At 62.4% G+C, this 57,671-nt stretch carries 40 protein-coding genes and 1 tRNA gene (2 of these 41 only partly in view); 17 read left to right on the top strand and 24 right to left on the bottom strand.

Annotated features, from left to right (window positions below; all coding sequences use genetic code 11):
- Positions 1-362: the final stretch of an L-aspartate oxidase gene (gene nadB / locus BXU06_RS10630; protein ID WP_077299367.1), read on the top strand. The gene continues 1,228 nt to the left of window position 1, outside the view; 362 of the gene's 1,590 nt are visible here — the last part of the coding sequence; its start codon lies off the left edge, out of view; its stop codon occupies positions 360-362.
- Between the two features lie 117 nt (positions 363-479).
- Here the strand turns inward: nadB and BXU06_RS10635 are convergent, their stop codons facing one another.
- The 3 genes from BXU06_RS10635 to queG all read right to left on the bottom strand — a co-directional run bounded on the left by BXU06_RS10635 (position 480) and on the right by queG (position 2,977).
- Entirely contained in the window at positions 480-1,028 is a 549-nt protein-coding gene (locus tag BXU06_RS10635; RefSeq protein WP_171982192.1) for a DUF2946 family protein, read from the bottom strand.
- A gap of 106 nt (positions 1,029-1,134) precedes the next feature.
- On the bottom strand, positions 1,135-1,947 hold the full coding sequence (gene murI / locus BXU06_RS10640) for a glutamate racemase (protein ID WP_077299371.1): 813 nt from the start codon (positions 1,945-1,947) through the stop codon (positions 1,135-1,137).
- Positions 1,948-2,008: 61 nt separating this feature from the next.
- Complete coding sequence (gene queG / locus BXU06_RS10645) at positions 2,009-2,977, bottom strand: tRNA epoxyqueuosine(34) reductase QueG (protein ID WP_253189447.1); 969 nt, start codon at positions 2,975-2,977, stop codon at positions 2,009-2,011.
- A 111-nt stretch (positions 2,978-3,088) separates the two neighbouring features.
- On the opposite strand from queG, the gene tsaE reads away from it, so the two are divergent.
- Both tsaE and BXU06_RS10655 read left to right on the top strand, forming a co-directional pair.
- The gene (gene tsaE / locus BXU06_RS10650; protein ID WP_077299375.1) at positions 3,089-3,571 is read left to right on the top strand and encodes a tRNA (adenosine(37)-N6)-threonylcarbamoyltransferase complex ATPase subunit type 1 TsaE; all 483 of its coding nucleotides are present in this window, start codon (positions 3,089-3,091) and stop codon (positions 3,569-3,571) included.
- Complete coding sequence (locus tag BXU06_RS10655; RefSeq protein ID WP_077299377.1) at positions 3,535-4,929, top strand: N-acetylmuramoyl-L-alanine amidase; 1,395 nt, start codon at positions 3,535-3,537, stop codon at positions 4,927-4,929. The genes tsaE and BXU06_RS10655 overlap by 37 nt, the downstream gene beginning before the upstream one ends.
- Positions 4,930-5,016: 87 nt before the next feature.
- Here BXU06_RS10655 and BXU06_RS10660 read toward each other — a convergent pair whose 3' ends face one another.
- A complete protein-coding gene (locus BXU06_RS10660) occupies positions 5,017-7,416 on the bottom strand; it encodes a penicillin-binding protein 1A (RefSeq protein ID WP_077299379.1) in 2,400 nt (799 codons plus the stop codon).
- Positions 7,417-7,545: 129 nt separating this feature from the next.
- Here BXU06_RS10660 and aroK point away from each other — a divergent pair, with 129 nt between their 5' ends.
- Both aroK and aroB read left to right on the top strand, forming a co-directional pair.
- Positions 7,546-8,115: a shikimate kinase AroK gene (aroK, locus tag BXU06_RS10665; protein ID WP_077299381.1), complete on the top strand. Its 570-nt coding sequence runs from the start codon at positions 7,546-7,548 to the stop codon at positions 8,113-8,115.
- Positions 8,102-9,196, top strand: coding sequence for a 3-dehydroquinate synthase (gene aroB / locus BXU06_RS10670; RefSeq protein WP_077299383.1), 1,095 nt, complete (start codon positions 8,102-8,104; stop codon positions 9,194-9,196). Before aroK ends, aroB begins: the two co-directional genes overlap by 14 nt.
- 77 nt (positions 9,197-9,273) lie before the next feature.
- Here the strand turns inward: aroB and BXU06_RS10675 are convergent, their stop codons facing one another.
- Complete coding sequence (locus BXU06_RS10675) at positions 9,274-9,759, bottom strand: GNAT family N-acetyltransferase (protein ID WP_077299385.1); 486 nt, start codon at positions 9,757-9,759, stop codon at positions 9,274-9,276.
- Between the two features lie 114 nt (positions 9,760-9,873).
- On the opposite strand from BXU06_RS10675, the gene BXU06_RS10680 reads away from it, so the two are divergent.
- Positions 9,874-10,671, top strand: a complete 798-nt coding sequence (locus BXU06_RS10680; RefSeq protein ID WP_077299387.1) for a TatD family hydrolase — start codon at positions 9,874-9,876, stop codon at positions 10,669-10,671.
- Here BXU06_RS10680 and murJ read toward each other — a convergent pair.
- Positions 10,652-12,190, bottom strand: coding sequence for a murein biosynthesis integral membrane protein MurJ (gene murJ / locus BXU06_RS10685; RefSeq protein ID WP_077299389.1), 1,539 nt, complete (start codon positions 12,188-12,190; stop codon positions 10,652-10,654). The two genes, BXU06_RS10680 and murJ, sit on opposite strands and share 20 nt — an antisense overlap.
- Before the next feature lie 171 nt (positions 12,191-12,361).
- Between murJ and rpsT the strand changes: the two genes are divergently transcribed.
- Entirely contained in the window at positions 12,362-12,628 is a 267-nt protein-coding gene (rpsT, locus tag BXU06_RS10690) for a 30S ribosomal protein S20 (protein WP_077299391.1), read from the top strand.
- 187 nt (positions 12,629-12,815) lie between these two features.
- On the top strand, positions 12,816-13,808 hold the full coding sequence (locus BXU06_RS10695) for a folate-binding protein YgfZ (protein ID WP_171982193.1): 993 nt from the start codon (positions 12,816-12,818) through the stop codon (positions 13,806-13,808).
- A gap of 102 nt (positions 13,809-13,910) precedes the next feature.
- Here BXU06_RS10695 and BXU06_RS10700 read toward each other — a convergent pair whose 3' ends face one another.
- A complete protein-coding gene (locus tag BXU06_RS10700) occupies positions 13,911-16,049 on the bottom strand; it encodes a methyl-accepting chemotaxis protein (protein WP_077299395.1) in 2,139 nt (712 codons plus the stop codon).
- Between the two features lie 272 nt (positions 16,050-16,321).
- Here BXU06_RS10700 and BXU06_RS10705 point away from each other — a divergent pair.
- The 3 genes from BXU06_RS10705 (at position 16,322) to BXU06_RS10715 (ending at position 20,771) form a co-directional block, all read left to right on the top strand.
- A tRNA-Ile gene (locus BXU06_RS10705) sits at positions 16,322-16,398 on the top strand.
- Between the two features lie 397 nt (positions 16,399-16,795).
- Positions 16,796-18,019, top strand: a complete 1,224-nt coding sequence (locus BXU06_RS10710; RefSeq protein ID WP_077296620.1) for an IS110 family transposase — start codon at positions 16,796-16,798, stop codon at positions 18,017-18,019.
- 565 nt (positions 18,020-18,584) lie between these two features.
- Positions 18,585-20,771, top strand: coding sequence for a calcium-binding protein (locus BXU06_RS10715; protein WP_150125175.1), 2,187 nt, complete (start codon positions 18,585-18,587; stop codon positions 20,769-20,771).
- A 289-nt stretch (positions 20,772-21,060) separates the two neighbouring features.
- On the opposite strand, the gene ppk1 is transcribed toward BXU06_RS10715, so the two are convergent.
- The 3 genes from ppk1 to BXU06_RS10730 all read right to left on the bottom strand — a co-directional run bounded on the left by ppk1 (position 21,061) and on the right by BXU06_RS10730 (position 23,945).
- Entirely contained in the window at positions 21,061-23,124 is a 2,064-nt protein-coding gene (ppk1, locus tag BXU06_RS10720; protein WP_077302814.1) for a polyphosphate kinase 1, read from the bottom strand.
- A gap of 80 nt (positions 23,125-23,204) precedes the next feature.
- Positions 23,205-23,477 (bottom strand): oxidative damage protection protein, encoded by a 273-nt coding sequence (locus tag BXU06_RS10725; protein ID WP_077299399.1) that lies wholly within the window; start codon positions 23,475-23,477, stop codon positions 23,205-23,207.
- A 207-nt stretch (positions 23,478-23,684) separates the two neighbouring features.
- Positions 23,685-23,945, bottom strand: a complete 261-nt coding sequence (locus BXU06_RS10730) for a Pathogenicity locus (protein WP_077299401.1) — start codon at positions 23,943-23,945, stop codon at positions 23,685-23,687.
- A 399-nt stretch (positions 23,946-24,344) separates the two neighbouring features.
- Here BXU06_RS10730 and BXU06_RS10735 point away from each other — a divergent pair, with 399 nt between their 5' ends.
- Positions 24,345-26,840 (top strand): calcium-binding protein, encoded by a 2,496-nt coding sequence (locus BXU06_RS10735; protein WP_077299403.1) that lies wholly within the window; start codon positions 24,345-24,347, stop codon positions 26,838-26,840.
- 130 nt (positions 26,841-26,970) lie between these two features.
- Here BXU06_RS10735 and metE read toward each other — a convergent pair whose 3' ends face one another.
- Positions 26,971-29,247, bottom strand: a complete 2,277-nt coding sequence (gene metE, locus BXU06_RS10740) for a 5-methyltetrahydropteroyltriglutamate--homocysteine S-methyltransferase (RefSeq protein ID WP_077299405.1) — start codon at positions 29,245-29,247, stop codon at positions 26,971-26,973.
- A 161-nt stretch (positions 29,248-29,408) separates the two neighbouring features.
- Here metE and BXU06_RS10745 point away from each other — a divergent pair, with 161 nt between their 5' ends.
- Together BXU06_RS10745 and BXU06_RS10750 are read left to right on the top strand one after the other, a co-directional pair.
- Positions 29,409-30,347: a LysR family transcriptional regulator gene (locus tag BXU06_RS10745; protein ID WP_077299407.1), complete on the top strand. Its 939-nt coding sequence runs from the start codon at positions 29,409-29,411 to the stop codon at positions 30,345-30,347.
- A gap of 40 nt (positions 30,348-30,387) precedes the next feature.
- Positions 30,388-30,849 (top strand): CreA family protein, encoded by a 462-nt coding sequence (locus BXU06_RS10750; RefSeq protein WP_150125176.1) that lies wholly within the window; start codon positions 30,388-30,390, stop codon positions 30,847-30,849.
- Positions 30,850-30,961: 112 nt separating this feature from the next.
- Here BXU06_RS10750 and BXU06_RS10755 read toward each other — a convergent pair whose 3' ends face one another.
- The 10 genes from BXU06_RS10755 to BXU06_RS10800 all read right to left on the bottom strand — a co-directional run bounded on the left by BXU06_RS10755 (position 30,962) and on the right by BXU06_RS10800 (position 46,660).
- Entirely contained in the window at positions 30,962-35,332 is a 4,371-nt protein-coding gene (locus BXU06_RS10755; protein WP_077299409.1) for an EAL domain-containing protein, read from the bottom strand.
- An 80-nt stretch (positions 35,333-35,412) separates the two neighbouring features.
- The gene (locus BXU06_RS10760) at positions 35,413-37,035 is read right to left on the bottom strand and encodes a methyl-accepting chemotaxis protein (RefSeq protein ID WP_171982194.1); all 1,623 of its coding nucleotides are present in this window, start codon (positions 37,033-37,035) and stop codon (positions 35,413-35,415) included.
- A gap of 299 nt (positions 37,036-37,334) precedes the next feature.
- Positions 37,335-38,840 (bottom strand): multicopper oxidase family protein, encoded by a 1,506-nt coding sequence (locus BXU06_RS10765; RefSeq protein WP_077299412.1) that lies wholly within the window; start codon positions 38,838-38,840, stop codon positions 37,335-37,337.
- A gap of 156 nt (positions 38,841-38,996) precedes the next feature.
- Entirely contained in the window at positions 38,997-39,383 is a 387-nt protein-coding gene (locus BXU06_RS10770) for a hypothetical protein (RefSeq protein WP_077299414.1), read from the bottom strand.
- 3 nt (positions 39,384-39,386) lie between these two features.
- Positions 39,387-40,133, bottom strand: a complete 747-nt coding sequence (rlmB, locus tag BXU06_RS10775; protein ID WP_077299416.1) for a 23S rRNA (guanosine(2251)-2'-O)-methyltransferase RlmB — start codon at positions 40,131-40,133, stop codon at positions 39,387-39,389.
- 136 nt (positions 40,134-40,269) lie between these two features.
- Entirely contained in the window at positions 40,270-40,638 is a 369-nt protein-coding gene (locus BXU06_RS10780; RefSeq protein ID WP_077299418.1) for a hypothetical protein, read from the bottom strand.
- A 29-nt stretch (positions 40,639-40,667) separates the two neighbouring features.
- The gene (locus BXU06_RS10785; RefSeq protein WP_077299420.1) at positions 40,668-43,772 is read right to left on the bottom strand and encodes an efflux RND transporter permease subunit; all 3,105 of its coding nucleotides are present in this window, start codon (positions 43,770-43,772) and stop codon (positions 40,668-40,670) included.
- 13 nt (positions 43,773-43,785) lie between these two features.
- The gene (locus BXU06_RS10790; protein ID WP_077299422.1) at positions 43,786-44,937 is read right to left on the bottom strand and encodes an efflux RND transporter periplasmic adaptor subunit; all 1,152 of its coding nucleotides are present in this window, start codon (positions 44,935-44,937) and stop codon (positions 43,786-43,788) included.
- Entirely contained in the window at positions 44,934-45,470 is a 537-nt protein-coding gene (locus tag BXU06_RS10795) for a hypothetical protein (protein WP_077299424.1), read from the bottom strand. The genes BXU06_RS10790 and BXU06_RS10795 overlap by 4 nt, the downstream gene beginning before the upstream one ends.
- The gene (locus BXU06_RS10800; RefSeq protein ID WP_077299426.1) at positions 45,467-46,660 is read right to left on the bottom strand and encodes a TolC family protein; all 1,194 of its coding nucleotides are present in this window, start codon (positions 46,658-46,660) and stop codon (positions 45,467-45,469) included. Before BXU06_RS10800 ends, BXU06_RS10795 begins: the two co-directional genes overlap by 4 nt.
- 142 nt (positions 46,661-46,802) lie before the next feature.
- Here BXU06_RS10800 and BXU06_RS10805 point away from each other — a divergent pair, with 142 nt between their 5' ends.
- Positions 46,803-47,480: a heavy metal response regulator transcription factor gene (locus tag BXU06_RS10805; protein ID WP_077299428.1), complete on the top strand. Its 678-nt coding sequence runs from the start codon at positions 46,803-46,805 to the stop codon at positions 47,478-47,480.
- The gene (locus BXU06_RS10810) at positions 47,470-48,870 is read left to right on the top strand and encodes a heavy metal sensor histidine kinase (RefSeq protein ID WP_171982195.1); all 1,401 of its coding nucleotides are present in this window, start codon (positions 47,470-47,472) and stop codon (positions 48,868-48,870) included. The genes BXU06_RS10805 and BXU06_RS10810 overlap by 11 nt, the downstream gene beginning before the upstream one ends.
- Here BXU06_RS10810 and BXU06_RS10815 read toward each other — a convergent pair.
- Positions 48,849-50,936 carry a methyl-accepting chemotaxis protein gene (locus BXU06_RS10815; RefSeq protein WP_150125177.1) on the bottom strand — a complete coding sequence of 696 codons (2,088 nt, stop codon included), beginning with the start codon at positions 50,934-50,936 and terminating at the stop codon, positions 48,849-48,851. The genes BXU06_RS10810 and BXU06_RS10815 overlap by 22 nt on opposite strands.
- A gap of 221 nt (positions 50,937-51,157) precedes the next feature.
- Complete coding sequence (locus tag BXU06_RS10820) at positions 51,158-54,478, bottom strand: EAL domain-containing protein (RefSeq protein ID WP_253189448.1); 3,321 nt, start codon at positions 54,476-54,478, stop codon at positions 51,158-51,160.
- Between the two features lie 335 nt (positions 54,479-54,813).
- Between BXU06_RS10820 and BXU06_RS10825 the strand changes: the two genes are divergently transcribed.
- Positions 54,814-56,058: an RNA-guided endonuclease TnpB family protein gene (locus BXU06_RS10825; protein WP_077299434.1), complete on the top strand. Its 1,245-nt coding sequence runs from the start codon at positions 54,814-54,816 to the stop codon at positions 56,056-56,058.
- A gap of 120 nt (positions 56,059-56,178) precedes the next feature.
- Here the strand turns inward: BXU06_RS10825 and BXU06_RS10830 are convergent, their stop codons facing one another.
- Positions 56,179-57,671, bottom strand: partial view of a methyl-accepting chemotaxis protein gene (locus BXU06_RS10830; RefSeq protein WP_171982196.1) — the 3' portion only. Its footprint extends 322 nt past the window's final position; the window shows 1,493 of its 1,815 coding nt (coding positions 323-1,815); its start codon lies off the right edge, out of view; its stop codon occupies positions 56,179-56,181.

Here is a 57,671-nt window from a genome sequence, read left to right on the forward strand (position 1 = left end):
TTCCGCCGATTCCGGCCTGGGATGACAGCCAGGTGACCGACCCGGATGAAGAAGTGGTGCTGTCGCACAACTGGGACGAACTGCGTCGGGCGATGTGGGATTATGTCGGGATTGTGCGCACCAACAAGCGACTGGAACGGGCGCTGCACCGGATTGACTTGCTGCAGGATGAAATTACCGAGTACTACCGGCACTTTCATATCAGCAATGACCTGATCGAACTGCGCAATCTGGTGGCGACTGCCGAACTGATTGTGCGCTCGGCCATGGCCCGCCACGAAAGCCGTGGCCTGCATTACAGCAGTGACTATCCGGACACCCTGGCCAGCGCACAGGATACTGTGCTGACGCCCAACAAATAACAGCGAGACCATACCGCACAAACCCGGCGCGCCGCGCGGATTGCTGAAAGACCATCACCGCAATCCGCGTGGCGCTTGGCCAGCGCCATGGATTGCGCCCGGTTTTCCCCTGGCAGGCTATTCTGCTTCAGGCTCGGGCTGTACCTTCAGGTGAAACTGCTCATGCAGGTTAGCCAGTGTGGCCAATTGCACGGGCAAATGCGGTTGCGGCGGACGATAGGTCATGAACAGCGTGCTTGTGCCGTCCAGCCAGCGCACCCAGTTGTCGTCATCCAGCGGCCGGCGCTCCTGATCGTGCAGCAAGGCCAGCACCGCCGTCAGATCACGGTCATCCACCACCGCCAGCTTGCCACGATTCACATCCAGCAGCAGCATGCCCTCGGCAGTCAGAAACACCCCGCCAATCCAGAACACCGCTTCGCCATCGTGCAAGCGCCAGTCGCCGTGCTGGTAGCGCACCACATACGGGCTGACATCGCACTGCACGAACACCCGCTGCGGGCCATTCTGAAAAAAAGCCCGACCCTGGCGGTCCTGCGCATAGTTGCGCTGGATGAACTCGATCATCGCCGGGTGGCTCAGCCGTTCGTCCTGTATCCACCACTGGCCACGGCCATCCAGGCGCAGCCAGCCAAACACATCGGGCACATTCGGCCATTTGGCCATGGCTGCTCGTACGCTGTCGTCCATTACACCCTTTCGCGTCATCCGGTCCCGCCGCCACGCGCCCCTGCACACAGGGCACGATGGCCTCCCAAAATGGTGTTACGCCTTACGCCAGCTTGACCATCTCCAGCTGGCGGATCGAGCGGCCCAGAAAGCGCTCGCCAATGGTTTGAAAGCGTAGCGGAATATCGGTGACAAAATACTGGTAATTGGGCATGCCGCGTTGCGGATTCAGCAACCCCAGCTCGGCCAGCCGGGTGGCGGTGGCCTCAGCCGTGGTCACTGCCGAATCGACGATGGTCAGCCGGTGGCCGGTCACGTCTTGCAGCAGGGGCTTGATCAACGGGTAGTGGGTACACCCCAGCACCAGCGTGTCCACGTCCTCGACCAGCACCGACTTCAGGTATTCCTCGGCGGTCAGCCGGGTGACTGGGTGATCCAGCCAGCCTTCTTCCACCAATGGCACAAACAGCGGGCAGGCCTGCGAGTACACCCGGGCATCCGGGCTGAGATGATGAATGGCGCGGGCGTAGGCATTGCTATTGACCGTAGTGGGCGTGGCAATCACCGCAATACTGGCGCGCTGGCTGACCTGCACCGCGCTGCGTGCGCCGGCGTCAATCACATCCAGCACTGGCACGTCGCCGGCCACCTGGCGCACCACCTCGGCGGCTACGGCAGCCATGGTGTTGCAGGCAATAATCAGCGCCTTGACCTGGCGCTTGAGCAGAAACTCGGCAATTTGCCGGGTGAAATCTTCGATGGTGGCCACCGACTTTACCCCATAGGGCACGCGGGCGCTGTCTCCAAAGTAGATCAGGTCTTCAAACGGCAGGCGGTCCATCAGCGCACGCACGACGGTCAGGCCACCGATCCCCGAGTCAAACACCCCAATGGGGCGACGGTCCAAGGCGGTCATTACTCTCACTTGATTTCAGCCAACGCCGGCCACGCAGACGGCAGGCCGGCAAAGGAAGGCATCATATCACGCCCTGTCGGGCCAATGCCCAGCCGACATGCTCGCGCACCAGCGCCGACGGGTGGTCGCGCCGCGCCAGCAGCGCCGCCAGCACCGCCGGGGTGGCCGGGGCATTGCCCAGGCCCACCGCCAGATTGCGCAGCCAGCGTTCATGGCCAATCCGGTAAATCGGACTACCGGCCATGCGCTGGGTAAAATCACTGGCTTCCCAGGCAAACAGGCTGGCCAGGCTGGCATGATCCAGGCCGTGACGCACGGCAAAATCCGCCTCACTCGTCGGCACGGCAAACCGGTTCCACGGACACACCAGCTGGCAGTCATCACAGCCGTACACCCGATTACCAATCAGCGCACGCAAGGGTTCCGGAATACTGCCGGCCAGCTCGATGGTCAGATAGGAAATGCAGCGACGAGCGTCCAGCTGATACGGTGCCACAATCGCCTGGGTGGGGCAGGCGTCCAGGCAGCGGGTGCAGCGCCCGCAGTGGGCATCGGTAGGGGCATCCAGCGGCAGCGGCAGATCAGTGAGCAATTCACCCAAAAAGAAAAACGACCCTTCGTCACGCTGAATCAGCAAGGTGTGCTTGCCGCGCCAGCCCAGCCCGGACTGGCTGGCCAGCGCCACCTCCATCAGCGGTGCGCTGTCGGTAAACACCCGGTAGCCCACCGGCCCAACGGCAGCCACCAGCCGGTCGGCCAGTTTTTGCAAGCGATTGCGCAGGGTTTTATGGTAGTCGCGGCCCAGCGCATAGCGGGCAATGGCGGCTTTCTCACCGTCCGCCAGCACCGCGTGCATGTCTGCGGCAGCCGGATCACGGTAGGGCAGGCGCACGGAAATCACCGTCAAGGCACCAGGTACCAGTTCAGCCGGACGGGCGCGCAGCACACCATGGCGGGCCATATAATCCATCTCGCCATGAAAACCAGCCGCCAGCCAGTCCAGCAGCGACTGTTCCACGCTTTCGGGCAAGGCAGCGCGGCCAATACTGACCCCGGAAAAGCCAAGTTCATACGCCCAGGCTTTGATTTGTTGGGCTAATTCGGGATAATCCCGGTTTTGAGCAGGTTCAGGACACATCCGATGGATGATAGCAGCGTTTGGCAAATTGCCCTGGCCGATGAAGCAGCCACCCTGGCCGCCGGTCGGCAACTGGCCAGCGAACTGGGCGGCGGCATGGTGATCACCCTGTACGGCGACCTTGGCGCTGGCAAGACCACGCTCACCCGTGGCGTGCTGGCCGGGCTGGGCCATGTGGGCCGGGTGCGCAGCCCCACCTACACCCTGGTGGAGCCCTATCACCTGGCCAATCTGGACGTGTTCCATTTTGATTTGTACCGCTTTGCCGACCCGGCAGAATGGCGCGATGCCGGCTTTAGCGAATACTTTGGCCCACACAGCCTGTGCCTGCTGGAATGGCCGGACAAGGCCGAAGGCTGGCTGCCCGCCGCCGACCTGGCCGTGAACCTGGCACTGGACGGCGCAGGCCGTTTGCTGACCGTGACCGCACTGACCCCGCGAGGAACTGCATGTCTGTCGACTTTGACGCCACCCGCCGCCGCCTGATCGGCGCCGCCACCCTGACCGCCCTGCTCTCCGTTACCCGTCTGGGGCATGCCGCAGGGGCCCGGCAGATTATTGCCGTGCGGGTATGGCCATCCAGCACCTACACCCGCATCACCCTGGAATCGCCGGAACCGCTGCATTTCAAGCAGTTCACCATGAAAAACCCGGAGCGGCTGGTGGTGGACATCGAAGGGGTGCAGCTCAATACAGTGCTGAAATCGCTGGACAGCAAAGTGGGCGGCGAAGACCCGTATATCAAAACCGCCCGCGCCGGCCAGTTCAACCCGACCACGGTGCGGGTGGTGCTCGACCTGAAAACCCAGGTAGAGCCCCAGGTATTCATGCTGCCGCCAGTCGCCGAATACAAACACCGGCTGGTGATGGATATTTATCCTTCCGCCAGCAATGACCCCTTGCTGGCGCTGCTGAACGACTACAACCAGGGCAAGCTGGACAAGGACATGCAGCCGCCCAAGAACGACAAGGCGGATAAGGCCGACAAGGCGGAGAAACCGGAAAAAACCGACAAGACAGACAAGACAGACAAGGCCGAGAAAACCGACAAGCATCACGGCAAGGACAACAAAGACAGCAAGGACAGCCACGCCGACAGCGACGAACCGCCGAGCAAACCCGGCAAAAAACCCTCACGCAGCAACCGCCCGATTGTGGTGGTGCTCGACCCTGGCCATGGCGGCGAAGACCCCGGTGCCGTGGGTCCGTCTGGTGCCAAGGAAAAAGTGGTGGTGCTGCAAATCGCCAAGCGGCTCAAGCGCAAGCTGGAAGCCCACCCGAATATGCGCGTGTTCCTGACCCGCGACGAAGATGTGTTCATCCCGCTTGGGGTGCGGGTGGCCAAGGCGCGCAAGCTCAACGCCGACCTGTTTGTCTCGATTCACGCCGATGCCTTCATCAACAGCTCGGCACGCGGTTCGTCGGTGTTTGCCCTGTCGGAAAAAGGCGCCACCAGCACCGCCGCCCGCTATCTGGCCAAAACCCAGAACGAGGCCGACCTGATTGGCGGGGTGAAATTCAACGTCAAGGACAAATACCTGGCGCACACCCTGTTTGACCTGACCCAGACCGCCACGATTGCCGACAGCCTGAAACTGGGCAAATACATGCTGGGCCAGCTGGGCGAAATCAACCGCCTGCACCGCAACGAAGTGGAACAAGCCGGCTTTGCCGTGCTGAAAGCGCCAGATATTCCGTCAGTGCTGGTGGAAACCGCCTTTATCAGCAACCCGGCTGAAGAGGCCAAGCTGACCAACACCAACCATCAGGACAAGATTGCCGATGCAATGATGGACGGCATCCGGCAGTACTTTGCCAAAAACCCGGCGCTGGCGCGGGTTTGACACCAGAGAATCCAACCCTGGCACCCATCAAAAAACCGGCCCTGTTTCAGGGCCGGTTTTTTAACGCCAGACAGAGACTGCCTCAGCTCAGAACAACTGTTCCTTCACCCGTTCAACCGCATCGCGGGCAGCATTGCTGCGCGGCGGCGTGCCGGGCGCAGCCGGTTTGTCCGCCGGCTTGCCATCCGGCGCTGGGGCAGCCTCATCGCCAGCTTGCGGGTCGCTGCTGCGGTTGTTCAGGCCCAGCTCCGGATTGGTGTTCTGGAACTCCTCGTAAAAATACTCTGGCCCACCCCTGGCACCAGCGCCAGCACGTTCCACCACCCCGGCAGGCACCGGTGCCTCCACCTCTGGCACGCCCTTGAGCGCCTGGGTCATATAGTGGATCCAGATCGGCAAGGCCGCGCCGCCACCGGTTTCGCCGCCGCCCAGGCTACGGTTATTGTCAAAGCCCACCCAGGCAATGCCCACCAGATGGGCATTGAACCCGGAAAACCAGGCATCGCGGGAATCATTGGTGGTGCCGGTTTTGCCGGCCAGATCCATGCGCCCCAGCGTCATCGCCCGGGTGGCGGTGCCGTAGCGCACCACGTCCTTCATCATGCTGGTCATGATGAAAGCGTTGCGCGGGTCGATGGTTTGCTCGGCATTCTTGCCCACTTCCGATGGCGTGGTTCGCGCCAGCACCCGACCCTGATTGTCTTCAATCCGGTCGATGATGTAGGAGCGCACCCGGTAGCCGCCATTGGCAAATACCGCGTAGCCTTCCGCCATTTGCAGCGGCGTCACCACCCCCGCGCCCAGCGCCATGGTCAGGTAGGCCGGATGCTGCTTGGCACCAAAACCAAAGCGGCCAATATATTCCTGGGCGTAGTCAGTGCCGATGGCCATCAGGATACGGATGGACACCAGGTTTTTCGACCGGGTCAGCGCCTGACGCATGGTCATCATCCCGCCAAACTTGCCATCGTAGTTTTTCGGCTCCCAGCGCTGGCCACCAATCGACTGCGGGTCGATCACCAGCGGCGCATCGTTGATCATCGACGACGGGGTAAAGCCACGCTCCAGGCCCGCCGAATAGATAAACGGCTTGAAGCTGGAACCCGGCTGACGCCAGGCCATGGTCACCCGGTTAAAGTGGTTGCGGTTGAAGTCAAAACCGCCCACCAGCGATTTGATCGCGCCATTGTGCGGATCGACCGACACAAACGCGCCTTCCACCTGCGGCATCTGGCTGATTTCCCACTCGTCCTTGTCGTTGCGCTGCACCCGCACCACCGCGCCAGGGCGAATCTGCTGCGCCGGGGTCAGCTTGGCCGACAAGGCGCGTCGGGCAAAATTCAGCCCGCTGCCCTTGATGACAACCTGCTGACCACCGCGCAGATACACCACCACCTGGCTGGGCCCGGCTTCCAGCACCACGCCGGGCTGCAGCTTGCCGCTGTCGCGAATGGCCGCCAGCGCTTCATCCAGCGCTTCATCCCGTTCGCCGCTGGGCAGGGTTTTCAGGTCGATATACGACTCGGGTGCCCGATAGCCATGGCGGGCGTCGTATTCGCTCAGGCCGACGCGCAGAGCGTCAAACGCCCATTTCTGGTGCTGGCTGTCCAGCGTGGTGACCACACGGAAACCGTCGGTGTACGCCGCTTCCTTGTAACGCTCGAACATGGTCTGGCGCACCATTTCCGCCACGTACTGCGCCGGCACGCTGAAATCCTCGGCCTGGCGCGACACGCTGGCGGGCTCGTTCTTGGCCGCTTCGTATTGTTCGGCGCTGATGAAGTTCAGCTCGCGCATCCGGCGCAACACATACAGCTGGCGCAGACGGGCGCGTTCGGGATTGACCACCGGGTTATACGAAGACGGTGCCTTGGGCAGCCCGGCCAGCATGGCCATCTGCGCGGTGCTAAGCGCCTTGAGCGGCTTGCCGTAGTAAATCTGCCCGGCAGCGGCAAAACCATAGGCACGCTGGCCCAGATAGATCTGGTTGAAATACAGCTCGAGAATCTGGTCCTTGCTCAGATTGTGCTCAATCTTGAACGACAGCAGCGCCTCGTTGAATTTGCGCGTCAGCGTGCGTTCCGACGACAGGAAGAAGTTCTTGGCCACCTGCATGGTAATGGTCGATGCACCGGATTTGGTTTGTCCGGAAATCAGGTTGCCAGTGGCGGCGCGCAGCACGCCCATGTAGTCGATACCGCCATGCTGGTAAAAGCGCTCGTCTTCGGCGGCCATGATCGCCTGCTTCATCAGCTGTGGCACTTCCTGGATTTTGGTGAACGAACGACGCTCTTCGCCAAACTCGCCAATCTGCACGCCATCGGCGGTGTAGATGCGCAGGGGGATTTTCGGACGGTAATCGGTTAGCACCGCCAGGTCAGGCAGTTTCGGGTAGGTCACAGCCACCGCAAAGCCCAGCAAACCGACGGCAACCACCGCCAGAGCCAGACACAGGGCAACCACGCCAAGCAGGACGCGAGTCAGCATAGGCAGGAAAAACACAGGAATAAGGAACGCCGATTATAGACCCGCCCATTCACGACTGTCTGCGCAGGACAAATTTTTGTATGGCGGGGGTGTCGCGCGGGCGGGAGGTCTTTGGGTACAATATCGGGCATGATACATGTTGCTGGCAATATTTTTCTGGTCGGGCTGATGGGGGCGGGTAAAACCACCGTCGGGCGCACACTGGCGCGCGAAACCGGCAAAACCTTCTACGACTCCGACCACGAAATCGAAGCGCGCGCGGGCGTGCGCGTGGCGACGATTTTTGAAATTGAAGGCGAACCGGCGTTTCGCGAACGCGAGCGCAAGACCATCGCCGAGCTGGCGCTGCGCCAGAATATCGTGCTGGCCACCGGCGGCGGTGCCGTCACCCATCCGGATACCCGTCAGGTGCTGGCGGCCCACGGCACGGTGATTTATCTGCGCGCCTCGATCGACGACCTGCTGCTGCGCACGCAAAACGACAAAAGCCGACCGTTGCTGCAAACCGCCAACCCGCGCGCCAAGCTGGAAAGCCTGTTTGCCCAGCGCGACCCGCTCTACCGCGAAGTGGCCGACATCATCATCGACACCTCGCGCCAGAATGTCCACCTGCTGGTCAGCCGCCTGCTGAGCAAGCTGGCCAGCCCGGCGGGTGGTTCCTCCCCTCCCTGCCCGGCGCTTCCGCATGATAACGCTTGACCTTGTTCTGCCCGACACCCGCTACCCGATCTACATTGGCGAAGCCCTGTTTGCCAATCCGGCGCTGATTTTGCCGCACCTGCCGCAGAAAAAAGCCGCGATCATCACCAACACCACAATTGCCCCGCTGTACCTGGCGCCGCTGCAACAGGCGCTGGAAGCCGCCGGGGTCAGCGTCACCCCGGTGATTCTGCCTGACGGCGAAGCCTACAAGACCTGGGAAACGCTGAACCTGATCTTTGACGCCCTGCTGGGCGGGCGCGCCGAACGCAAGACCACGCTGATTGCCCTGGGTGGCGGGGTGATTGGCGACATGACCGGCTTTGCCGCCGCCTGCTACCAGCGCGGTGCGCCATTCATCCAGATTCCCACCACCCTGCTGGCGCAGGTGGACTCGTCGGTGGGCGGCAAGACCGCCATCAACCACCCGCTGGGCAAAAACATGATCGGCGCGTTTTACCAGCCGCGCGCGGTGCTGGCCGACATGGCCGTGCTGGACACCCTGCCAGCGCGCGAGCTGTCCGCCGGCCTGGCCGAAGTGATCAAATACGCGCTGCTGGGCGATGTGCAGTTTCTGGCCTGGCTGGAACAACACATCGACGCACTGCGCGCCCGCGACCGTACCACCCTGGCCGAAGCCGTCCGCCACTGCTGCCAGATGAAGGCGGATATTGTTGGCGAGGACGAAAAAGAAACCGGCGTGCGCGCCCTGCTCAACCTGGGCCACACCTTTGGCCACGCCATCGAGGCCGGCATGGGCTACGGTGCCTGGCTGCACGGCGAAGCGGTGGCGGCGGGCATGGTGCTGGCGGCGGAAACCTCACGCCTGCTGGGCTGGATCAGCGAAGCTGACGTGGCCCGCGCCGTGGCGTTGATCGAACGCGCCGGCCTGCCCACGATCTCGCCCAATCTGGGTGTGGACACCTGGCTGGAATACATGGGCCACGACAAGAAAGTGGAAGAAGGCCAGCTGCGCTTTGTGCTGCTGCGCCAGCTGGGCCAGGCGGTGATCGAAAAAGGCGTGCCGCTGTCGGTGCTGCAACAGGTGCTGCAAGGCCGGTTTGTGGCCACCGCAGCATAAAGCCGCGCAACGCCCAACAGCCATCGCCCCGCGCCCACGCAGGCCGGGGCGATGTGGTTTACGCCAGCGCCTGCGTGTCAGGCAAGACCATCCGCCAGATCTGGGCCGGCGCGCTGGCACTGCATCGGCACATAGCGAATACCCTGTAACTGCTGTTCTGGCCCGGTAGCCACAAACCCCAGACGCTGATACGCCACCACTGCGCCAGGCGCGGCATTCACCCGCCAGAGCCGCGCATCCGGCGCGCTAGCCTGCAGACGCTGCCAGAGCTGGCGGGCCACACCCTGACGCTGAAACGGGTCATCGACAAACAGATAATACACGTGCGCAGGCCAGCGCACCGCCGCCAGCCCGGCCAACTGCCCGGCGCACCAGGCCAGCTCAAAGCCAAAGCGTTGCCGGTCAGCCAGTTTGTCTGCCAACACGGGCCGGTCAAGCTGGGCCAGATAATGCGCCTGCCCCTGCGGACTCAACCCTGGCAGCACATGGCGCTGCGCGCTGCGGTGCAGCAGCGCCAGCATGGCGTCCAGATCATCGGTAACAGCCGGGCGGTAAACCAGCATGGTGGCAATGCTCCAGGATAAAGTGGCCAACACAGAAACAAGCCAGCTATGATGCACAACGCCATGGGCAGCCGGCAAGCGCGACCGCCCTGTCGCCCCCTTGCCGGAGCCCCCATGCCCCCCACGCTATTCGACACCCACTGCCATCTTGACGCCGCCGAATTTGCCGCTTGCCGCGATTCGGTGGTCAACGCCGCGCTGGCTGCCGGGGTGGGCGACATGCTGGTTCCTGCCGTCAGCACCGCCAGTTGGCCAGCCACCCTGGCCATGCGCAGCCGCTATGGCTGCCGGGTGACGCTGGGCCTGCATCCGGTGTATCTGGCCCAGCACCGGCCCGAGCATCTGGAACAGCTGGCCGACGCGCTGGACCGCGAGCGGCCCGACGCGGTGGGCGAAATCGGCCTGGATTTTTATCTGCCTGAACTCGACCCCGCCGCGCAGGAGGCATTGCTGCTGGCCCAGCTGAAGCTGGCGCGCGCGCGCCAGTTGCCGGTGGTGCTGCATCTGCGTCGGGCGCAGGATCGGGTGCTGAAGTATCTGCGCCAGGTATCACCACCCGGCGGCATTGCCCATGCGTTCAATGGCAGCCGCCAGCAGGCCGATACGCTGATTGCGCTGGGGTTCAAGCTGGGTTTTGGCGGAGCAATGAGCTATAGCGGTTCGCAGCGCATTCGCCAGCTGGCGGCCACGCTACCGCTGTCGGCGCTGGTACTGGAAACCGACGCGCCGGACATCCGCCCGGCCTGGTGCCCACCCGAACAGCCCAACCAGCCGGACAATCTGCCACGCTTTGCCCGGATTCTGGCCGAACTGCGTGGTGAAAGCGTGGAAGACATTCTCACCGCCACTAGCGCCAACGCCCGTCAGGCGCTGGGACTGGACGGGCAAGCGCCTAGGCTTCGCGCCGCTTGAAATCGGCCAGCCGAAAGCCCTGCGCATACAGGCAGGCAAAGTACACCAGCACCCCAATCAGCACCAGCACGGTCAGCCAGACCACCCGCTGCCAGGCAGCGCTGTGCAGCCAGTCCAGCGGCAGGCTCCAGTACAGCACCAGCAGCACTTCCGCCATCACCGCCAGCGCCAGCGCCACCTTCCGGGCAAAGCGTCCCCAGCCCGGTTGCGGCTGGTAAATGCCATGCCGGCGCAGTTGATACAGCAGCAGACCCGCATTCAGGCACGCCCCCAGCCCGATGGCCAGCGACAGGCCGGCGTGCTTGAGCGGAATAATAAACGCTAGGTTCATCAACTGGGTGCAGGCCAGGGTGAGCAAGGCGATCCGCACCGGGGTTTTCACGTTTTGCCGGGCATAAAACCCTGGTGCCAGCACCTTGACCAGAATCAACCCGACCAGACCGAACGCGTAGGCAATCAGCGCCTGCTGGGTCATCGCCACATCGTTGGCGGTAAATTTGCCGTACATGAACAAGGTGGCAATCAGCGGCCAGGACAAAATGGCCAGCCCCACTGCCGAAGGCAGCGCCAGCAGCAAAGACAATCGGATGCCCCAGTCGAGCAGATGGGAAAACTCGGCGTCCGCTGCCTGGGCGGCATGGCGTGACAGTGACGGCAATAGAATGGTGCCCAGCGCCACCCCCAGCACCCCGGTGGGAAATTCCATCAGCCGGTCGGCGTAGTACATCCACGACACACTACCCGACACCAGCAATGAGGCAAAGATGGTGTTGATCACCAGCGAAATCTGGCCAATCGACACCCCAAAGATAGCCGGCCCCATCTGGCGCATGATGCGATTCACCCCGGCATCATTAAAGCGCAAACGCGGCCAGGGCAGCATGCGGATCCGGCGCAGATAGGGCAGCTGGAACGCCAGCTGGGCCAGCCCGCCGGCAAACACCGCCCAGCCCAGCGCCAGCACAGGCGGATCAAAATACGGGGCCAGCAGGGTGGCAAACAGGATGAAGCTGATATTAAGCAGCGTGGGCGTCAGCGCCGGAATGGAAAATTGCCGCCAGGTGTTCAGCACGCTGCTGGCCAGCGAGGCCAGCGAGATCAACAAGATATAGGGAAAGGTGATGCGCAGCAGGGTGACGGTCAGGCCAAACTTGTCGGCGTCGTTGCTAAAGCCAGGGGCGGACAGGTAAATCACCCATGGCGCGGCCAGCATGCCCAGCAGGGTCACCCCCGCCAGCGCCAGAGTAAGCAGGCCGGTTACATTGGCCAGCAAGGCCCGTGCAGCGTCGTCGCCCTGTTTTTCTTTATATTCAGCCAGCACCGGCACAAATGCCTGGGAAAACGCCCCCTCGGCAAACACCCGGCGCAGCAGATTGGGCAGCTTGAACGCCACAAAAAACGCGTCCGTGGCCATCCCGGCACCAAAGCTGCGGGCAATAATGGCGTCGCGGACAAAGCCCAGAATGCGCGACACCAGGGTCATGCTGCTGACCGTGGCCAGGGTTTTTAGCAGATTCATCGCGGAGATCAAACACCGGAACAGCCGGCAAAGCGCGTATCTTAGCCGAATCCGGGCCAGGGCCGGCAGCCTGTTGTGCGTGAGCAGGGCAGGCCTTGGGATTGTTGTTGCAAAACATGCCGATGGTGAGTAAAATCGCGTGTTTTACAGAATCCGTCCCAGGAGACATCCATGGCAAATAGCGCACAAGCTCGCAAGCGCGCTCGCCAGGCCGAAGTGGCCCGCGAGCATAACGCTAGCCTGCGTACCCAATATCGCACCGCCGTCAAAAAAGTGCTGAAAGCAGTGCTGGCTGGCGACAAAGCCGCCGCACAGGAAGTGTTCAAGTCGTCCGTTGCTGTGATCGACCGTATCGCTGACAAGAACATCGTGCACAAGAACAAGGCCTCTCGTCACAAGAGCCGCCTGTCCGCCAAGATCAAGGCCATTGCTGCCTGATTGTCGCGTTCTTGCGCCACCGCAAAAAGCCCCGCCATTTTCGCGGGGCTTTTTGTTGCCTGCTTGCCGCGCAATTCATCCCACCCGGGCTTGAATCTGCGCCAATTGCCGCGATGTGTTTTTGATGCTTCGACGCCAGCTGATGTGCGTCGCCCCATTCCATCCCCCCTTTGGCAGGAGACCGCCGATGAATGCCGACTGGCTTGCCTGGCTGGCCCAACAGCCCACGCCCCCCACTTACCCGACCCAGACCGACGCCCCCCGCCTGTGTGCGCTGAGCGATTTTGCCGTGCTGGATTTTCATGGCGAAGAGACTCAGGCCTTTTTGCAGGGCCAGTTGTCCAGCGACGTGCGCGAAGTGAACGACCAGCACGCGCAATACTCCAGCTATTCCACCGCCAAAGGCCGCATGCTGGCCAGCTTTCTGGTCTGGCAACGCGAGACGCACTATCGGCTGATGGTGCGCGCCGATCTGGCTGAGGCCATGAAAAAACGTCTGGGCATGTTTATCTTGCGCGCCAAGGTTAAAGTGGCGCTGGACAGCGACAGCGTGCTGCTGGGCCTGAGCGGCGCGCAAGCGGGCGAACTGGCCCGCCAGGTGTTCGGTCAGGTGCCCAGCGCACCAGGCGAGGTAACACAGGGCGAATACGGCAGCCTGCTGGCGCTGGCCGGTGACCGCCTGCTGCTTGACCTGACCGCCAGCGCAGCGCCCACCCTGTGGCAGGCATTGTGCGCCGGCGGTGCCCACGCTGTCAGTCAGACCGACTGGCATGCCCAGGACATCGCCCATGGCCTGCCGTGGATCAGCGCCGCCACCCAGGAGCTGTTTGTGGCACAGATGGCCAATATGGAGCTGATTGGCGCGGTCAGCTTCAAAAAGGGCTGCTACCCTGGCCAGGAAATCGTCGCCCGCACCCAGTATCTGGGCAAGACCAAGCGGCGGATGTTCCGCGTGCATCTGGACGCCAACGGCGTCAGCGCTGGCCAGGCACTGTTCAGCCCGGCCACTGCCGAACAGACCATCGGCCATATCGTCAATGCCGTACCGGCTCCCACGGGCGGCAGCGAGGCACTGGCGGTGTTCCAGCTGCCGGCGCTGGAAAGCGGCGTGCATCTGGGCGCGCTGGATGGCCCGGCCTTGCAGGTTCTGCCGTTACCGTATGCCGTGCCGCTGGAATAAGCGCCTCAGCAATACCGCATGAAAAATGCCGTTCAGCCCATACAGGTGAACGGCAATTTTTCATCCAGTTTTTATCCAGGAAAAAGGGCAGACGGCAGGCGCTCAGCCCACCTTGAACTGATTGACCAGCTGCTGCAGGCGGTTGGAGGCAAACAGCGTCTGCTGGGTGGTATGCCCGGTTTCCGCCAGCACCTGGCTGGTGCTTTGCGTGGCGTCGCTGACCTGCTGCACCTTGTCATTGTGCGCCCGGCTGGTGGCAGCAATACCATCAATGGCGTGGAACAACTGCTCGACCAGACGGTGTACCTCACCATTGTCCGACGCGGTTTCCTCGGCCAGCTTCAGGCCTTCTTCCATTTCGCGCATGCCCACCGCCATGCTGGCCACCGCGCCGTGCGCCTGGGTTTGCACGCCGGAAATCATGCTGCCAATCTCATCAGTGGCCTTGCTGGTGCGTTCGGCCAGCTTGCGCACTTCGTCGGCCACCACGGCAAAGCCCCGACCCTGCTCGCCGGCGCGGGCGGCTTCAATCGCCGCGTTCAGCGCCAAAAGATTGGTCTGGTCGGCAATTTCGCTGATCACCCCGACCACCCGGCCAATTTCCACCGTGCTGGTTTCCAGCTGGGTCAGCGTGCGGCTGGATTCAGCCACCGAGTCGCGAATACCTTGCGAGCGCTGACGGACCAGATTGACCTGCTGGCTGGCGTTGTCCACCATCTCCTGCATCACCCGCTTCATTTCCACCGCCGAGATATTGGCGGCGTCGATTTCGCGCATCTGGCCAGCCAGCGAGGCAAACATGTCATCCATCAGCCCGAGCACCGTGTGGGTGGTGTCACGGGTGGCATGGTGGCCATGCTGCATCACCTGATTGGTGGTGGAAATCTCGTTGGAGGTGTGGATCACCCGACGGACAATTCCTTCCAGATTGTCGATAAAGCTGTTGAACCACTGCGCCATCACCGTCAGTTCGTCGGTGCGGCCAGTGCTGCGGTCCAGACGCTGGCGCAAATCGCCGCCGCCTTCGGCAATGGTACGCACCATGCGGATCATCTGGCGGAAGCGGTTGGTCAGCTTGCGCGTGCCAAAGGTCAGGAACAGCCACGCACCAAACATGTGCGCACACAGTGCAACCGCACTACGAGAGTGCAAATCCAGCTCAAATAGCGCGTCTACCCCACTGGCCGCTGCCCAGGTAATGAGCATGGTGGTGATATACAGCCGGGTTAAACGGTAACTAATGGTGCGGTGGCGATACACTTCTTCCAGGTCGGCTTCGCACATCATCCCCCAGGTATCGGGCGACCCCGGCAGCTGGAAGGTGACGCCGCGACCAATTACCGGAATATGCCGGTAGTCGGAATACCCCGGATAGGTGACAAACAGGTTTTCGCCGCTGCGAATGGTTTCGCGCACGCCGGGGTGCAACTGGCCGGTGGCCGGGTCGTTGAACACCAGTTCAAACTCGGTATGCTGCTGCACCCGCACCACGCCCCAGCGGGTGCGAATGCCGTCTTTCAGGTTGTCGCCCAGCGAGAAGGTTTTGTCTTCAAAGCGCGAACGGGACAACGCTGTGCCTGGCGCAATACTCGGATCAAACACCGATTTGGCCATAAACAGGTAGTTGTCGCCCGACTCATGAAAAATATGCCCGGCCTCACGCTGGATCAAGTCGCTGACCACATCGTTGGGTACCCGCCCGCAGACTGCGCCGACGCTCTGGCCATTGCGCAGCAGGGGCTGGTAAAACATCAGCGTGACGGCATCGTGGAACTTGGACGTGCTCGGCCCCAGCGCCTGGGTAACCGAATCCAGATAAGGCCCGTGCAAAAACCGGGTTTGCACGCCGCGCGCCACCGCTGCAGCCGGCAGGTCGTGACGCCCCTGGCGCTGGTTGGCGGTGGACGCCAGCACCACGCCATTGGCGTCGATCACGAACAGCTCGGAAAACGCATCGGCCAACTGGTGACGAAAACGCAGGATGGCCTCATCCACCTGCGGCATGCCGCCCACCAACTGGTCGGCCAGCGCATCCAGGTGCTGCCATTGCTCCTGGGTCCATTGGGTGAGGATGTTGACCCGGGTTTCGGCAATGCCGGTAAACGACTGCTCCAGCCCCTCCAGCCGATGCCGGTTCAGGAACGTGGCCCAGCGCATCGACACTTTTCCGGTTTTGCCCCACCACGGCAACCATCGTCGTTCGCGATCACTGAGCGCCATGCGCATGCTGGCTAGTGCCATATCGAGTTTCCCTCTCGGTTCTGCATTTAGAATGTTGTGTTGTAGGGTCAGTCAAAGCAAAGCATGTGCCTAATTGAACGGATGTTTTTATCGGGAAATCCGCCTTCACCCTGAGGAAAAACCGGACAAAGCAGCGGGCCAGGCTCTCTCATTGGCGCTGGGCGCACGCCCATGTGAACCACGCTGACAAACGCCCCATGGCCAAACGCATAAAATATGCTAGAATCGTGAGCGCTTGTCAGATGGGCGTTTGCGCGTCATGACAGTCTTGCGGGCCTGTAGCTCAGTCGGTTAGAGCAGAGGACTCATAATCCTTTGGTCGTGGGTTCGAACCCCACCGGGCCCACCAGTTCTGCACGCGACACCTTACCCAAGCGCCAACCGCGCCAGCGCTGAGCATGCACCTTTCCGAGGCGCTTCGCCCTCGCTTGCCAGCCTACTGCGTTAGCCATGCCTTACGCTATCTCCTTACATATACGACGCATCTTGCCCTAACGATCATGGAGAGTAGCGCCACCCCAGAAGATGAAAGAGACTATCGGGTGGAAGTTGGCGGGTCGAGGTCGTATTAGTACTTTGCGGCTTGACCCAGCCTCTAACGTGACCTGCCAGACTGACTCGCACCCCGGATTGCTTCCATCGAGAGCGCACGCTAAACAGGCCGTTGGCGACTTGTCGCCTTCAGGCTCATTCAGTCCTGGTGCCCGCCTCCTTCCATCCTCAAGTGTAAATCGATAGGAAGCGCCATGGAACTGTCAGCACTGTACAAATGCGTCATCGGACTCGACGTCCATCAGGCGCAAATCACCGCCTGCGCATTGATTCAGCAACCCGATGGCAGCACGCGCATCGAGCAGCGGCAGTTTGGCGGCTTTGCCCGCGACCGCCGGGAACTCGCGGATTGGGCCGCTTCCTTGCACCCGGATGAAGTCGTGATGGAGAGCACCGGCATCTACTGGAAGAGCCCGTATGCCGCGCTGGAGGCAGTCGGCATCCGCGCCAAGGTGGTGAATGCCCGCCACGTCAAGCATGTCCCTGGCCGCAAGACCGATGTGGGCGATGCCCATTGGCTGGCGATGCTGGCGCGGGCCGGTTTGTTGCGCGCCTCGTTTGTCCCGCCTGCAGCATTGCGCGAATTGCGCCTGATTGCCCGTCAGCGACAGAAACTGGTTGGCCAACTGGCCTCTGAGAAGAACCGGCTGCACAAAGTGCTGACCGACAGTGGAATTCGCCTTGGCGTAGTGGTCAGCGATCTGCATGGGCAATCTGCCCGCGCCATGGTCAAGGCGATCATCGCCGGGCAAGCCCCACAGCAGGTGATCAACCTGGCCAGCCGCCGACTGAAGGCCAGCCGTGAGGAGATCTTCGATGCCCTACAAGGCGATCTGACCGCCAGTCACCGCTTCGTGCTCGACGAACTGATGCAGCATATTGAGGAGATCGAAGCCAGGATCGACCGCTTCGACGTCCGATTGCTGGCTGGGCTTGAATCCGAGCGGGGCACGCTGGCGCTGCTGCAAACGATCCCTGGCGTTGACCTGATCGGCGCGGCGATGCTGTTGGTGGAAATTGGCTCGGACATGGGCGCCTTCGGCAGCGCAGATCGTTTGGCTTCGTGGGTTGGCGTTTGCCCGGGCAACAACGAGTCGGCGGGCAAGCGCAAGTCAGGCCACACCCGCAAGGGCAACCCATATGTGCGCCGCCTGCTGTGCGAGTTTGCGCATGCCGCCAGTCGCACCACATCGGTGTTCAAGTCGAAGTTCCAGGCTCTTGTGGTCAGGCGTGGCTACAAACGCGCCATTATTGCAATTGGTCACAAAATTCTGCGCACGCTGTTCTTCATGCTCAAGCGGCGCGAGCATTACCGGGATTGCGCGACGGATTACGAGGCGCTCTCTGTTCAGCGCAATGCCCCACGCTGGATCAAGGCGCTGACTAAATTTGGCTTTATCACGCCAGCCAGCGCCTGATTCTGCATGGGCGTTTTTTTACATGGCCTTCGGGCCAGGGTGACGCTCGTCCTGGTGGTGGGCTCTTTCACGCTAAGCCCCCGGCGATCAGCAATCCGCCCTTGCCTACCCGTTTTGAACCGCTGGATACAGCACTCGCCCCTCTGGCGCATTTTTCTTCTCGCGCCCCCTCACCCCTGAGTCATCTCGGCAACACCTCAAACCTTGTGTCTGCACAACCAAGCTTCCGCCCCTGGGTAGCGACGTATTCCGTTATCCAGCCAACTCCCCAAGTGGCTTCAAGGCCAAACTCAAGACATCAAAGCGGTATCGCCTGGTAAAGCAGGCAGCCACCCGTCAATGACAAAAAATTAAAAAAATACCAAACGAGAAAATACGTATAAATACGTATTAATTTTTTATACGTATTTATACGTATAAAATGGAAAACTACGTAATACTACGTATATATTTTTCATGGGTACGCCAAAATAATCTACGTAGTATTACGTAGCCAGATTGATTTTTATCAAAAACCCTAAGAGTTCTGTATAAAGTCACCCAATATCGTTTATGATCACGGCCAGTGAGATGCCTCACCCCCTTTGACGCATCATATTTTTTAAGGAAACCTAAAATCATGGCCACCACCACCGGCAAGTCAATTACACTCTCTAACACCGACGTCAACTTCACCCTGACCGGCACCGTTGATTACAATATCTATGGCAACAACCTGACCAACCGGATCACCGGTAATGATGCAAACAACCGCATCTATGGCGTGGATGGCCACGATAGCCTGACCGGTGGCGGCGGCAATGATTCGCTGTACGGAGGAGATGGGAATGACACCCTGGTGGGCAGCGCCGGTGATGACTATATGGCCGGTGACTACGGCAACGACTCATTTGTAATTGACAGCACTGGCGATGTGGTGGTAGAGGAAGCCAATAAAGGTATCGATATTGTCTATACCGCGCTGGTCGATTACACCCTGACCAGCAACGTGGAATACCTCACCATGACCGGCAGCAATAGCCTGATCGGCCATGGCAATGCACTGGACAACCGCCTGATTGGCAATTCGGGTGACAACCAGCTGTTTGGTGAAGACGGCAACGATGCCATGTACGGTGGGCTGGGCAATGACACCATTTTTGGTGGCGATGGCAATGATGTGCTCAGTGGCCAGGAAAGCGAAAACGAACTCCACGGCGGCGCAGGCAACGACACCTACTATATCTCGGTGGGTCTGGACACCATCTTTGAAAATGCCAACGAAGGCACGGACACCGTGGTGATGCAATCCAGCTTCACCTTGCCAGAGCATTTTGAAAACCTCACGCTGACTGGCACCAGTAATGCCATCGGTCGTGGCAATGCCGCGCGCAACACCCTGATTGGCAATGATGGCAATAACCAGCTATTTGGCGAAGATGGCAATGACTCGCTGGATGGTCGTGGCGGGCTCAATACCCTGGTAGGCGGCAAGGGAGATGATATTTACACCATCCGCACCCTGGATGACCATATTGTCGAAAATACAGGTGAGGGCAACGATACGGTCTGGATTGGTCAGATGTATGGTGATTACACCTTATCCAATACGCTGGAAAATCTGCGTATGGCAGTCAAAGGTAACGGCCACGAAACCATGACCGGCAACAATGAAAGAAATTATATTTCGGTGGATACTGTCAGCTATGTTTATGGCCTGGATGGGGATGATGTCATCAGTGGCACCAGTGCTGGTCAAGCGTATGGTGGTAATGGCAACGATTCAATTGTATTGACAGGCTCAGGCTCATATATGTGGGGTGGTGCCGGCCATGATTACCTCAAAATCTTTAATAGTACCGGTGTACTCTATGGCAATGAAGGCAACGACACACTCACGGCAGAGAACAGCACAGGTTCCCATCTACTGGGCGGCGCAGGCGATGACTTATACATTATTGATGCTGCCTCAATGGTGAGTGGTAGTGGCTATTTTTATCTGGCAGAAAAAGCCAATGAGGGAATTGATACCATTAAAAGCGAAATGTCGTTCACATTGACCTACTCGCTGACCAATGGGATTTACTCAGAGCCAGCAGCAGAAGTACAAGCATCGGTCTATGGCTATGCTGGCGATGACTACTTTGAAAACCTGACCCTGACCGGCACAGGCAACACCAATGGCTTTGGCAATGCCTTGAACAACAATGTCTTTGGCAATAGTGGCAATAATCACCTGATGGGTCTGGATGGCCATGACTTCCTGGTAGGCTACGGCGGTAACGATGTACTGGAAGGCGGCAACGGCAACGATACGCTGATGGCCAACGGCAACCAGGCAGCTGGGGTGACGCTTAACCAGACCGGCACCATCCAGATGACTGGCGGTGCTGGCAATGACACCTTCTGGATGGTGCGTGGTTATGTCGGAGACCATAGTGCCGGCAGCAGCAAGCTGACCATCACCGACTTTACCCATGGCGTAGATCACGTACAGTTCAGCATCAATACCACCAGCACTGCACCGACGGCGCTGAACACGCTGACCGCCGGCACAGGCGACACGCTGACCAGCCTGATTAACCAGGCCGCCGCCGCCAGCGCCTCGACCAGCGCACCGGCAGTGTCCTCGTTTGTTTATTCGGGCAACACCTACCTGGTGTTTGATCAGAGCAGCGATGCCACCTTCAATGCAGCAGCAGACCTGGCCGTGAAGATTACCGGCACGCCGACGCTGACCTTTAGCGATCTGAGCTTCCTGAAACTGGCGTAATACACCAGTAGCACGCCATACCCTGTATGGGTAAGAACGCAGATGGCCGCAACGGAGAATTCCGTTGCGGCCATCTGCTTTGCGCCAAATACACAATTCAAGCCCACCAGATCACAGCGGGCTGCAGGCAAACACGCCCAACATGCAACGCCCGGCCAAGCGCCAGACAAAACGTCATTTGCACGAGGAAAATGCTGAAAAAGCTGAAAAATCGTCATTCCCGCGAAGGCGGGAATCCAGAGGTTTTGCTTTTGGCAAACACGATTTTTCTGAATCAATCAGCGCGTCCCTAGCGCACCGGACTGCTCAACTCATCCAGCAAAATCGCCTGGGCGCTGCGCGGCTTGCCACGTTGTCCCTTGCGCTTGTAACTGCCATCGCCCTGCATTTCCCAGGCGTTGACATTATCAAACAGATACGGGCGCAGGCCTTCCTTGATGATGCGCCGTTTCAGCTTGGGATCCAGCACCGGCACGCAGGTTTCGATGCGGCGGAAGAAATTGCGCCCCATCCAGTCGGCACTGGCGATGTACAGGTCTTCCTGGCGGTCGTTGTAAAAATAAAACACCCGAGGATGTTCCAGGAAACGTCCGACCACCGAACGCACTTCGATATTGTCCGACAGCCCCGACACGCCAGGACGCAAGGCGCACACCCCCCGGATGATCAGGCGGATTTTCACTCCGGCCTGCGACGCCTCGTACAGCGCGGCAATAATCTGCGGCTCCAGCAGCGCATTCATTTTGGCGATGATGGCCGCCGGGCGGCCTTCGCGGGCAATCGCGGTTTCCTTGGCAATCGCCGCCAGCATGCCGGAATGCAACGTGAACGGCGACTGCAGCAAGTGCTTGAGCTGGCCCACCCGGCCCAGCCCGGTAATCTGCACAAAAATATCGTTCACATCGCTGGCGATTTCTTCGTTGCAGGTCATCAGGCCAAAGTCGGTGTACATCCGTGCCGTGCGCGGGTGGTAGTTGCCAGTGCCCAGATGCACATAGCGGCGCAGCAGCCCTTCTTCACGGCGCACCACCATCAGCATCTTGGCGTGAATCTTGTAGCCATACACGCCGTACACCACATGCGCGCCAGCGTCTTCCAGCCGGGAGGCCCAGCCGATATTGGCTTCTTCGTCAAACCGCGCCATCAGCTCCACCACCACGGTCACCTGCTTGCCAGCGCGGGCGGCGGCAATCAGCGAATCCATCAGCGCCGACTCGGTGCCAGTGCGGTAGACGGTCATCTTGATCGCCACCACCTGCGGGTCGGTGGCCGCCACATTGAGCAGGTCGATCACCGGCTGAAACGACTGGTAGGGATGGTGCAACAGCACGTCACCCTTGCGAATCGCCGCCAGCAGGTCGTTTTTTTTACCCAGTGGGGCGGGCTGGCCAGGCACAAATGGCCGGTATTTCAAATCGGGGCGATCGACCAGATCGGGCACCTGCATCAGCCGCACCAGGTTCACCGGGCCTTCCACCCGATACACATCGGCACGCTCCAGGCCAAACTGGCTGAGCAGGAACGCCTCCATATGTTCCGGGCAGTTGTCGGCAATTTCCAGCCGCACGGCGTCGCCATACTGGCGATGGCGCAGCTCACCCTGCAGCGCGGTGCGCAGGTTTTTCAGTTCGTCTTCCTCGACGGTCAGTTCGCTGTCGCGGGTCAGGCGGAACTGGTAAAACCCCTTGATTGCCATGCCGGAAAACAGCTCGCCAATATGGGCGTGCAGCATTGACGACAGGAACACAAAGCAGTTGGGCTTGCCGGCAATTTCTTCGGGCAGCTTGATCACCCGTGGCAGAATGCGTGGGGCCTGGACAATGGCAATCCCGGAACTGCGGCCAAACGCGTCGCGGCCTTCCAGTTCGATGGCAAAGTTCAGGCTTTTGTTCAGCAGACGCGGGAAGGGGTGCGAAGGGTCGAGGCCGATTGGGGTCAGCACCGGCATCACTTCGCGCAGAAAATACTGGTGAATCCACTCGTGCAGCGCGGGGCTCCACTCGGCGCGACGGACAAAATGAATGCCCTGTTCAGCCAGCGCCGGAAACAGGACTTCGCGCATCAGCCAGTACTGGCGTTCCACCAGCGCGTGCGCCGCCTGCGAGACTTTGGTCAGCGCCTGACTGGGCAGCAGCCCGTCGGGCAGCGCCTGACCGGGGGACAGCCGCTGGGCTTCCTTGAGCGAAGCCATGCGCACTTCAAAAAATTCATCCAGGTTGGACGAGACAATACACAGAAACTTGAGCCGTTCCAGCAAGGGAACCCCGACGTCTTCGGCTTGCGCCAGCACGCGGCGGTTGAATTCGATCAGGCCCAGTTCACGGTTGAGCAGCGGTAGAGGCGTTGTTGTCATACGGAGGTCGGTCAGGAAAAACGGCAAAGCCGGCAGACCTTCTGCCCGGCAGCATGCTGCCGGGTCATGCATTGCTGCGGTCAGGCCTGCGGCGGCACAAAGCCCGTCGGCATGTCTGCCCCGGCACCGAAGAAATAATTCTGCATTTGCTGGGTCAGGTACTGGCGGGCACGCGGATCGGCCAGGTTGAGACGATTTTCGTTAATCAGCATGGTTTGCTGCTTGAGCCACGCCTGCCAGGCCTCCTTGGAGACGGACTCATAAAGTTGTTTGCCCAGTTCGCCGGGCATCGGCGGCACATCCAGGGCCTCGGCTTCACGGCCAAGCTTCACACAGTTCACCATGCGGGTCATCACAGTTCCTTCTTAACAGTATACGGACAGCGCACGCTGCCATGATGACGTAACGATGACAGTCGTGCGGAAATTTAGCCTGCGCCACAGCGCGCTACCGGTGTTTTAAGCCAAATTGTCCAGACGGGCAAGCCTTTGACCAGCAGATGCCGGAAAAAATGGAGCCAAAACCGGCCCATCAACCGCGCACCACGTCGGCCATCCCCCTTAGGCCTGCGCCAGAGACTGGCGGGCGTGGGCAATGCAGCTGAGCAAGGCGGCCCTGGCCTGCGGGCTATTGCGCCAGCACGAACTGCCCAGCAACTGCGCTACCCGCTGGGTGAGCACGCTGGCGTCTTCTTCCGCCAACTGGGCCAGACTGTGAATGCCCAGTTGCTCCAGACGCAGCAGCACGGTGGGACCCACGCCTTTGAGCGCAAGCAGGGCGGCTTTTTCAGCAGCGGGGAAATGCGGATGCGGGCTGGGCATAGCAATAGGCCAAGAAGAGTCACCACCGAATTCTATGGGGCAGCGCATCAGGCGGCAAGAAAATGGTGCAAATCCCAGCCCGGCAACTAGCCATCAACCGACCCCAGCCACAGCAATACGTATTTTTACTTATATAAAATTATATAGGTAATTATACTAATAGTATTTATACCTACCCATATTGATATTTATCAAACAATGAAAAAATAGGCAAAAACAAAAATCGCTTTACTGTATCATGCCTTAAGGATACGCTGATTTATTCAGAAAAATCGTGTTTGCCAGAAGCAAAACCCAGCAAAATCAAAACCCTGGATTCCCGCCTTCGCGGGAATGACGATTTTTTCAGCGTATCCTTAAGCATTCACCCCACCCACAAGCAAATGGAGTACTTTAACTATGGCCACCACCAGCGGAAACCAAATTACCCTGTCAGCCACCGACACTAACTTCACCCTGACCGGCAGCAGCCCCTTCGACATCACCGGCAATGAACTGAACAACCGATTGACTGGCAACACTGCAATCAACCACCTGTATGGCGAACAAGGCAATGACACGCTAGAAGGCGGAACAGGAAACGATTCGCTGTATGGTGGCGATGGAGATGACTATTTGGATGGTAGCGCTGGCCTGGATAGGATGGAGGGAGGCAGTGGCAATGACGTATATATTTTATATGACATTGGCGATCAAATCATTGAAGAAGTTAACCAAGGTATCGACACCGTCAACAGTGCCATTACCTATACGCTGGGTAATAACATAGAATACCTGGCACTGGCAGGCAGCAGCAATCTGAATGGCACAGGCAATGACCTGAATAACCGGATCACGGGTAACAATGGCAACAATCGTCTTTACGGTGGATTAGGCAATGACCTGCTGCAAGGCAAGATCGGCAACGATACCCTGTATGGTGGTGATGGACATGACACACTCGATGGTGGCGTCGGTGCCGACACCCTGGCAGGCGAGTATGGCAACGATGCTTATGTGATTGATCATGTTGATGATGTTGTCACAGAGGCAGCCAATCAGGGCATTGATACCATTAATAGCTATCTCAGCTATACCCTGGGTGCAAATCTCGAGTATTTAACGCTGGCTGGTAGCGCCAATCTGAATGGTGTGGGCAATGCACTGAACAATCGACTGACAGGTAATGCAGGAGACAATTTACTGGAGGGAGGCGCAGGCAATGATACCCTGTATGGCGGCCAAGGTTATGATACGCTGCTGGGTGGTGATGGTAATGATGCGTTGTTTGGCCAAGACCAGGATAATGAGCTGCGTGGTGGTGCAGGCAATGACAGTTACACACTGGAAAGTACTGTTATCAATAGCGTATTTGAAGAAGTAGACCAAGGGATTGATACGATCATCACCTCAGCCAGCTATACACTGGGGGATAACTTTGAAAACTTGACCCTAACAGGCACCAGCAATGCAATTGGTCGAGGCAATGCACTGAACAACACCCTGATTGGCAACAATGGGGACAACCAGCTGTTTGGTGAAGAAGGTCATGATACGCTGGATGGCCGAACAGGAAACAATACGCTGGTTGGCGGAACAGGTAATGATACCTATATTATTAGCGCACCCAACAACACCCTGATCGAATCCATGAACGAAGGCATTGACGTGGCTGTTATCAACCATGAGGAAGCGGTTGATTTTTATCTTGCAGACAACCTGGAAAACATTCAGGTAATCAAAGATAACATGCTGAATGTTTACGGAAACAACAGCAACAATCAAATTACGCTTAAAGGCCATGCCACAGCATATGGCTTAGAAGGAGATGACATTATCACACAAACTCTGACATCAAATGGAAACAGGGGTGGAGCCATTTACAGCGGAGATGGCAATGATGTCATTTCAATTCAGACAATCGGAGAAACTCAAAATCATAGTGGTTATATTATGGGGGGAAATGGTAACGACCGGATCACGGTAGTCAATACTTCATCAAATATTTATGGCGACCAAGGTGATGATATTATCAGCCTAACCACGGGCTCAGGTAGCCATTTACATGGTGGTACAGGAAATGACACCTATATCATTGACCAAACCTCGTGGGTAAGCGGAAGTCAAAATCTGTACATTGTCGAAAACAAAGATGAAGGAATTGATACCATCAAGACAGATGTTTCATTTTCTCTTGATTGTAAAGATGTAATCTCTTTAGTTGGTTATCAAGATGCAATCTCTGTAGGCGATCCATATGGCCTCTGGGCAGTATATGAAAACAACATTGAAAGTCTGACCTTAACCGGAACAAGCAACACCTACGGCTACGGCAACGAGCTAAATAACAACCTCTTTGGCAATAGCGGCAACAATCGGATCGAAGGGCGTGACGGTCACGACAATATCGTCGGCTACGGTGGCAGTGATACCTTGGTCGGGGGTAATGGTAACGATACCCTGGCGATCGCCCCCCATCAGGCGGCCGGTATCATGCTTAACCCAGCAGGCACAATCGACATGACGGGTGATGCCGGCAATGACACCTTCTGGATGACGCGTGGTTATGTAGGTAACCACACGGCAGGGGCCAACCAATTAAGCATTACCGATTTTACCCATAATGTAGACAAGGTACGCTTCACCTTTACCACCGGCACCACCGCCCCGACCGCGCTCAATACCCTGACTGCCGGCAGTGGCGATACCCTGACCAGCCTGCTCAACCAGGCGGCTGCCGCCAGCGCCTCAACCAGTGCACCAACGGTGAGTGCCTTTGTTTTCTCGGGCAATACCTATCTGGTGCTTGATCAAAGCAGCGAGGCCACCTTTACCAATGCCAGTGACCTCGCCATCAAGCTTGTCGGCACGCCAACACTCACCTTCAGCGACCTGGCTTTCCTGGCCGTAGCCTGAGCTAAATAGGGGTACAGTAACCTTGCGCCCCTGACGCACCCCGCCCGCTCACCGAATCGTCGGTGAGCGGGCGGGGTGTTTTTATCTACCACGATTCTGCTGAATCGCTGGATTAAGTCTCACCAGGCTGTTATACCGTTTCAGTCAGCCCTGCCCGCACCTGACGGGTCGCGGTCAGCATATTCTCCAGCGCGGCTTCGGTTTCTGCCCAATTGCGGGTTTTCAGGCCGCAATCCGGGTTCACCCACAATCGCTGCGCCGGAATCACCGCCAGTGCCTTGTGCAGCAGCAGGGTCATCTCATTCACCGACGGAATCCGTGGCGAATGGATATCGTACACGCCCGGCCCGATGGCATTCGGGTAATCAAATTCGGCAAATGCATCAAGCAGTTCCATATCCGAGCGCGAGGTTTCGATGGTGATCACATCAGCATCCATGGCAGCAATCGCCGGCAGGATATCGTGAAACTCGGAATAACACATATGGGTGTGAATCTGCGTGGCGTCGTCCACCCCGGCTGCCGACAGGCGGAAGCTGTGCGCCGCCCAGTCCAGATAATGCGCCCAATCAGCATGGCGCAACGGCAGCCCTTCACGGAAGGCCGGCTCGTCGATCTGGATCACCCGAATGCCGGCATTTTCCAGATCGAGCACTTCATCGCGAATCGCCAGCGCCAGTTGCCGGCAGGTGTCGGCGCGCGGCTGGTCGTCGCGCACAAACGACCACTGCAGGACAGTCACCGGGCCAGTAAGCATGCCTTTCATGGGCCGGTCGGTCAGCGATTGCGCGTACACCGACCACGCCACCGTCATCGGCTGCGGGCGCGACACATCACCAAACAGGATGGGCGGCTTGACGCAGCGGCTGCCGTAGCTTTGCACCCAGCCGTAGCGGGTGAAGACAAAACCGTCCAGTTGTTCACCAAAGTATTCCACCATATCGTTGCGCTCGGCTTCGCCGTGTACCAGCACATCCAGACCCAGGGCTTCCTGCTTGCGCACTGCCAGGGTGATTTCTGCCTGCATGGCGTGCTGGTAGGCGTCGGTGTCCAGCTGGCCAGCGCGCCAGGCGGCGCGGGCGTTGCGGATATCGCTGGTTTGCGGAAACGAGCCAATGGTGGTGGTGGGCAGCAGCGGCAGGCGCAGCCAGGCCTGCTGGGCCTGGGCGCGTTGCGGGTAGGCGCTGTGGCGCTGGTCGTCGCCGCGCTGAATCGCCGCCAGCCGCTGGCGCACCAGCGGATTGACCACGCGGGGGCTGTGGCGACGGCTGTCGATGGCGTGGCGGCAGGCGGCCAGTTCGTTGGCAATCGACTCACGCCCCTGATTCAGGCCCTTGGCCAGCAGCTTGAGTTCATTGAGTTTTTGCACGGCAAATGCCAGCCAGGGCTTGACCTCGGGGTCGAGCTCGCTTTCCTGGGCCAGGTCCACCGGCACATGCAGCAGCGAGCACGACGGAGCCAGCCACAGCCGCTCGCCCAGTTGCGCGGCCAGCGGGGCCAGTTGGGCGAGCAGGGCGTTAAGATCGGCGCGCCAGATATTGCGCCCGTCGATCACCCCCAGCGACAGCACGCGGTCTGCCGGCCAGTCGGCCACCAGGCTGACCACCTGCTGCGGCGCACGCACCGCGTCCAGATGCACCCCGGCCACCGGCAGGGCGTGAATCAGCGCGCGCCGGTCGGCCACGCTGGCAAAATAGGTGGCCAGCAGCAGCTGGGGAGCCAGCGGGCTAAGCCGGGCGTAGGCCGGCGCGTAGGCCGCCAGCCAGTTGGCTGGCAGGTCCAGACCCAGCACCGGTTCGTCAATCTGCACCCAACTGACGCCTTCGGCCTTGAGCGTGGCCAGCAGGCTGGCGTAGGCATCGAGCAGCGCTGGCAGCAGTGCCAGGCGGTCGCTGCCGTCCTTGCTTTTTCCCAGCCACAGCAGGCTTAATGGCCCCAGTAACACCGGCTTGGCCGCCACCCCCAGCGCCCGCGCTTCGGCCAGCGGCTCCAGCAACCAGCGCGGCTGCACCGCAAACGTGGTGTGGCGGTCGAATTCCGGCACCAGATAGTGGTAGTTGCTGTCAAACCATTTGGTCATTTCCATGGCTGGTTGCGTGGCGCTGCCACGGGCCAGGATGAACGGGTCGGCCTGGGTGGCGCGGGCCGGGTCGATGCCAAAGCGGGTTGGCAAGGCCCCCAGCAAAAACAGCGTGTTCAGCACATGGTCGTAGCTGGCAAAATCCCCCACTGGCACCCAATCCAGCCCGGCGGCTTTTTGCGCCAGCCAGTGACGCTGGCGCAAGCTGCGCGCCGTATGCGCCAGCGCGTCCAGGCTGTCCTCGCCGCGCCAGTAGCGCTCCAGGGCAAATTTCAGTTCGCGCTGGGCACCGATGCGCGGAAAGCCAAGGTTATGAATTTTAATCATCGTAATCTTCCACTTATTGAGCTAAATTTGTGGAACGAAGGATGACGGAAACCCCTTGTATGATACAAGATCATTATTTTTATGATTTCAATGAATCTGCTTCATGACCAATCCCCCACTGACGCGCCGGCCTGTGTGCCCCGCACGGCAGAAAGCCCCTGATGTCCCATTCAATTCTTGAATTGCGCCACCTGCGCACGCTGCAGGCGCTGGCCGACAGCGGCAATGTGTCGGCGGCGGCGCGGCGGCTGAATCTGACCCAGTCGGCGCTGTCGCACCAGCTGAAAACGCTGGAAACCGCCTATGGCTGCTCGCTGGTGGATCGCCGTCGTCAGCCGCTGGTGCTGACCCCTGCCGGCGAACGCCTGCTGGCGCTGGCACAGGAAGTCTTGCCGCAAGTGCAGCAGGCCGAGCGCGAACTGGCGCGCATTGCCCACGGCGAAGCCGGCCAGCTGCGCATTGCGGTGGAATGCCACACCTGTTTTGACTGGCTGATGCCGGCAATGGATGATTTTCGCGGGCACTGGCCCGAAGTGGAACTGGATATTGTGTCCGGCTTTCACGCCGACCCGGTGGGCCTGCTGCTCACCCGGCGGGCCGATCTGGCTGTGGTGTCGGCACCGGAAGCCGAAAGCGCGATTCGCTATCACCCGCTGTTTGGCTACGAGATGGTGGCCCTGCTCGCCCGCGACCATCCGCTGGCCGGCAAAGCCAGGCTGGAGGCGGCGGACTTTGCCGGGCAAACCCTGATTACCTACCCGGTGCCCGATGACAAGCTGGATCTGGTGCATCGGGTATTATTGCCCGCCGGCCTCAACCCGCCGCGCCGCACCACCGAACTGACCGTGGCGATGATCCAGCTGGTGGCCAGCCGGCGCGGGGTGGCGGCCTTGCCGTTCTGGGCGGTCAAGCCGTATCTGGAACGCGGCTATGTGCATGCGCTGCCGATTGGCCCGCATGGCCTGCACAGCGAGCTGTACGCCGCCACCCGCCACGACGATGACGGGCTGGCCTATCTGGATGATTTTCTGGTGACCGTGCGCGAACTGAGCTTTGCCACCCTGGCCGGCATCACGCCGCTGGCCACCCCCGCCAACTGATTTTTCCTGGCCCCAACTGGACCCAATAAGGACCCCTCTGATGAAAACTGTTCTGCGCCCCGCCCTGCTGGCCCTGATCCCCCTGCTGCCGCTGAGCGCGCACGCCGAAGACGTGGGCTGCGTCACCACTGCCTGGAAACTGCTGGGGGCCAATCACAAGGTGTGCGTCTCGGCATTTGATGACCCCAAAGTGCCTGGCGTGGCCTGCCATATCAGCCAGGCGCGCACCGGCGGCATCAAGGGCACGCTGGGCATTGCCGAAGACCCCTCGCAGTTTTCGATTGCCTGCCGCCAGATTGGCCCGATCACCCTGCCAGCCAAATTGCCGCGTGAAGAAACCGTGTTCAGCGAAGACACCTCGTTCTTGTTCAAGGAAACCCGCGTCAGCCGCATCTGGGACGCCAAGCGCAACACCCTGGTCTACCTGGCCATCAGCCGCAAGGTAATTGAAGGCGCGCCAGCCAATAGCGTGTCGTCGGTGCCGGTGATGCCGTGGCGCTAAGCGCAGCGAACAACCCCCTCCTGGCGTTGTTGCGCAGTCTTGCTGTACTGCGTTGTCCGGCCTGCGTACGCGGGGTTTTGTATGCAACGCTCAGCACACTCGCCCGCCAGGCCTACCCGCCCAGCTCGGCAGCCAGGGCTTTCAGCGCGTCCAGCAGCGCGTGTTTTTGCTGGTGCATGGCGTCAAGCTGAGTCAGGGCGGCGCTGGCGTTACCGGCCAGGCAGTATTGGCACAGCCATTGCCCCTGCGCGTATAACTGCTGGTGTTGCTGGCGGATGGCCACAAACAGCGGATGCTGGCCATGGCGGCGCTCGCCCTCGCTGGCCAGCCAGTGGCCAAAGCGGCTGTGCTGGGCGTCCAGCACCGGCGGCAGGTCGCGGGCCTTGTGCAGATAATGCTCCAGGGCCGTCATCCAGGCGCGCAGCTCGGTAATGGCAAACAAGAGCGGTAGGTCATCGCGGTTCAGCGGCGGCAAACGCCGCCACAGCGGGTCGGCCTGCCAGTGCGCCGCCCAGTCGGGGAAGGCATCGGCGGGCATTGGGTGAGCAATGCCGTAGCCTTGCGCCCGTTCGCAGCCCAGCTGCAGCAGCATGGCACCGTGTTCGATGGTTTCCACCCCTTCGGCCATCACGTCGCGGCGGAAGGCCGCCGCCAGGCCAATCACCCCGCTTAAAATGGCCAGATCATCCGGATCGTCGAGCATGTCGCGGACAAAGCTCTGGTCGATTTTCAGCAGCGCCACCTGCAGGTGTTTCAGATAGGTCAGCGACGAATAGCCGGTGCCAAAATCATCCAGGGCAAAGTTCACCCCCATGTCGCGGCAGGCGGCAATCACCTGTGACACTTCGGCCAGATCTTCCAGCGCGCTGGTTTCCAGAATCTCCAGCTCCAGCTGGCTGGGGCTGACCTGCGGGTGGCGGGCCAGAATCTGGCGCAGGCGGATGACAAAGTCCATTTGCTGCAGCTGGCGCGCGCCAAGATTGACGCTGACCGGCAGGGTCAGGCACATGGCCTGCCAGCGGGCCATTTGCCCCAGGGCAGCGTCCAGCACCCATTCCCCCACGGACACCGCCAGCGGATGGCCCTCGATCATCGGCAAAAAGCTGGCCGGCGACAGCAGGCCCTTGTCTGGATGCTGCCAGCGAATCAACGCTTCGGCACCAATCACCGTGCCCAGACGCATATTCACCTTGGGCTGGTAGTACAGCACAAACTCGCCCTCGCTGAGCGCGCGGCGGATGCGGTCGAGACTTTCGTGCTGCCCCTTGATGTAGATGTCCTGTTCGGCGTCAAAAATATGGTAGCGGTTCTTGCCCGCCAGCTTGGCCTGATACATGGCCTGGTCGGCCTGGCGCATCAGCTGGTCAGCGTCCACGTCTTCACGCTGCGGGTAGAACGTCACCCCCAGGCTGGCTGACACCTGCAGCAAATGGCCACTCACCGGCACCGGCTGGGCGGTGGCGGCCAGCAGGCGGCCCAGCAGGGAGGCACTGTCGGCGGCGTGGTTCAGGTCCAGCAGCACCGCCACAAATTCATCGCCACCCAGCCGGGCCAGCGTGTCGCCGTCGCGCAGGGTGTCGCGCATGCGCCGGGCCAGCAGCATCAGCAGCTGGTCGCCCACATCGTGGCCGTGGCAGTCGTTGATCGCCTTGAAGCCGTCCAGGTCCAGATACACCACCGCCAGCGCCTGCTGACGGCGCTGGGCCTGGCTCATCGCCTGGTGCAGGCGGTCAGCCAGCAACACCCGGTTGGGCAGGCTGGTCAGCGCATCGTAGTGGGCAATATGCTCCAGCTGCTGCTCATGTTCCTTGATCAGGGTGATGTCGGAAAACAGCGCCACATAATGCTGAGTCTGCCCCTCAGCGTCGTATACCGCGCTGATGGTTTGCATCTCGGCAAAGATTTCCCCATTTTTGCGCCGGTTCCAGATTTCTCCGTACCAATGGCCTTTGTCAATCAGGCTGCGCCACAGCTCGACATAGAACTCGGCATCGTGGCGACCGGAATTCAGAATGCGCGGGTTTTCACCCAGCGCTTCCTGGCGGGTGAAACCGGTGATGCGGGTGAAGGTGTCGTTGACGTCGATAATCGCGCCGTCGGCGTCGGTAATCATGATGCCTTCGCGGGCGTGGGTGAATACGCTGGCAGCCAGTTGCAGCTGCTGTTCGGTGCGGCGGCGCTCAGTGATGTCGCTAAGCGAATTCAGCGTGGCCGGCTGGCCCTGCCAGTCGATGGCGGTACAGCGCATTTCCACCCACTTCACCCCGTCCAGCCGCGACAGCAAACGGAACTGGCAATGCGGGGCCGCATCACGCAAGCCGTCGGCACACGCCTGCATATACTGGCTCACCAGCGCCTGGTCGGCTTCGTGCACCAGTGCCAGGAACGGGCGCACGCCCAGATAGGCCAGCGAATAGCCCGACAGCAGCTGCATCATCGGGTTGCTGTACTGCACATCGCCATGCTGCACCACCACAATGCCATCGTGGGCCAGCTCAATCAGGCTGCGGTAGCGCGCTTCGCTTTCCGCCAGCTGAATTTCAGCCTGCTTGCGCTCGATGGCCAGGCTGACCAGCCGCGCCGACTGCTCGATCAGGGTGATATCGGCATCCTGCGGAATATGCGGGCTGCGGTGATAAATGGCAAAGGTGCCCAGCACCTGGCCGCTGGATGCCAGAATCGGCTGCGACCAGCACGCCCCCAGTTGCGCCTGCGCCGCCACCGCCCGGAAAGCCGCCCAGTAGGGATGGGTCTGGATGTCGTCCACCACCACCCGCTGCCCGGTAAATGCCGCCGCGCCACAACTGCCCACGTCAGGGCCGATTGGCAGCTCATCCACGGCGTCATTATAAAAATCCGGCAGACTGGGAGCCACCCCATGGCCCAGCCGCTGGCTATTGGCGTCCAGCAGCAAAATGCTGCACAGCGTGGCCGGATTCAGTTGCTCGACATGCTCAACAATGGTGCGCAGGATATCCGGCAAGGGCTTGCCCTGGGTCAGCCAGTCCAGCACATGGCTGCGAAACTGTTCCAGCCGCTCGGCTTGCCGGCGCAGGCTGATATCGCTGTGGGTGCCGATCATGCGCAAGGGCTGGCCGTCCACGCTACGGCTGACCACCATGCCCCGGCTTAAAATCCATTTATACTGGCCATCGCGGCAGCGCAGCCGGCATTCGATCTGATAGTGCTCAGTCTCGCCACGCAGATAGGCATTCAGCGCGGCTTCGGCGCGGGGGTGATCCTCCGGGTGCAACAGGGTCAGCCAGGTGCTGAACTGCGCGGCCAGCTCGCAGTCGGCATAACCCAGCATGGCTTTCCAGCGCGGAGAAAACTGCACCGCCTGAGTCTGCATGTCCCAGTCCCATACCCCGTCGCCAGCACCTTCAATGGCAAATTGCCAGCGGAATTCGCTGTCCTGCAACTGGCGGGTTTTGTCCAGCACGCGCTGACGTTCAGCGCCCAGCGAGCGGTTGCTCAGCCACAGCCGAAACGCCAGGATCACAATCAGCCCGACGCACACCAGGCCGGCAATGCCCTGCCAGATGTAACGCATCCACACGTCTTGCCAGGTAAATTCCGGCACCTGGTCAAACGGTGGCATGCGCAGGGCGGCCAGCATTTCCGCCACCGGTGTGTAATCTGCCGGAATGGTGAAACCCTGGATGCCCATCGCCAGGGTCAGCGGGTTGTCGGCCTCCAGACGCAGCAGCGCCACCGCCACCCGCCGGGTCAGCGTGGTGTCCAGGTCAGGCAGCGCCACAAATGGCCATTCCGGATACAGCCGGGTGGACACCTGCCAGGGCAGCGGAATCTGATTGGAAAACAGCGGCATCACCCGCAGCTGATGCAGGTCGATCAGCCCTTCGCGGGCCATGCTTTCCAGCAGGCCGCTGCGCACAAAGCCCACATCGGCCTTGCCGGACAACACCGCCTGCACCACCTTGTCGTGTGGTGCCCCAGTGGTCAGCCAGCGGGTGTCGGTCAGCACCTCCAGCCCGGCCTGATGCAGGGCGTAGGCCTGCATCTGGTAGCCGCCCAGCGATTCGGTACTGGTAAACGCCACCACTTTGTCCTTCAGCTGGCTGGCGCTGCTGAGCACGGTATCGGCGCGGCTGAAAATCACCCCGCCAAATGCCGACACCGACAGGCCTTGTTCGCTGTACATCAGCGTGGCCAGCGGCGCGGACAGCCCCAGCCGGCGGTTGATCAGCACAAAATGGCCAGGGTTGGTCAGGATGAAATCCACCTGGCGCTGGGCGACTGCCTGCTCCAGCTCGGGAAAGCTGTAGGCCTGTACCACAAAATCTCGTTCGGGAATCGCCTGCTTGAGCACACTGGCCAGGGGCTGCCATTGCGCCAGCGTCTGCGGTTTGGGGCGAAAGGCCAGCACGCCAATCCGGACGGGATCGGCGCTGGCAGCCCAAGCCTGGCCGGTGAGCACAGCCAGCCAGAACAGGCAGATAAAGCGGAGGAGTTTACGCATATTGCAAACCAATATACCGCTATTCAAGCGCTAACGAAACTGTCCGCTCCGGCGGGCAACTGCCGGATAAATAACCAGAATCAATACGAAAAACGGGCCATCGCCTGTTTCATGGTTTCCGCCGCCTGGGTCAGGGTCTGGCTGGTGGCCACGGCCTGCTGCACCAGGCCGTGGTTCTCGGTGGCCATGGCGGCAATATCGCGGGTGTGGCCCAGAATCGCGCCGGCGGCGCTGGATTGCTGCTCGGCGGCATGGGCCAGTTGGTGCATGGATTCATACGAAGCACGCGAACGTTCGCTGAGCGTGGCCAGCGGCTCGACAATGCTTTCCACCTGGGCCACGCCCAGGCGCACGTCGCGGGTGCCGGTGTCCATGCTGTGCACGGCGGCTTCGGTTTCCTGGCGCATGGCGTCGATCATGCCGTGAATATCGCGGGTGGACTGGGTGGCACGGGTGGCCAGCGCGCGCACCTCGTCGGCCACCACGGCAAAGCCCCGGCCATATTCACCGGCGCGGGCGGCCTCGATGGCGGCGTTCAGCGCCAGCAGATTGGTCTGGTCGGACAATTCCCGAATGGTGTCCACACTGCCGGCAATGGTGTCGGAACGTTGCTGCAGCGCGTTCACCTCGCGGGCCGAGGCGGCCACGGTGTCGGACAGCCGGCCCACGTCGCGGGCGGCGTCGGTCACCAGGCTGCGACCGCGTTCGGCCAGCGCCACCGCTTCTTCGGCCAGGCCACGGGTGCGCTGGGCGGTTTCTGCCACGCCATGGGCCTGCTGGTTCAGCGCCTCGACGGCGCTGGCGATGGTTTGCGCCATGCGGTCCTGCGCCTGCGAGCGCTGGGCAATCTGCCCGGCGGCCTGCGACAGGCTGTCTGCCGCGTGGGTCACCCGGCTGGCCTCCTGATTGACCGAGCCAATCATGGTGCGCAAATTATCCTGCATCTGCCCCAGCCGGCGCAGCAGCTGGGCCGGCTCGTCGCGGCCTTCGCTGGCCATGGGGGTGCGCAAATCGCCCGACGCCACCCGCTCCACCGCCGCGCCAGCCTCACGCAGCGGGCGGACAATGCTGCGGGTGATCAGCAAGGCCAGAATCACGCTGACCAGCACCGACGCGCCGGCCAGGGTGAGCATGAACCAGCGCGCCTGCTGGGCGTCCGCCCGGTTGGCGGCAGCGGCCTGATTGGTACGCCCGGTTTCCAGCGCCACCACCTGATGGCTGGCCGCCACCAGCGCATCCAGCGCCGGCAGGGTGCGTTGTTCCAGCAACTTTTGCGCCTCTGCCCGTTCATCCCCTTCCAACAGGTCGGCGGCATCGACAAAAATCTGGTTATACGCCTTGCCCAGGGTTTTGACTTGCTCCAGCAGGCGGGTTTCTTCGGCGTCGTCGGCCAGGGCCACCAGTTGGGCCAGGGATTTGTCCAGCAAGGCCTTGTTGCTGTCGATGTCCTTGTACAGCGGAATCCGCCCGTCGCGGTCTGGCGCGGCCACCAGCCGCACCAGCTTCATGGCGTTTTGCCCGGCGGTTTCCGCCACGGTATGCGCCAGCTCGGTCTTGATCAGGTCGCGCTCGACAATCTGCTGGGTGCCGGCCTGCATGGCGTTGATGGCCAGGGTGGCGGCACCGGCAATCAGCGCCATCAGCACCACCAGCAAGGCAAAACCCGCCCCCAGACGTGGGCCAATGGTAAGTTGACGTAACAAGGCAATCTCCGGGCCAGATGGCGGTAAGGGTGGCGGTAAAAAAACAGTCAGCCATACAAGGCTAAATGCAGCAACAACGCCCTCCACCTTGGCAGGGGAGGACGATTGTCTGAGGGTGTCTGTGCTTGCCATCCGATGCGCAACGCGCCGGGTCGGCGCAGCGAGCGGGTCTGGGGCTTGGTCGCAGCAGCAGGGGCTTACCTTACCACGCGCCAGAAAAAAAAATCGACCCTATATGCATTTAAACTGCACAAACACCGTGCGGGCACGCCCACGGCACTGGCGCGCCCGCGCCGGGGTCAGCCAAGCACGCGCAGCGTGGCCATCATGCCCTGGTCTTCATGTTCCAGAATATGGCAGTGGAACAGCCGGTCGCCGGCCAGCTGCTGAACAAAACGCAGCGCCAGCGACTCACCAGGGCGCAGATTGACCACATCGTGCCAGCCCAGCCAGGGTTCAGGCCGGCGGCGCTGTCCGGCGGCTTGCCGCCAGCGGATCTGGAACGCCGCACCGTGCAGATGGAAGGGATGGTCCATGTCCGAGCGGTTATGCACGGTCCATTCTTCCACCTGCCCCACCCGGCCAGTGAAATCGGCGCGGTCCATGTCGTCGTAGCTGCGCTGGTTGATCAAAAACGCCATCTGGTGCTTGCCGCCGTCCATGCGCATGGTTTCACTCAGCACCACCTCACGGCGAATGGACGGCGTGGACAGGGGCGTGATGTCCGCCAGACGGGCGGGCAGGCGCGGGCGTTGTCCTGCGGCCTGCGGGCGATACTGTACGGTCAGCAGCGCTTCCGGCTGGCTTTGTTCGGCGCTGACCATCTTGCCTCGGGCATACGGCAGCGACTGCAACACCACCCGGCTGCCAGGGGCGGCATCCAGCGCCACCAGCACATCGGCGCGCTGGCCGGGCACCAGTTGCAGGATACGAACGGGCGGCAGCGCGGTGGCCAGATAGCCACCGTCCGTGCCAATCTGCACCCAGGCATGGCCGGGCAGGCTCAGCGTCAGATAACGGGCGGCGCAGGCATTGATCAGACGCAAACGCAGCCATTGCCCAGCCTGGACACTGAGCACCGGCTGATACTGGCCATTGACCAGCAGCAGGTCGCCTTCGCGGCCATCCATCCAGTCGGCATCGCTGTGCGGGGCAATCTGGCCGTCAGCCAGCAGGCGCTGGTCGGTGACCATCAACACCTGTTCATCGATGCCGTCCACCGGCAGCGGCTCGTCGTGGCGGCGCACCCGAATCGGCCCGGCCAGGCCCATGGCCACCTGGGCAGCGGTGCGGCCATGCGGGTGCGGGTGGTACCAGAACAGCCCGGCACGATCCGGCACGGTAAACTGGTAGCGCCGCTGGCTGCCCGCCATCACGGCATCACGCGGGTGGCCATCTTCGCTGGCCGGTACTTCCAGGCCGTGCCAGTGCACATTGCTGGCTTCTGGCAGCGCATTGGCAAAGTCGATCTGCACCGGCTGGCCAGCCTGCCAGTCAAACAGCGGCCCCAGCGCGGGCTGGTTATAGCCCCAGCTGGGGCTGCGCAGGCCATTGCCCCAGTCGAGTACGCCGGGTGCGGCGCGCAGGCTGGCCTGGGTGCCCAGGGTGGGCCAGACCGCCAGCGGCGCGCCAGCGGGCGGGCGCGGCGAAGCCCCTGCGGCTGGCGCGGTGGGCATGGTGTGGCCCATGGCGGCATGGTCAGGCGGCGCGCTGGCACCATGGGCGCTGTGGTCGGTTTGTGCGCGGGACAATAAAGGAAACAACGGGGCCGCCAGGCAGGCGGCAAGCAGGGTGCGACGATGCATCAGTAAACTCCTGAGCGCCGCTGGCGCACGGCCTGACGCGCATTTCCCAATGCCGCTGCCGGGATTGGGACAGCGAAGAACGCGGGGCGCAGGCGGGCAACACAGCGGGCCATGGTACGGGGACCATGCCAGGCAGGCATGGCGTGACGATGACCATCAGCCGGTCAGGGAGCTACTGAAGCGCGGGGGTTTGCCCAGCGGCGGCTCGCTACGCGAGCGAAATGCCAGGCGGCGAGGCACGGGCGGATGGCTCAAGGTCAGCACCAGCATCGGCAGCGTGCTGAGTGCTTCCGGCAGCAGCCAGAGCTGGCAGCACGGGGCCGACAGGCTGGCATGCCCGGAAATCGGCTTGGGCGTATGGGTGCTGCTGGCGCTGGCACCTTGGGCCATTGGGTGACAATCGGGCATGCCGGCGGCGGCGCGATCGGCTTGCCCTCCTGATATCAGGCAGACCCATAACGCCAGCAGCACCAGGCCCAGCCCCCAGCCATCGGGCTGACGGGCCAGCCAGGCACACCGCGCAAAGCGCCGCCTGGCGGTCATGGCTCAGCCCGCCGCCACCTGGCGCTGGCGGCGCGATTCGGCCAGCACCATGCCAGACGCCACCGACACATTCAGGCTTTCCACTGTGCCAAACATCGGGATATTCACCAGCACATCGCACAGTTCGCGGGTCAGCCGGCGCATGCCCTCGCCTTCCGAGCCCATCACCCAGGCCAGCGGCCCGGCGGCATCGCAGTGGAACAGGTCGGTGGTGGCGTCCATGGCGGTGCCGGCAATCCACACGCCGGCGTCTTTCAGGTCGCGCAGGGTGCGCGCCAGGTTGGTGACGGTGACATAGGGCACCACTTCTGCCGCGCCGCAGGCCACCTTGCTCACCGTGGCGTTCAGCCCGGCGGAGCGGTCTTTCGGGGCAATCACCGCGTGTGCGCCCATGGCGTCGGCCACGCGCAGGCAGGCCCCCAGATTGTGCGGGTCGGTTACGCCGTCCAGCACCAGCAGCAGCGGCGCTTCGGTCAGGTTGTCCAGCACGTCGTCGAGGGTGACGTAACTTTTGTTGGTGTCGATCAGCGCGGCAATGCCCTGGTGGCGGGCGTGGCCGCTCATGCCGTCCAGCCGGGCGCTGTCTACCGACAGAATGCGGATGCCTTCGCTTTCGGCTTTCAGGATGGCGTCGCGCATGCGCGCATCGTGGCGGCCAGTGGCGACGTACAGCTCAAGCAGGCTTTTCGGGTTTTGAAATAGGCGGGCGTTAACGGCATGGAAGCCGTAAATCAGTTTTTTATTGGACACGGCCAGACTTTCGACATTTGCAAATTGACCGCTATTTTAAGCCAGCCAAGGCATGGCGCACGGGGGAGCGCAGGAATATTTTGTGGACGCACGCCCGCGCCCGGCCTGGCCAAGCTGAGCCCGCCCCGCGCCACGCTCAAGGCAGGCTCAGCCGCACCTGATCCAGCGGCAGGCCGGGCTGGGTGACGCGCACCAGTGCCTTGGCACCGGGCAGCGGCTTGAGCGCGGCGGTGAGCTTATTGTCGCCAGCCGGCGTCAGCGCGGCGGTTTGCTTGCCTTGTGCGCCCAGCAGCACCACATCGCCGCTCACGCCCTGGCTGGCCAGCAGTTTGTCCGAGTGCGAGCGCAGATACACCGCCAGGCCTGCCGGATCGGCAGCCAGCTCAATGCGCAGGCCGGATGGCGCTTCTGCCATCACCCCGCCATGCATGGGTTTGAGCACGCCGTCCGCCCAGGCAGTGGCGGTGACGGATAACAGGGACAACACAATCAGACTGGATTTCATGGCAAAGGCCTCAGTAAGGGGTGAATCGATCAAAATACGGTGTCGTCGGCCTGTGCCAGCAATTTTTCCAGCGGCGCACGGCCCAGTCGGGCAAACAGTAAAGGGGTAAGCAGGGTGTCCAGCACGGTGGCACTGAGCAGGCCACCAAAAATCACCACGGCCACCGGGTGCAGAATTTCCTTGCCTGGCGCATCCGCCGCCAGCAGCAGCGGGGTGAGCGCCAGCGCGGCGGTCAGCGCAGTCATCAGCACCGGCGTCAGCCGCTCCAGCGTGCCACGCACAATCATCGCCTGGCCAAAGCTTTCGCCCTCGAATTTGCACAAATTCAGGTAATGGCTGATTTTCAGAATGCCATTGCGGGTAGCGATGCCGGTCAGGGTGATCAGCCCCACCAGCGAGGCCACCGACAGCGTCAGCCCGGCCAGCCACATCGCCGCCACGCTGCCCACCCAGGCCATCGGGATGCTGCCCATGATCAGCAGCGCCAGCCGCGCCGAGCGGTAACGGCTGTACAGCGCCATGAAAATCAGCGTCAGCGAGATCAGCGCCAGCCCGGCAATACGCCAGGCGGCTTCTTCCTGCGCCTTGAATTGGCCTTCCAGGCTGACAAAATACCCCGCCGGCAGCGGTGCGGCGGCCAGCGCGGCGCGGATGTCGGCAATCACCGCCGCCATGTCGCGCCCATCGGTGTTGGCGGCAATCACCATGCGTCGGCGGCCGTTTTCCCGGCCAATCTGGTTGGGGCCATCGCCTTCTTCGATCTGCGCCAGCTGCGCCAGCGGAATGGCACCGTGCGGAGTATCGATCAACAGGCGGCCCAGCCCGGCCAGGTCGCGCTCGGTGTCGGGCAGGCGAATCACCAGCTGAAAGCGGCGCGCACCGTCGGCAATCTGACTGACCACCCTGCCTTCGGTCAGCGCCTCCAGCCGGGCCAGCAGCGCGCCGGGTGCCAGGCCATACTGCGCTGCCTGGGCGTAGTCCACCCGTACCTTGATTTGCGGAATCAACACCTGTTTTTCCACTTGCAGGTCGGCCAGCCCGGCCACCCCGCTCAGCCGCTCGCGCAGCTGCGCTGCCTGGCCGCGCAAGGTGTCCAGGTCATCGCCATACAGTTTGATGGCGATTTGCGCGCGCACCCCGGACAACAGATGGTCCAGCCGGTGCGAAATCGGCTGCCCCACTGCCACCGCCGCCGGCAGGCTGGCCAGGCGCTGGCGGATGTCTTGCAGCACCGCCTCGCGCGGCCGCGCCGACGGGCGCAGGTCCACATCCAGCTCGCTGGAGTGCACGCCCTCAGCGTGTTCGTCCAGCTCGGCGCGGCCTGTGCGCCGGCCCACGCTTTTGACTTCGGGCACTGTCAGCAGCAATTGTTCGGCCAGTAGTCCCAGGCGATTGGATTCGCTCAGTGCCGTGCCAGGGTTGAGCAACAGCGACACGGTCAGCGTGCCTTCGTTGAACGCCGGCAAAAAGGCACGCGGCAGCCAGGCGGCGCTGAGCAGCACGGCGGCACCCAGTGCGGCGGCGCTCAGGCACAGCGCGCGCCAGTGGCCAAAGCCCCAGTCCAGCGCGCGCGCCACCTGGTGCTTGAGCTGACGCACCAGCCAGCTATCGGCATGCTGGCGCGCCGCCAGCGTGGGCAGCAGCCAGTAGCACAGCACAGGTGTCACGGTCAGCGCCACCAACAGGCTGGACAGAATCGAGGTGATATAGGCCACCCCCAGCGGGGCAAACAGCCGGCCTTCGATGCCAGGCAGGGCGAACAGCGGCACAAACACCAGCACCACCACCAGGGTGGCCACCACCACGCCAGAGCGCACCTCGTTGCAGGCGGCGACAATCACCCGCAGGATGTCCGCCGCCGTGCGCTCGGCTGGCAGCGCCTTCAGCCGGCGCAGCACGTTTTCCACATCCACCAGCGCATCGTCCACCAGCTCGCCGATGGCGATGGCCAGGCCGCCCAGGGTCATGACATTGATCGATTGATCCAGAAGCTGGAACACCCCGATGGTGACCGCCAGCGACAGCGGAATGGCGGTCAGCGAAATCAGCGTAGTGCGCACATTCAGCAAAAACAAAAACAAAATCAGCGCCACCATGATGGCACCGTCGCGCAGCGCCTCGGCCACATTGACCACCGAAGCCTGAATGAAATCCGCCTGGCGGAACGACACCTGCGGCGCGTGCATGCCAGCGGGCAGGCGCTGGCTCAGACCGGCCAGCGCGGCTTCGATCTGGGCGGTCAGTTGCACCGAATCGGCCTGTGGCTGTTTTTGCACGCTGACCACCACGGCGGGCTTGCCGTTGTAGCCAGCGTCGCCGCGCTTGGCGGCGGCGGCAAATTTGACTTGCGCCAGCTGACGCAGCAGCACCGGCTGGCCATTGCGCTCGGCCACCGCCAGGTTTTCCAGGTCTTGCAGGCGCGTGGTCTGGCCCAGGTGGCGAATCAGATACTCGCGGGCGTGCTGCTCCAGAAACCCGCCGCTGGCGTTGCCGGCAAAGCCGCGCAAGGCGTCTTCCAGCTGGCTGAGGTTCACCCCCAGCCGCGCCATGGCGGCGCTGTCCGGCTCCACCCGAAACTGGCGCACTTCGCCGCCAATCGGAATCACCTGCGCCACGCCCGGAATCGACAGCAGGCGCGGGCGCAGCACAAAGTCGGCAAATTCGCGTACCTGCATCGGGCTGACCTGGGCCGGGTCAGCCGGCAGGGCAATCAGCATGATTTCGCCCATCACCGAGGCAATCGGCCCCAGCGTCGGGCTGACGCCGGGCGGCAGTTGTTCGCGGGTTTCCGCCAGCCGCTCGGCCAGCATCTGCCGGTTGCGGTAAATGTCCGAGCCCCAGGCAAATTCGGCGTACACCACCGATAAGCCAGCGCCAGACACCGAGCGCACCCGCTGCACACCGGCTATGCCATTCAGCGCGGCTTCCAGCGGTTGGGTGACACGCAGTTCAACGTCTTCCGGTGCCATGCCGCCGGCTTCGGTCATCACCGTCACCATGGGCTTGTTCAAATCCGGAAACACGTCCACCGCCATACGGCTGGCGTTCATGCCGCCCCAGGCCATCATCAGTACGGCAAACACCAGCACAAACAGGCGATTGCGCAGGCTGTGCTCCACCATCCAGCTCAACATGTCGGCGCGTCCTTTAGCGAATCTGGTTCAGCAGTGCGGCACCGGCGCTCACCACCCGGCGGCCAGCCGGCAGGTCGCGCACCAGCACGTCCTGGCCGTTCAGCGGCTCCAGCTGCACCGGCCAGGGGCGGAACCACTCGGCACTGTCGTGCAGCCACACCACCGGCTGGTTGGCGCTGTTGCGCTGCACGCTGGCCGCTGGCAGCGCCACACCAGACACTGGCGCGCCGCTTTCCACCCGCAGTTTCACCGACTGGCCCAGTGCCAGGGGCAGCGCATTGCGCCCCTGTGGGGCGAACAACACTGGCAGCGCGCCATCACGAAATGCGCCGGCGCGGCTCACCGCCTGCCAGGGCACCGCGCTGCCGGCCAGGCTGGCACGGCCCAGGCGCTGGGCCATGGCCGGATCGTGCACCAGCGCTTCCACCCGCAGCTTTTGTGGGTCCACCACTTCAAACAGCAACGCGCCGGCTTCCACTTGCTGGCCGTTGACGGCATTGGCCTGGCTGAGCACGCCGCTGGCCGGCGCACGCAAGGCTTGCCGCCCGCCGGCGCGGGCCAGGGCCGCTGCGCGCTGGTGCAGGCCTTCCGCCTCGGCGCGCTGGGCGTCGATTTCGCGTGCGGCCACAGTGTCGCGCAGGCTTTCCAGCCGCGCCAGCTGCCGCGCCGCCTGCGCGGCTTTTACCCGCAATTCGGCCAGCTCCGCCTGAGCGCTGGCGCGCTCGCCAGCACTCAGGCTGGGGCGCAGATAGGCCAGCAGCTGGCCCTGGCGCACAGCCTGGCCGGCGCTGGGCAGGCCATCCGGCCCGGCCTCCACCGCGCCGGCCAGGCTAGCCTGCACCCGACCCCCGGCGTTTGGATCCATCACCACATGGCCGTTCAGCTCCACGCTGGGGCGGTGTTCGCCGACCACGCCCAACTGGGTGCGGATGTCCAGCCGGCGCTGGCTGGCCTTGTCCAGCCACACCCGGCCGTCTGGCACGCGCTGGGGGCGCTGGGGGCGCTGGCCCAGTTGCGCGGCGGCTGGGTTGGCGGGGACGGTGGGCACAACCGCCGGCGCAGACGCGTCGTGGTCGTGAACTTCGTCGCCGTGGGCGTGCGCCCATGGCGCAGCCAGGCAGGTGGCCAGCATCAGGGCGGCGTGCAGCGGGGTTGGGCGGCTCATGGCGAAATCCTTGAAGGGGTGGATTGGCGCCGGCGACGCCAGGCCCAGCCGGCGGCCAGCGCCAGCCCGAGCGCTGCGGCCACCACGCCAGCGGCTGGGGCTGGCGCTACGGCGCTGGCAGTTGGCGTAGCGGCGGCGGGCAGGCTCAGCGTGATGGCAAGCAAATCGGCGCGCTCGCCGGCTTCAATGGTGAAACTCAGCGGATGGGGGCCGGGCTGGCGCAGCCAGGGGGCCTTGAGCAGGTATTCGCCAGGCGCGTGTTCGCGGGCCTGGGCTTGCCAGCCAGAGCCGCGCTCGACCTCAATGCGCGCGCCGCTGACTGGTGCATTGCTGGCAAAATCGTCCAGATACAGGCGCAGTTGTTCGCCTTCGGCGATGATCAGCAGCTCGAACACTTCGCTGTGGGCATCCGCGCGCGGTGCCACGGCTTGGCCAAGCGCAGGCGGGGCGGCGTCATGCACTTCGTCACCGTGCGCCCCGGCTGCGCTGGCCAGCAGCCAGGCGGCTAAAAAAAACAGCGTGCGCCAGATCATGGCAGGGCTCCAATGGCTTGCAGATAACGGGAGTGCGCGCGCCCGGCTTCCAGTTGGGCGCGCTCGGCTTGGGTGCGGGCATCATGCAGTTCGCTTTGCGCTCGCAGTTGGTCGGGCGCACCCAGTTGGCCGGCGTGCACGGCGCGCTGAATCCAGCCCAGCCGCTGTTCGGCCAGTTGCCAGGCTTCGGCCTGGACGCGCGCCTGTTGCAGGCCCAGTTCACGCGCCAGGCGCGCAGTGTCGATATCCTGGGCCAGTTGCTCGCGGCCAGCGTACAGCTCGGCCAGTGCCTCACTGAGTTCAACATTGGCCTGCGCCAGGCGCGGGCCATTGCGCGCCTGACCGCCAAACGGGATTTTTAGCGCGAGTTTGACCAGGTTTTGATAAGGCTCGCTGCGTGCGCCGCGTTCGCGGGTGAGGGTGAGCGCCAGCTCGGGGGCGTCGCGGCTGTCGCCGTTAACGTGCGCCAGCCGGGCCTGGGCGGCGGCAACGCGCGCATCCAGGCTGGCCAGCAGCGGATGGGCGTCGGGCAGGAGGGTGGGATGTGCGGGCTCGGTGTGCTGCGGCAGCGTGGCACCGCGTGCGGCGGCAGTAAACTGGTTGGCGGCGCGGCGCGCCTGCGCCTGGGCGCGCAGCCAGTCGGCTTGGGCCTGGGCACGGGTGCCAGCGGCCTGGTGATGCACCAGCGGCGCGTCCTGGCCGGCTTTCACCCGCCGGGCTGCGTCGGTTTCCAGCGCACTGAGCATGTGCAGCCGCTGCTGGGCGGCGGCAGCCTCCAGCTCGGCCAGCCGCGCCTCCCACCAGGCTTCGCGCAGCACGCCCGCCAGTTGCCAGCGCGCCAGCGCGCGGGCGTGCTGCTCGGCGTCTTGTTCGCGCTCGGCCAGGCGGCGGCTCAATTCACGCTGGCCCCACAGCCACAAGGGCGCGCTCAGCTCGAGTTCCCACTCGCGCAGGCCGGCATCGCGGTCCAGGCGGTCGCTGCGTTGCGAGACAGTCAGCGCTGGCGGGCCGGGCAGCCAGGCCGTGCTGGCCTCCAGCTGGCTTTGCCGCAGTTGCTGGCGTGCCTCGCTGACCGGCTGGCGCGCCGCCCAAGCGTGGGCAAATGCCTCGGCCAGGCTGGCGGCCTGTACCGGCACGGCCAGCCCCAGCCCGATGGTCAGGGCCAGCGTCAGGAAAAAAGACGGTTGCATGGATGCCCCGCTCAAAAATGGCTGAGCGTGCAGTATTGATGGTGCTGGCCGTCGGCAAGCTGACGGCAACATGACATTTTTGTCATCTGCATCCGGGCCGCTGCGAGGCAAGGTATAACAATGAAGATCAAAAGGATTGGATATGCGGATATTGATTGTAGAAGACGAGGTTCGCGCAGCAGCGTACTTGCAAAAGGGTTTGCTTGAAGCCGGCTTTAATGTTGAGGTCGCACACGATGGTGCAGAAGGCGAGCATCTGGCGCTGACTCAGGACTTTGCCTTGCTGATTCTGGATGTGATGCTACCTGGGCGCAGTGGCTGGGATATTCTGGCCAGCGTGCGCCGGGCCAGCCAGACGCCGGTATTGTTTTTGACTGCGTGCGACCGCGTGGAAGACCGCGTGCGCGGGCTGGAAGCCGGTGCCGATGATTATCTGATCAAGCCATTTGCCTTTTCCGAACTGCTGGCGCGGGTGCGCACCCTGTTGCGCCGTCGCCCGCAGGCCGAGCCGGATGTATTGCGCGTGGCTGATCTGGCGCTGGATCTGGCCCGGCACAAGGCCTGGCGCGGCAGTGTGCGGGTGACGCTGACCGCCAAGGAAATGGCCTTGCTGGCCTTGTTCATGCGCCGGCGCGGCGAGGTGTTGTCGCGCACGCTGATTGCCGAGCAGGTGTGGGACATGCATTTTGACAGCGACACCAATGTGGTGGATGTGGCGGTGCGCCGGCTGCGCGCCAAGATTGACGAGCCGTTTGAGCTCAAGCTGATTCACACCCTGCGCGGTGTCGGCTATGTGCTGGAGGCTGGGCGTGAGGGCTGACTGGCGGCGCGCCTGGCGTGGGCTCACCCCACGTGTGGTGCTGGGCTTTGCCGCGCTGACGGCGGCGTTGATGCTGGCGTGCGGGGTGTATTTGTATCAGGCGCTGCAACTGGAGCTGGGCGCGCGCGACCGCGACGAGCAGCGCGGCAAAATTGTGTTGTTTCGCCAGGCGCTGGCTGGTGTGTCGGACGTGGACATGCTGCGGCGCAATCCGGACTGGCTGACGCATTTCATGGTGGGGCATGACGGCCTGGCATTGCGCGTGCTGGATGCGCGCGGGCAGGCGCTGGTAGACAGCCCCGCAGCCCTGCCGCGCGGCATCTGGCTCACACTGGGCAAAGCGCCGGGCCTGGTACGCGGCCAGGATGCGCACGGCCATCCCTGGCAAGGGCTGGCGGCGCGTGCTGCGCTGGCCAATGGCGAGCCGGTGCAGCTGGAAATCTGGCGCGATGGCCACGATCAGGCGGCGCTGCTGGCGCAATACCGCAACCATTTGTGGTGGGCTGGTGCGCTGGCCACGCTGGTGGCGGCGGCGCTGGGCGCTACCCTGGTACGCCACAGCCTGCGCCCGCTGGCGGCACTCACCGCCGCCGCCATGGCCATCCGTCCGGACACACTGAACCAGCGGCTGGACGCCAGCCTGGCCCCGGCTGAGCTGCTGGGGCTGGTGGGAGCTTTCAACGATGCGCTGGCGCGGCTGGACGGCGCATTTGCCCGCTTGTCCCACTATGCGGCGGATCTGGCGCATGAAATGCGCACGCCCTTGGGTATTTTGCTGGGGCAAACCCAGGTGGCGCTGTCGCGCGAGCGCAGCCTGGCGGAATATCAGCAAGTGCTGGCGGACAATGCCGAAGAGCTGGAGCGACTGACGCGCACGGTGAATGATTTGCTGTTTTTGGCCAAAACCGAACACAGCCAAGCCGCCTTGCCGTGCGAATCACTGGATGTGCGCCAGGAGGTGGACGAGGTGTGCGAGTTTTTTGCCCTGCTGGCGGAAGAGCGCGACATTCAGCTTCACGTCGCCGGCCAGCTGCATCTGCCGGTGGCGCGCGCCGCCTTGCGCCGGCTGCTGAACAATCTGCTCAGCAACGCCATCCGCTACAGCCCGCCGGGCAGTGTGGTGCGGGTAGAACTGGACGCCGGTTTGCCTGGCGTGGCGGTGAATAATTTACCCGCCAGCCCTCTGCCCGAGCCGCTGGGCGTGCTGTTTGAGCGCTTTTACAGCCAGGGCGGCGGCGATGGCCACGGCCTGGGCTTGCCGATTGCCCGCGCCATCGCCCGCCAGCACGGCGGCGAGCTGCGCGCCCACCTGGGCGACGACGGTCGGCTGACGCTGGCGGCGCAGCTGGCCCCCAGCGCCAGCCTGGCTCAGGCGCGCCGGTGTAGCTGAAACGCCCGATTCAGGGTTTGCAGTTGCCGGGCGGTGCCCAACAAATCCTGGGCGGCGCGGGTGGCGCTGTGCGCCAGTTCGGTGTTGTGCTCCACCAATTGGGTGACTTGCTGCATATTGTTGGCCACTTCGGCACTGGCGGCACCTTGCTGGGCAGCGGCAGCCGAAATGTGCGCGGCCATGCCGGCCACTTCTTCGCTGGCGCGCTCAATGGCGTCCAGCCCGGCCACACTGGCATCCAGCGCGCTGACGCTGTGCTCCACCGCCTGGGCGGCACCGGCCATGCTGCTGACCGCGCAGGCAGTGGTGGCGCGCACCTCGTTGACGGTGGCGTTGATGTCCACGGTGGCCGCTGTGGTGCGTTCGGCCAGCTTGCGCACTTCGTCGGCCACCACGGCAAAGCCCCGACCGGTTTCGCCGGCACGGGCCGCCTCAATGGCGGCGTTCAGCGCCAAGAGATTGGTCTGGTCGGCGATTTCGGCAATGGTGCGCGTCATGTCGCCAATCTGGCTGATGGATTGATTCAGCCGCTCAATGGTGTGGTTGGCATCTTCGACAGTCTGCACCACCGCCTGGGTGGCGCGCATGCTGGCGTGGATATCGGCATTGCTGGCCTGTACCTGCTGGCGCGAGGCGTCGGCGGCGTCGGCGGTTTGCCGGGCGCTGTCGGCCACTTCCTGCACCGACTGGCTGAACTCCTCAGTGGCGGCGGCCACGCTGGCCGCGCGGGTTTGCTGCGTGTCGGATTGCGCGCTGACCTGGGCCATGTGCTCGGCCAGCTCGGTACCGCGCGCGTCGATGGCTTGTGAGGCGCGTTGGATATTGTCCAGCATGGCTTTCAGCGTCACCTGCATGCTGGCCAGATTGCACAGCAGCATGCCGGCTTCGTCACGACCACCGACATCAATCTGCGCAGTGAGGTCGCCTTCGCTGATACGCTCAAAGTGGGCAATGGCGTGCTGAATCGGTCGCACCACAGCGCGGCGCAGCAGCAGGCCGCCCACGCCCGCAATCAGCAATGCCAGCACCGACAGGCTGAGGCCCAGCCAGCGAAAGCGGTCAAACTCGGCACTACGCTCGACGTGGCTGCGCTCGGCGCTGTCGGCCAGCGCCTGGAGAAGTGCTTCGCCGTCGCGGCGCATATCGTTGTAGAGTGGGTTGATGCGGGTCAGCAGGGTGATGTTGGCGGCGTGATATTGGCCGTTTTTCAGTTGTTCACGCGCCACACTTAGCCCTTCGCGAGAAAAGCGCTCGCGCGTCTGGCCAAATTGCGCCAGCAGCGTCTGCTGCTCGGCGCTTAACGGCAGCTGGCGCAGCTGCGCCAGCAGAGCGTTGATTTCTTCGCGGTTTTTCAGCGTGGCCTGCACATGCATGTCCAGCGGATGGTCGTGCAGGCTGACCACTGGGCTGCTTGGGTCGTGTTGCAGGCTGAGCATGATTTGCGAGCGGTTGTCGGCCAGTAGGAACATCACCCGGTTAATCACATTGGAAGGTTGCAAGTGATGCTGATACATGGCTTGCAGCGCTTCGTCGCCATGGTTGAGGGTTTGCACGCCAAAAAACCCCAAGAGCGCGCACAATACGCCCAGTGTGACCATGGCCGCCCACAGTCGTGCGCCCAGCGACACGCTGCGCCGACCGCTGGCCGGCAGCACGCCTTGCACGCCCACGGCGCGGTAGCGCGCTTCGGCCTCGGCGCGCACGCGCGGATCCGGCGGCGTGCGCACTGACATATAACCCACGATCTGACCGTTTTTTTTCAGGGGGGTGACCAGCGCTTCCACCCAATAAAAATCGCCGTTTTTACAGCGATTTTTCACCAGCCCCCGCCAGGGCAGCCCCGCCTGCACCGTGCGCCACAAATCCTTGAAAGCCGCCATCGGCATATCCGGGTGACGCACGATATTGTGGCTTTTACCCAATAATTCTTCGCGGGTGAAGCCGGAAATCTGCACAAAAGCATCGTTGCAGTCGGTGATCTGGCCTTTGAGGTCGGTTTTGGACACCAGATAGACATTGGGCGGAAACGCCACTTCGTTTTGGGTGACGGGCTGGTTATTTTTCAATGGGTGGACTCCTGGTGGCATGGCCGCAACATGGTGCGCATATGCCGCCAGAAACGCCGATCTGAGCACTGGGTGAAATGCACGCTGACAGCCTGCCGCAGATGGGCGCTTTTGGCTGAGAGACAGCCTGCGGAAACTTCATGACTCAGTATATTTAATCGACATGAGGTGAATCAAGCGTTTTATCGTACTTTTACCTACCGCTTGCGCCCCTCTGACGCTCAGCCCTCGCGCAGGCTGGTCGGTGCGGTTGTCTTGCCCGATGCTGGCGGCGCGCGCAGGCTATCCACGATAAAGTCGCGCAGATTGTCTGCCGACAATGGCTTGGCAAAGAAATACCCCTGCAGCAGCTTGCAGCCGCAAGCGCGCAAGAAGCGGCACTGATCGCTGGTTTCCACCCCTTCGGCCACCACATTCAACCCCAGCTTGCGGCCCATGGCCACCACGGTTTCGGCAATGGCCGAACTGTCGCTGTCGTCGGGTACGCCAATCACGAACGAGCGGTCGATCTTCAGGCTGTCCAGCGGAAAGCGCTTGAGGTAGGACAGCGACGAATAGCCGGTGCCAAAGTCGTCGATGGCAATCTGCACGCCCAGCGCCTTGAGTTCGCGCAGAATATCCACCGATTCCGCCGGGTTTTGCATCAGCATGCCTTCGGTGACTTCCAGCTCCAGCCGGCCTGGTGCCAGGCCGGTGTTTTCCAGCACTTCCACCACGGTGGCGGTGAGCGTGCCGCGCAGGAACTGGCGCGGCGACAGATTGACCGCCACACGCGGCACATGCACCCCCTGCTCGTCCCACGCCTTGATCTGGGCGCACGCGGTGCGCAGCACCCAGTCGCCAATCTGGCGGATCATGCCGTTTTCTTCGGTGATGGGGATAAAGCGCGCCGGCGACACCATGCCCAGGTCGGGGTGGCGCCAGCGGATCAGCGCTTCCACGGCTTCCACCTGGTGGGTGAACGGGTTGATCTGCGGCTGATAGTGCAGCTCGAATTCCTGGCGCTCCAGCGCCAGGCGCAGGCCGTTTTCCATCAGCAGGCGCTCGAATGCTTCGTCGTTCATGTCGCCAGCAAAGAAGGTGCAGGTGTTCTTGCCCGCGTCTTTCGAGCGGTACATGGCCATGTCGGCATTGCGCAGCAGGCTGGCGGCGTCGTCGCCGTCGGACGGGAAGATCGACACGCCAATCGAGGCGGTGACAAACAGCTCGTGGTCTTCCAGATGCAGCGGCTTGGACAGCTCGGCCAGCAGGCGGTGGGTGATTTCTTCCAGATGCGCGCGCGAGGCCACCTGCTCGAACAGCACGGTGAATTCATCGCCGCCCAGCCGCGCCAGCAGGCCTTCTTCGCCCAGCGAGCACGACAGGCGCGCGGCCAGCAGGCGCAGCAGGTCGTCGCCGGCGTGGTGGCCAAACGAGTCGTTGATCAGCTTGAAGCGATCCAGGTCGATGAACAGCACCGCCAGCTCGCTCTGATTGCCGCGCGCCTCGGCCACTGCCTGTTCCAGGCGCTGAATAAAGTGGGTGCGGTTGGGCAGGGCAGTCAGTGGATCGTGGTTGGCCAGAAACTGCAGGCGGTCTTCGGCTTCCTTGCGCACGGTGATGTCGGAGAATACCGCCACATAGTGGGTGAGCTTGCTGTGGTTGCTTTGATCGCGCACCGCCGACAGCGACAGCCATACCGGAAACCATTCGCCATTCTTGCGCCGGTCGAGAAACTCTCCTTGCCAGTGGCCGTCGGCATCCAGCGCTGCCAGCATGCGCGCATTGTGGTTTTGTCCGGTCTGGTCGATGCGGAACATGCGCGAGCGCTTGCCCACGGCTTCGGTCTCGCTGTAGCCGGTGATGCGGGTAAACGCCTGGTTGACGGCAATGATGCAGGTATTGGCATCGGTAATCAGAATGCCTTCGCTGGTGTTTTCAAACACGGTGGCCGACAGGCGCTGCTTGGCGTCGGCAATTCGCCGCTCGCTGATATCCATCGCCACGCCAATGATGGCCGGACGCCCCCGGTATTCAAACAGCCGGCTGTACACCTCCACCTCAAGCACATGGCCATCGCGGTGACGCACCGGCAGGGTGTACTGCATGTTTTCAATCTGGTTCTGGTAGCGCTGCTGGATTTGCCCGCGCACCCGCTCGCTGTCTTCCTGCGCCAGCAAATCGGCCATCGAACAACCAATCAGCTCTTCCTGCTGATAACCCAGCGTGCTGGCTACCTTGGGGTTCACATACACCAGCTTTTCGTCCTGCTGAATGTAAATCCCCACCAGGGATTGCTCCACCAGCACCTGATAGCGGCCTTCCACTTCGCGCTGGCGCTGCTCTTCTTCGCGCTGGGTGGTGACATCCACGGCAATGCCGCCCAGCCCGGTCAGCTGCTGATGGTCGTCCAGCAGCGGAAAGGCCATATTGAGCAGCACATGACTGACGCCAGCGCGCACCAGCACTTCTTCGCTTTGCTGCGACTGGCGGGACTGCATCACCTGCTGGTCGATGGCACTCAGCCGGGCCAGGGTCGTGGCATCGTCCATCCACTGCGCCAGCCGGGTGCCCACCATGGCGGCGGGGGTAGCCCCCATCAGCGCGGCGTAGCTGTGGCTGACATGCAGGTAGCGGCCTTCGGTATCCTTGATGAAAATCATCGAACTGCTGTTGGCCATCAGCGCGGCAAACTGGTGATGGGCCAGATTCAGCGCCGCCACATTGCTGCGGTGGGCGTCTATCAGCGAGGCGATGGCCAGCGCGGCCAGCTGTACCAGGCCCATCACGCAGGCCACGTAAGCCAGCATGACGGCGGTAGGCTCTGGCCATAGCGGATGCGCGATCACCGAGGTCAGCGTCAGCAGCGCCGCCAGCATGCCGGTGAAGGTAACGCCAACCGGACCGGTGCGCAGCGCCGCCCAGCCCACCAGCGGCACCCAGGCAAACTGGCAGGGAAAAAAGCAGCGCGACAGCAGCAGCGAATCCCACAGCAGTCCGCGCCAGAGCAGGCTGCCGGCCAGCAACATGGCCAGCAGCTCCCATGGCCGCTGCAGCGCGGCCCTGGACAATAAGGTCAGCACCAGCGGCACGCCCAGCGCCAGCGACCAGCCATGCACGGCCAGTTGTTGCAGCAGAAAAATATCCGGTTCGCAAAAGTCCGGGCACAGATACCACAGCCCGGCAGTCAGCGCGAGCGCGCCGCTCAGGGCCGACAGGGCAAAGCCCAGCACCACGCGCATGCGCGCCAGCCAGGCACCGCTGTCCAGCAGATAGGCCAGGTGGCGCGAGGTGCTGATGCTGACCAATGCGGCCAGCGCGCTGGCCAGCGATTGCACCACCGCCTCGGCGGCAAAGCCGCCCAGCACCGTATTGAGCACACACAGACCGGCCACCGCCCACAGGCAACGGGCACCGCGTCCGGCCACCAGGCCCACCAGCAAGCCAACCGGCATGGCCAGCAGCACGCGCACCAGGTCCGGATCGCCAATCCAGGCAGGCAGGCGAGCCCCTGCCAGATACAAGCCGGCAACTCCAAAAGCAATCCAGCCGTGGCGCGTCACGATGTCTCCAACCTCTCTGTTGCTCCCCGGACGCCCACCCGACCCAAAGCAGACGGTTGACGCATGGCATTGTCGCGGAGTGGTGTTATGTACGGCGATGTGATGATTTTTTGGGCAGATATGCCCCTTGTCTGGCATGCAGGCACGCTCAAGACAGGCCTGCATCATACCGAATCACACTATTTGCTGGATAGCGCCACTGTGGTCGTAGAGAATTTTATTTCATTCGTTTGACCCGGTGCGCGGCAAGCCCCGCCGTTCAGGGCGAGGAAGGACGGCAAGGACGGCGTAGCCGTCCTTGCCGTCGATGGAGGTGGGCTGTATAAAATACCAGTATGCAACGCCTTCAAGCCTACAAATACGAACTGATGCCGACCGGCGAACAGCAGCGCGACATGCGCCGCTTCGCCGGGTCGTGCCGTTTCGTGTTCAACAAGGCATTGGCCTTGCAAAAGGAGCGCTACGAGCAAGGCGAGAAGAAGCTCGGCTACGCAGGGCTATGCAAGCTGCTCACCGAGTGGCGCAATGGATCTGAAACGTCGTGGCTGGCCGATGCGCCAACGCATCCGCTGCAGCAGACGCTCAAGGACCTGGAACGCGCTTACACCAACTTCTTCGCCAGGCGGGCCGACTTCCCGCGTTTCAAGAAGAAGGGCCAGTCCGACAGCTTCCGTTATCCAGACCCGAAACAGATCAAGCTCGACCAGGCCAATGCCCGAATCTTCCTGCCCAAGCTCGGCTGGCTGCGCTACCGCAACAGCCGGGAAGTATTGGGCGCGGTGAAGAACATCACCGTGAGCCAGTCTTGCGGCAAATGGTTCGTGAGCATCCAGACCGAACGCGAGATTGAGCAGCCCATCCCGCAGGGTGGCGCAGTCGGCATCGACATGGGCATTGCACGGTTCGCCACGCTCTCGGACGGCACGTTCCATGCCCCGCTCAACAGCTTCAAGCGACACGAGACGGCCTTGCGCCGCGCGCAGCAGGCCATGAGCCGCAAGACCAAATTCAGCCACAACTGGAAGAAGGCGAAAGCCCGCGTTCAGAAGATTTATTGCCGCATCGGCAATGCCCGCCGGGACTACCTGCACAAGTGCTCCACCACGATCAGCCAAAACCACGCGATCGTGTGTCTTGAGGACTTGCAGGTGCGGAATATGTCCAGGTCGGCGGCAGGCACACCCGAAACACCGGGCAAGAACGTTCGGGCCAAGTCCGGGCTGAACAAGGCCATTCTGGATCAGGGATGGGCCGAGTTCCGCCGCCAACTGGACTACAAGCTGGCGTGGAACGGCGGGCATCTCATCGCCGTGCCGGCGCAGAACACCAGCCGCACCTGTCCGTGCTGCGGCTATGTGTCGGCGGATAATCGCCAGACGCAAGCCCGGTTCGAATGTGTGGCGTGTGGTTTCGAGGAAAACGCCGATCTGGTCGGCGCGATCAACGTGCTAAGGGCGGGACACGCCCGGTTAGCCTGTGAAGTGAGCGGTGCAGTCATGCCGCCAGCAGCAGGAACCCGCCGAAGCGACTCATGCCGGCTCGATGCCGGGATGAGCGCCGTAGGAATCCCCCGACTTTAGGTGGGGGAGGATGTCAAATTACCCCTGCCCAACAAGAATCACGAGCAGGGCAAGGCATCCAGAAAGCAGCGGCGCAGGGCAGGCGCGCAGGCACACTGGCCCAGCGCCGGTCCCTATTGGCTACGCCACCTTGAAAAACGCCATCAGGCCTTGCAGCTCTTCGGCCTGCGCGCCCATTTGCTCGGCGGTGGCGGCCAGTTCTTCCGATGCCGAAGCGTTTTGCTGGGTGGCCTGATTCAGCTGGCCCATCGCCTGATTGATCTGGTTGATGCCCTGAAACTGCTCTGCCGATGCAGCGGCAATTTCGCCCACCAGCGCCGAGGTGCGGCCAATGGCCGGCACAATCCGCCCCAGCAGCTGCCCGGCCTGTTCTGCCTGGCGCACCGTGCTGTTGGCCACAATGCCAATTTCGCCGGCGGCCACCTGGCTGCGTTCAGCCAGCTTGCGCACTTCGGCGGCGACCACGGCAAAGCCCTTGCCGTGGTCGCCAGCACGGGCGGCCTCGATGGCGGCGTTCAGTGCCAGCAGATTGGTCTGGTAGGCAATGTCGTCGATGATGCCAATCTTGTCGGCAATCTGGTGCATGGCAGTGACGCTTTCCGCCATGGCCTGGCCGCCTTTGCTGGCCTCGCTGGCGGCCGTGGTGGCCATCTCGTTGGTGGCCTGGGCGTTCTGGCTATTGCTGGCAATCGACTCCGCTGCCTGGGTGAGCGTGGACGTCACCTGTTCTGCCGCCGCTGCCTGCTGGCTGGACGACTGCGACAGGGTTTGCGCGGTGGCCGACACCTCGGTGGACGCCGATGACAGGCTGTCAGCCGCGCCGCGCACCTGGCCAATGATGTCGGCCAGCCGCTCGACCATATGCGCCATCGACTTGAGCAGCCGGCCAATTTCATCATCACGGTCCACATGAATGCGCACCGCCAGATTGCCCTCCGCCAGCGCATCTGCCGCCGCCACCGCCTGCTGCACCGGTGCCAGCACCACCCGGCGCAGCACCAGGGTCAGCAACACCAGCAGCGCCGCCGTCATCACCAGCCCACCCAGCAACACCGGCAGCGCCGCCTGACGGCCCGCCGCCGCCACTTCCTGCGGACGGTAGGCCACCGCTACCTTAAAGCCCCAGGCTGGAAATGGTCGCTCGACCAGCGCCCATTCGTCGCTGCCCCTGGCCACCGCCTCCAGCGCGCTGCGAATGGTGCTGGCGCTGGCGTCAGACGATTGCAAGAACGGCTGCCCCTTGGCATCCAGCAGCACCACAAAGCCGGAGCCAAACGAGCGGGATTTGCCAATCAGCTCCTTCAGCCCGGCCAGATCGGCCTTGAAGCCCACATACCACGCCCCCACCCGATTGCCGCTGGCGTCCACAATCGGCTCGTAGCCAGTCAGGTGCGGCGCGCCCAGAATATCCACCTGCCCATAAAACGGCTCGCCGCGCTCCAGCGCCTGATACGCCTTGCCTTGCGGATCAAGCTCGGTGCCTACCGCCCGCTGGGTGTCGCTGCCGCGCACATTGGTGGCAATGCGGATATAGCGCTTGCCCTCACGGGCAAACAGCGTGGCGCTGCCGCCGGCAATGGCCGATACGTTATCCACCAGCGCGGTATCCAGCG

The sequence above is a fragment of the Aquaspirillum sp. LM1 genome (genome assembly GCF_002002905.1).
GTDB lineage: Bacteria > Pseudomonadota > Gammaproteobacteria > Burkholderiales > Aquaspirillaceae > Rivihabitans.

What these genes read in the sequence shown, in the direction of transcription:
- BXU06_RS10635 (WP_171982192.1), bottom strand. Translation starts at nt 1,028, where the DNA reads ATGGCCAAATGGCCGAATGTGCCCGATGTGTTTGGCTGGCTGCGCCTG.
- murI (WP_077299371.1), bottom strand. Translation starts at nt 1,947, where the DNA reads ATGACCGCCTTGGACCGTCGCCCCATTGGGGTGTTTGACTCGGGGATC.
- tsaE (WP_077299375.1), top strand. Translation starts at nt 3,089, where the DNA reads ATGGATGATAGCAGCGTTTGGCAAATTGCCCTGGCCGATGAAGCAGCC.
- BXU06_RS10655 (WP_077299377.1), top strand. Translation starts at nt 3,535, where the DNA reads ATGTCTGTCGACTTTGACGCCACCCGCCGCCGCCTGATCGGCGCCGCC.
- BXU06_RS10660 (WP_077299379.1), bottom strand. Translation starts at nt 7,416, where the DNA reads ATGCTGACTCGCGTCCTGCTTGGCGTGGTTGCCCTGTGTCTGGCTCTG.
- aroK (WP_077299381.1), top strand. Translation starts at nt 7,546, where the DNA reads ATGATACATGTTGCTGGCAATATTTTTCTGGTCGGGCTGATGGGGGCG.
- aroB (WP_077299383.1), top strand. Translation starts at nt 8,102, where the DNA reads ATGATAACGCTTGACCTTGTTCTGCCCGACACCCGCTACCCGATCTAC.
- BXU06_RS10675 (WP_077299385.1), bottom strand. Translation starts at nt 9,759, where the DNA reads ATGCTGGTTTACCGCCCGGCTGTTACCGATGATCTGGACGCCATGCTG.
- BXU06_RS10680 (WP_077299387.1), top strand. Translation starts at nt 9,874, where the DNA reads ATGCCCCCCACGCTATTCGACACCCACTGCCATCTTGACGCCGCCGAA.
- murJ (WP_077299389.1), bottom strand. Translation starts at nt 12,190, where the DNA reads ATGAATCTGCTAAAAACCCTGGCCACGGTCAGCAGCATGACCCTGGTG.
- rpsT (WP_077299391.1), top strand. Translation starts at nt 12,362, where the DNA reads ATGGCAAATAGCGCACAAGCTCGCAAGCGCGCTCGCCAGGCCGAAGTG.
- BXU06_RS10695 (WP_171982193.1), top strand. Translation starts at nt 12,816, where the DNA reads ATGAATGCCGACTGGCTTGCCTGGCTGGCCCAACAGCCCACGCCCCCC.
- BXU06_RS10700 (WP_077299395.1), bottom strand. Translation starts at nt 16,049, where the DNA reads ATGGCACTAGCCAGCATGCGCATGGCGCTCAGTGATCGCGAACGACGA.
- BXU06_RS10710 (WP_077296620.1), top strand. Translation starts at nt 16,796, where the DNA reads ATGGAACTGTCAGCACTGTACAAATGCGTCATCGGACTCGACGTCCAT.
- ppk1 (WP_077302814.1), bottom strand. Translation starts at nt 23,124, where the DNA reads ATGACAACAACGCCTCTACCGCTGCTCAACCGTGAACTGGGCCTGATC.
- BXU06_RS10725 (WP_077299399.1), bottom strand. Translation starts at nt 23,477, where the DNA reads ATGACCCGCATGGTGAACTGTGTGAAGCTTGGCCGTGAAGCCGAGGCC.
- BXU06_RS10730 (WP_077299401.1), bottom strand. Translation starts at nt 23,945, where the DNA reads ATGCCCAGCCCGCATCCGCATTTCCCCGCTGCTGAAAAAGCCGCCCTG.
- BXU06_RS10735 (WP_077299403.1), top strand. Translation starts at nt 24,345, where the DNA reads ATGGCCACCACCAGCGGAAACCAAATTACCCTGTCAGCCACCGACACT.
- metE (WP_077299405.1), bottom strand. Translation starts at nt 29,247, where the DNA reads ATGATTAAAATTCATAACCTTGGCTTTCCGCGCATCGGTGCCCAGCGC.
- BXU06_RS10745 (WP_077299407.1), top strand. Translation starts at nt 29,409, where the DNA reads ATGTCCCATTCAATTCTTGAATTGCGCCACCTGCGCACGCTGCAGGCG.
- BXU06_RS10750 (WP_150125176.1), top strand. Translation starts at nt 30,388, where the DNA reads ATGAAAACTGTTCTGCGCCCCGCCCTGCTGGCCCTGATCCCCCTGCTG.
- BXU06_RS10755 (WP_077299409.1), bottom strand. Translation starts at nt 35,332, where the DNA reads ATGCGTAAACTCCTCCGCTTTATCTGCCTGTTCTGGCTGGCTGTGCTC.
- BXU06_RS10765 (WP_077299412.1), bottom strand. Translation starts at nt 38,840, where the DNA reads ATGCATCGTCGCACCCTGCTTGCCGCCTGCCTGGCGGCCCCGTTGTTT.
- BXU06_RS10770 (WP_077299414.1), bottom strand. Translation starts at nt 39,383, where the DNA reads ATGACCGCCAGGCGGCGCTTTGCGCGGTGTGCCTGGCTGGCCCGTCAG.
- BXU06_RS10780 (WP_077299418.1), bottom strand. Translation starts at nt 40,638, where the DNA reads ATGAAATCCAGTCTGATTGTGTTGTCCCTGTTATCCGTCACCGCCACT.
- BXU06_RS10785 (WP_077299420.1), bottom strand. Translation starts at nt 43,772, where the DNA reads ATGTTGAGCTGGATGGTGGAGCACAGCCTGCGCAATCGCCTGTTTGTG.
- BXU06_RS10790 (WP_077299422.1), bottom strand. Translation starts at nt 44,937, where the DNA reads ATGAGCCGCCCAACCCCGCTGCACGCCGCCCTGATGCTGGCCACCTGC.
- BXU06_RS10795 (WP_077299424.1), bottom strand. Translation starts at nt 45,470, where the DNA reads ATGATCTGGCGCACGCTGTTTTTTTTAGCCGCCTGGCTGCTGGCCAGC.
- BXU06_RS10800 (WP_077299426.1), bottom strand. Translation starts at nt 46,660, where the DNA reads ATGCAACCGTCTTTTTTCCTGACGCTGGCCCTGACCATCGGGCTGGGG.
- BXU06_RS10805 (WP_077299428.1), top strand. Translation starts at nt 46,803, where the DNA reads ATGCGGATATTGATTGTAGAAGACGAGGTTCGCGCAGCAGCGTACTTG.
- BXU06_RS10825 (WP_077299434.1), top strand. Translation starts at nt 54,814, where the DNA reads ATGCAACGCCTTCAAGCCTACAAATACGAACTGATGCCGACCGGCGAA.